We start from the raw sequence: 57254 nt of genomic DNA, 5'->3' as shown, positions 1-57254 counted from the left end.
CGGCCAGGATCACGACGAAGTTGGGCCGTGTGTCGGGCTGCTGGGTGTTGGCGTGGACGCCGGTCGCGGTCAGTGCGGTCAGCCCCGCGGCGAGCAGGACGGCCTTGATGAAATGTGTCATGACTGACACTTTAGCCGGAGATCTGTCAGTCCTGACATTTTTCTGGTGTCCGGATGCGGACACGTGGAACAATGCCGACCATGGTCACTGCCGGGCGGCGGGAGCTGCACAAGAGGGCGACGCGTCAGGCCCTGCAGGAGGCGGCCACGCGCATGTTCGAGGAGCGGGGGTTCGCCGAGACGACGGTCCGCGACATCGCCGAGGCGGTGGGGGTGACCGAGCGGACGTTCTTCCGGTACTTCGCCTCCAAGGAGGATCTGGTTCTGGGAGAGGTCCTCGACCTGGTCGCCGAGGTGGTGCGGCTGGTGCGGGAACGGCCCGCCGGGGAGGGCCCGTACACGGCGGTGCTGAACGCGCTGTCCGACCTCGCGGCGGCGCGCGGCTCGGGGGTGGCGGTGTTGTTCACCGGTCTGCCCGGGCAGGTGTTCTCCCATCCGGGCAGGTCCGCGCAGCCGGTGCTGCTCGATCTGGAGGAGCAGCTGGCGCGGGCCCTGCACGCCCGGCTGGGCCCGGACGCCGCGCTGCGGGCCTCGGTGCTCGCGCGGGCCAGCGTGGGCGCGCTGCGGGCGACCGTCCTGGCCTTCCGGGAACTGCCCGAGGACGAACGCACGGTGGAGTCCGCGCGTGACCTGGCCCGCCAGGCGTTCGACATCCTGCGCGACGCGTGACCCCCGGCCGGGTCGTGACCTCCCGCCGGGCCAAGACGCCCGGCCGGGTCGTGGCCCTCGGGCGGATCGTGACCCTCAGGCGGGTGTGGGCCGCAGGTGCCCGGCCGCCCACTCCCGAAGGCCGGTGAGCGGGAGGCCGAGGTCCCTGGCGAACTGCGGGCGGGCAGGCTGGCCGGCCACGTTCATCCATTCGTGCGCGCGGCCCATCTCCGGCATGCCGGCGGCGAGCGCCTGCTCCTCGGTCATGTCCGGCGCGGTCAGGGGCGTGCCCAGCGCGCGGGAGAGGATCTCGGCGATCGCCCGCATCGGCAGGTGATCGCCTGCCAGCTCCAGTTCGACCCGGTCGAACCGCTCGGGCTCGGCGATGGCCGCGGCGGCGGCTGTGCCGATGTCGTCCACGGCGATGAGGGACAGCCGGGTGTCGGGCTTGATGACGCTCACCAGGCCGCCCTCGATGCCGCGCGGGAACAGGAACTTCATGGACGGCAGGAGGTTGTCCATGAAGAAGGCCGGCTTGAGTATCGTCCAGCGGGGGAAGCCGGCCGCGCGGACCCGGTCCTGGATCGTGCTCTTGGCCGCGAGGCTGTCGTCCAGCGTGCCCCAGCGGCCCGCGATCCAGCCGGGATGCTCGGTGTGCCCTCCGGCGCCGCTGACGGAGGTGTGCACGAACTGCGGCACCCCGGCGGCCCTGGCGCCCTCGATGAGGTTGACGGCCTGGGTCACCTCCGCGCCGAAGTCGAAGCTCCCGGCGGCGAAGGGGGGCATCTGCACGGAGAAGACGGCGCGGGCGCCCTCGGCGGCGCGGGTCACCGAGTCGCGGTCGTCCAGATCTCCGGTGACGAGCTCGGCGCCGAGCGCCTCGACGGCCTTGGCCCGGCCGGTGGACGGGTCGCGTACGAGGGCGCGGACGGGAACGCCGGCCGCGCGCAGGGCGCGGGCGGTGGCCCCGCCCTGCTTGCCGGTGGCGCCGGTGACCAGGACGGGCGCGGATGCGATGGACATGGTTCTCCCCTGCGAACATAAACGGCGGGGCCCGCCGTTTCCTGTGCGGTACGATACGGCGGGGCCCGCCACTTAGCAACCCTAAACGGCGGAGCCCGCCACTTAACCTCCCGGGGAGACGACGCACATGCCCGACCGCCAGCGCGCGGACGCCCGGCGCAACTACGCGCGCATCCTCGCCGTGGCCGAACAGGAGGTCGCCGCGCACGGGGCCGGCGCCTCCCTGGAACAGATCTCCCGCGTCGCGGGGGTCGGCTCGGCGACCGTACGGCGCCACTTCCCGACCCGCCGGGCACTGCTGGAGGCCGTCTCCCACCAGCGGATCGAGGCCCTGAGCGCCCGCGCCCGCGAACTGGAGTGCCACGGCGACGGCCGCGACGCGCTGCTGGAATGGCTCGGTGACGTCGTCGCCTACTGCGTCGCGGCCCGGGGGCTGGCGCCGGCCCTGGCCTACGACGGGACCGAGACCGAGACCGGCTCCATACATGAGAACAGCTGCGCGGCGATGCTGAACGAGGCGGGCGAGCCGCTGCTGCGCCGCGCCGCCCAGGACGGCGCGGTGGCGGACGGCGTCACCGTCGCCGACCTGATCGCCCTGATCGTCGGCATCGCCCTGGCGACGGAGCACCACCCCGATCCGCTCGCCCGCGCGAACCGGCTGTTCCGGCTGGCCATCGCGGGTCTCAGCCCGCGGGGCGGCTCATGACGCCCGCCCGCTCACCCCAGCCAGCAAAACGGATCAAAGCCCCGAAACTGCCCTCGCCGCTGGTCACCGCCCAGTTCCCCGAGCACGACCTCGAAGACGACGGCCTCTACCGGGGACTGGAGTTCAAGGCCGCCGATCTCACCGGCCGCGACGCGGAGGCGGCCGACTACGAGGGCTGCCGCTTCGTCACCACCAGCTTCTCCGGCACGCATCTGCGCCGGGTCGGATTCGCCGACGTGGAACTGCGGCGCTGCGATCTGTCCAACCTGACGGCCGCGATGTCGGGAATGCACCGCGCCCACGTGTCGGCGAGCCGGTTGACCGGCATGACGTGGTCGGAATGCGCGTTCCGCGACGTGGTCTTCGACACGTGCCGCGCCGAGCTGGCGGGGTTTCGATTCTCGACCTTCAAGAACACCGTCTTCAGGGACTGCATAATGGCGGAGGTCAATTTCCAGAATGCCGACCTGCGCGGGGTGCGGTTCGAGCGTTGCGACCTGACCCGCGCCCAATTCTCGCAGGCGCGGCTGGAGGGCGCCCATTTCTCCGACTGCGTACTGCTGGGGATCGGCGGCGTCACCAGCCTCCATGGCTCGACCATCAAGAGCGCCGATGCGCAGAGCCTGCTGTCCGCCCTGGCCGGCGCGATGGGGATCACCATCGAGGAATGACCTCAGGAAACCTGGGAAATGGGCGCTGACCAGGTGTCGCACGCCGACGGCGACGAAGCGCGGAAGCCTCTGTCGAGCCAGGCGGCCATGTTGACGCCCTTGCCGTGGTCGCGGACCTTGTACTGCTCGTCGCCGCTTCTCTTGTTCAGTTCGAGCAGGTAATACCAGTCCTCCGCCGGGCGGCCGAGGAATTTCCAGACGCTGCCGATGAAAACGCCTGCCAGGCATTCGGCCTGCAATTCCATGCGGCGTGCCTGCTCGTTCAGCTCTTTCTTTCCGCGATAAGGCAGGAGGTCGTAGGCGCGTCTCATGCCGGTGAGGTTCTGCACGTGGTGCCCGTATTCGTGCGCCACGACGTTGAAAAGATACAGGTCCGAGGGGTCCTTGAGGACGTCGCCGTCCAGCAGGACGAGGAAACGGTTCTCGGCGAAGCAGTATTTCGCCTGGGCCTCGTCCCAGGCGTGCCCGCAGTAGCGGCGCGGCTTGGTGATGAAGCTGATCCTCGCCCGGGTGAACGGCAGCCCCGCGCGTTTGAAGTGGGCTCCCCAGGAGGCGTTGAGGCAGCTCAGCACGGCGCTCAGGTAACGGGGGGCGCTGTCCGGCGTGATCGTGCGCTCCCGGCACCGGACGGGCGCGAGTTTGCCGCTGCTGTACAGCTGGTTCGCGGTCAGCACGCGATCACGCACAGGATAAGCGGCGGCGTGGGCCGTGGCGTGGGCCGTGGTGCTGCCGGCTAACAGCAGGGCGCTCAGAAAGGCGGCGAGAACAGCAGGAAGACGCATGATCGGCATTTTAGGAGCCGTTCGCGCCGCCCGCGTGCGAGGGGATCGGGCCCTGGCGGAAAATCGTTTGAGCCTTCCGCACGCGGTCCCCTACATTGCCAGCGGCCCCAACGCCGTGCGAACGAAGGACATGACCCGCGTGACGCCGCCTGCTCGCCTGACCTGACACGTATTTCCGCTCACCTTGAAGCCGGCCCTGCCGCCGGCTCCGCCGGGCTGCCCGCGTGCGCCCGGTCGTTCAGCGTTCGAGGCCGCGCGTAATCGGCCTCGTGTCAGGTCTTGAGAGATCATGTCTTCACAACCTCATATCGTGCTGCCCTGGGTCGTCCGGCGGACCAGGCTGCCGCTGCTGTCGCTGCGGTGCGTGCACTGCCCGTCGGAGTCGGCCACCACCGGCCAGGGCCGGTTCCGGGTCAACGCCAACGGCAAGCTGCTGCACGTGTGGCTGCTGGTCCGCTGCGTGTCCTGCGACCGTACGAGCAAGCTCGCCGTGTACGAGCGGGTGCCGGTCAGATCCATCGATCCCGCCGAGCTCGACGGCTACCACGCCAACGACGCGGGGCTGGTGGCCGCCAGGCTGCTGGATCCGCTGTTCGCCCGGCGCAACCGCTTCACCCTGGACTGGAGGGGGGCCTGGCGGCTGGACGCCCCGCCGCCCCTGTTCGATCAGGCGTGGCCGGTCCGGGTGGAGGTCGCCTTCGAGGATCCGGTGCCGGTGCGCCCCGACCGGCTCATCGCGCAGGCGCTCGGCCTCAGCAGGAACGAGGTGCCGCGCCGGATCAAGTGCGACATTCCGCTGCGCCGTACGACGAGCGCCGCCTTCACCTTCATCGTGATGGCCGGCGACTGACCCCGACGGTTCCGGCCCCCGGGGCCGGAACCGGTTCACGGCCCGCACCGGCGGGTCCGCCAGAGGACATGACAGACCCGTCATGCTCCGTCCGGCGGGCCCGCGAAGCCGGTGAGCAGCGCCTCGAGGGCGAACTCGAAGCGGGCGGTGGGGCCGCGGCCGGCGCCGGCCCGGGCGGCCTCGGCGAGCAGCGGGTACGTCTGCGCGGGCAGGCCGGCCAGCCGGCTGGTCTGGCCGGGTTCGCCGTGCGGCCGGGGCGCGCCGCCGACGCCCGCGTCGAGGGCGGCGTGCACGAGGATCAGCCCGTTGAGTGCGTAGACCATGTCCAGGGCCCGCATCGGCGGGAACCCGGCGGCGCCCAGCGACCGCAGGAGCGTTTCCATCATGCGGTGGTTGCCCGAGGTGGTCGCCGGCCGGGACAGCAGGAGCGGGACCAGGTTCGGATGGGCGGCCAGGGTGTCCAGCTGCGCGCGGGCGTAGCCGCGCAGCCCGTCGCGCCAGTCGGCGCCGTCGAAGCTCACCGGCGCCGCGGCGGCCAGTTCCTCGACCATGCCGTCGAGCAGGGCTTCCTTGCTGGGGAAATGGTGGTACAGGGCCATCGCCTTGACGCCGAGCTCCGTGCCGAGCCCGCGCATGGACAGGGCGGCCAGGCCCTCCCGGTCGGCCAGACCGATGGCGGCCCGCAGGATGGCCCGGCCGGTCAGGCCGGCGTGCTGCCCGCGGCTGCGGCTGGCGGTCATGGTGCCATCCCTCCCGGTTGACATGTTGTACGCCGTAAAACTAGCATGCCCGCAAGTTTTACGCCGTACAACTCTAGAAGGATCCACCACCCATGACCTCCACCCGTCAGCCGCGACCGGCCATCGCGGCCCTGTACACCGGACTCGGCCTCACCCTGGTCGCGCTGCTCCTGCCGTACGTCAACGGCGCCGCGCTGTCCGGCCACATCCGGGCCGGCTACCCGTCCTACGATCAGGCGCGGATCGGCACGGCCGTCACGACGTGGCTGATCTACCTGTCCGTGCTCGGGGCGCTCGGCATCCTCGGCTGGTTGTGCGCCATCTGGGCGGCGGGCACGCGCAAACCGTGGGCGCGCCGGGCGGCCACGGCGCTGCTGCCGATCGGCGCGGGCATCGCGCTGTTCAACCTGCTCATCCGGGACACCTCCGGCGACACCGGGCTGCCGCCGCTGCTGGGCTGGACCGGCCTGCTCCCCTGCCTGGCGGGACTCGCGGCCGTCGCCCTGATGTGGACGAAGCAGCCGCGGTGACCCGGCCGGATCGTCTCCAACGCGTCACTGGCGCAGATGCGCCGTACCGTCCCGGTCGTCTCCCAGGAAGGCACGATCATCGACTCTGGGCTCGGCCCGCACCCGATGCGGGTCCCCGGCGGCGGCGTCTTCTGGGTCATGGCGGCACGGTGTGGGGCGCCGGAGCGCTGTCCCATGACCGGAGCCGACGGCAGGCGGCAGCTGTCCGTCGCGGTGAACCTGCAGCGGTGGAACACGCTCGACGCCTCGGGCCGGCCGACGCCCATCCCATCGACGACGCGCCGGCCGCCCTCTACCGGGTGGCGATGGGAGCTCCCTGATCTCCGGCGGGCAGGCCGGCGGGGTCGAGGCGCGCCAGCCGCCCGGGGCCGGACACCATGTCGATCGCCACGATCCGCCCCCTGACGACCGTGAACACGATGATCGAGTACAGCGCGCCGTCCATGCTGTTGACCAGCCCGGCCGCACCGTTGACCAGCGCGGGCCGGGTGACGCACGCGAGCGCCATGCGCTGGAAGGTGAGCGCCTGACCGGCCACCGCCTCGGCGCCGATCAGCACCCGCAGGCCGCCCGCGGCCGCCTTCCCGCTGTCGCCGCGCAGCACGACACCGGGGTCGAGAATCGCCAGCAGTGCCTCGAAGTCACCACTGCCCGCGGCGGCGACGAACGCGTCCACGGCACGCCGCTGAGCGACCGGATCCGCCTCCGGCTCCGCCAGCGCGCCCCGCACCCGCACGCGTGCACGGCTGGCCAGTTTCCTGGCCGCGACCGGTGTACGGTCGAGGATCGCGGCGATCTGCTCGAACCGCAGGTCGAAGACGTCGTGCAGGACGAGCGCCACCCGTTCGGCCGGGTTCAGCGATTCCAGCACCACCATCAGCGCCCAGCCCACCGCCTCGGCCATCAGCGCCTGCCGTTCGGGATCGGCGCCCTCCCCGCTGATCACCGGATCGGGCAGCCGCGACCCGAACGGCTCCTCACGCCGCAACCGGCGCGCACGCAACATGTCCAGGCAGATACGGCCGACCACGGTGGTCAGCCAGCCGCCCAGATTGCCGATGCCGCCGTCGCCGGCCCGCTCCAGCCTCAGCCACGCCTCCTGCACGGCGTCGTCGGACTCGGTCAGGGAGCCGAGCATCGAGTACGCCACCGCCTTCAGATGCGCGCGATGGCCTTCGAACCGCCGGGCCAGAACGTCACGCTCGTCCACGATCACTCCTCAGGTGGGTTCCTACCCCGATGACGAACACCACCGGCGAAGTGTGACCCGCCTACGCGGTCACACTCCCCGCGCCCCGTACGTCATGACTCCAGCCGCGGCGACCAACCCGGACAACGCCGCGCCACACCCACCTTCCAGAAGGGACCACCCCACCATGACCACTCCCGCGCTCCCCTTCCGCCTGCCTGACATCGGCGCCTTCATCCCCGAGCTGACGGAGATCAGCACCGCCCTGTTCAAGGCCACCGGAAACCACGCGATCCCCCGCACCACCATCAGCCTGGTACATCTGCGCGCCGGCCAGCTCATCCACAGCACCTACCAGACCATCCGGCACACCGACGCCCTGCGCAAGGCCGGCGAATCGGAGGAACGGATCACCGCCGTGGCGACCTGGCGGGACGCGCCCTCCTTCTTCACCGCCGCGGAACGCGCCGCGCTGACCCTGGTGGAGGCCGTCTTCACCCCCGCACAGGACGGCGGCGAGCGCGTCCCCGACGACCTCATCGCCGAGGTACGCGAACACTACGACGACAGGGCACTCGCCACACTCACCCTGGTGATCGCCCAGTTCGGCTTCTTCCTCCCCATCGCCCTGATCACCAAGCCCCTCGTCGGCGTGTCACCGTCCTGACGAAGGCGGCCCGGGGGCGGCACGGATGACCGGTCCGTTGCTCAGCCCCCGGGCCGGCAGGACCGGCCGGCTCATCCGCCGATCGTGGCCGTGTGGTCCAGGATGCGGGCGTTGACCAGGGCGGGGGCGTCCAGGGCGATCGCGTGCCCGGTTCCGGGGACGAGTTCCACCTCGGCGGCGGGCAGTACCCGGGCCAGGCGGCGGGCGACGGCGGCCGAGTCCTGCATGGTGCTGTGTTTGCCGAACAGGATGCGCGTCGGTGTTTTGACGGCTGACAGTTCCTCGTCGGTCAGCGGGATCATCGCGGGTTGCGCGCCCTCGTACAGGTAGGTGCCGGAGATGCCGACCTTGACCTCTTCGGCCCGGTTGAGGGAGTCGCTGTGCAGGAGCCTGGCCAGCGGGCCTCGCAGCGGGGGCGGCAGCATCATGGTGATCGCGCAGCCCAGCCCCCACGCCAGGTGGGGCAGGCCGGCGACGCGGAAGGCGGCCGGGTCGAGCAGCGTCATGCCCGCCACCCGTTCCGGTGTGCGGATCGCCTGCCACAGCGCCATGTAGCCGCCGTAGGAGAAGCCGGCCAGGTAGACGCGCGGCAGGCCGAGCCCGTCGAAGACCTCGCCCAGCCAGGCGGCCTGGTCGCCGGCATCGGTCAGGGGCGCCGTCTGGTCGCTGCGGCCCGCCGTGCCGAGGGGGTCGAGCAGGTAGATGGGGTGGCGGGCGCCGATGGGGCCGCTGGCGTGGAACCAGCCGAGACAGTTGCCGCCCATGCCGGGCAGGAACATCACCGGCAGTCCTTCGCGCGCGCCCGCGCGGTAGACGCGGGTGGTGCCGTACGCGGTGCGGACGTCCAGCGGCTCCAGGGGGACGGGCCAGTTGCCGATCTCGGCGTCGTACCCGGCGAAGTAACGCCGGGCGGCCTTCTCACTGCGGAACCGGCCGAGGGCGGGACGAGCTTTCATGATACGAACGTATCACGGCGTTGATACGCCCGTATCATCAAAGGGTGCCGACAAAAGTGGACCACGAAGAACGCCGCCACCAGATCGCCGAGGCCGTCGTACGCATCGCCGCCACCCGCGGCCTGCCCGCCGCCAGCATGCGCGAGGTCGCCGCCGAGGCAGGCGTATCACTGCGGCTGGTGCAGTACTACTTCCACACCAAGCAGGAACTCCTCGCCGCCGTCCTCACCCACCTGGGCGCCCAGCTCAGCGCCCGCGTACGGCGGGCGATCCAGGCACTCGGCGAACCCGCCACACCCCGCGCCCGCCTGTACGCCACACTCACTACCCTCCTGCCCGCCGACGAGGAGAGCCGCCGCATCGTCCTGGCCTACACCGCCCACTTCACCCTGACCCTCACCGACCCCGACCAGGCGGCCAAGGGCGTATCCCACGCCAACGGCCTGCGCGACCTGGTGACCGGGCAGTTCGCCCAGGCCCGGGTGAGCGGCGACCCGGCCACCCGGGCGGCCGTGACGCTCGCACTGCTGTCGGGGCTGCAGATGAGCGTGCTCGCCGGCCAGCACACCGGCGAACAGGCCGAGGCCCTGCTGACGGCGCATCTGGATGAGCTGTTCCGCCAGCGGTAGCGGCGCGCACTCGTGCCCGGCACCTCACCCAGCCCAGCCCAGGAAAGTTTTCCTCCACGGCCGCCGACGGTCCCCTAAGATCGTTTGAACCGGACAAGAAGGAGGCCAGGGGATGACGGGACCGGAGCAGGCACCGGCGGGGATCGATCCGAGCGTGCCGAGCGTGGCCCGGATGTATGACTACCTGCTCGGCGGCAAGGACAACTTCGCATCCGACCGCGAGGCCGCCGCCCAGATCATCAAGCTCTCACCCAACGCCAGGGAGGTCGCGCAGACCAACCGGGCCTTCCTGGGCCGCGCCGTGCACGCGGTCGCCGGAACCGGGATCGACCAGTTCCTCGACATCGGCACCGGCCTGCCGACCCAGGAGAACGTGCACCAGGTGGCGGCCCGGGTCTCCCCCGGCTCCCGGGTCGTCTACGTCGACTACGACCCGATCGTGCTGGTACACGCCCGCGCCCTGCTCGCCGAGACCGCCGACACCGTGGTCGTGGCCGGCGACATGCGCGAACCCAAGGCGATCCTCGACCACCCCGACGTCACCGGCCACCTCGACTTCGGGCGGCCACTGGCCGTGATCCTGGTCGCCGTGCTGCACTTCATCCCGGACGACGACCAGGCCCAGACCATCGTACGTACCATCCGCGAGTCCCTGCCCTCGGGCAGCCACCTGATCATTTCCCACGTGACGGCCGGCGAACTCGGCGACGACGTGGTGGGCGAGGGCCGCGACGTCTACCGCAAGACCAGCTCGGGCAACGTGACCCCGCGCACCCGCGAGCAGATCGCCCGCTTCTTCGACGGCCTGGAGATGATGGAGCCGGGCCTGGTGTCGGTCACCGACTGGCGTCCCGACACCGCGCCGCTCGACCCGGCCCTGGCCGGACCCGGCGGAGCCGACATCCTCTGCGGCGTCGGCCGCGTGCTCTGACCGGCGATTTCCCACGGCTTGCCCTTTCCCACAGCTTGCCCGCCGCTTCGCCGTAGAAGGGCGCACGAGGGCGGGGTGGCGAGCGGCCCTCAGCCGCGCTGAGGGCCGCCCGCCACCGGGTGGATCAGACGCCGAACGCCGCCGGGTAGCGGATGACACCACTCGGGACCGGCCGCCCAGGGTCGAGGGCGAGCGCCATCATGTACCTGTCCTCGACGTCGAAGGGCGGGCGGATGCCGTACCCGGAGGCCGGGGTGAAGCCGAAACGCGGGTAGTACTCGGCGTGGCCGAGCACCACCACCAGGTTCTCGCCCTGCTCACGCGCGGCGCGCAAGGCGGCACGGATGGCGGCGGAACCCGCGCCCGCCCGCTGCTGAGCGGGCCTGACGGCGCACGGGCCCAGGGCGAGCGCCGGCGCGCCGCCGACCTGGCACCGGGTGAGCAGCGCGTACCCGGACAGATCACCGCCGGGAGCCTCGGCCAGCCACGACAGGCCGGGCAGCCAGGCCCGCGGGTCGGCCCGCAGCGCCTCGACGAGATCGGCCTCGTGCGAGCTGGGGAACGCGGCGAGGTTGATGTCACGGATGGCGGCCACGTCGCCGGAGCGCTCCGGCCGGGTCGTCCAGGAAAGGCTCATGGTCGTCTCCTCCCGCGGATGCAGGACGTAGCCGGTGTACTGGTAGTCCTCGCCGTGCTCGCGGCGCATGCCGATCTCGCGCAGGGTGACCGCGACCGCCTCACGCATCCCGGGCACGGCCAGGTCGGCCGCGTGAGCGCGCTCCGCGAGCGGCGTGTAGTACTCCTCGTACCAGTCCCGGTCGGGCAGCGAATGCACCGCGGCCACCGCATACCCCGCATCGCGCGCCGCGGCCAGGTTGCCCTCCTGCGTGCGCAGCGGATACGCCTCCTCCCAGAACGCGCGCGCCTCGGGCGACGGCGAACCGGTGCTCCACTCGCATTCGGTGACGACCAGCCGCCCACCCGGGGCGAGCAGCCGCCGCCAGGAACGCAGCGCGGTGTCGAAACCGATGACGTACACAGAACCTTCCGCCCAGATCAGGTCGAAGCTCCCGTCAGGGAAGGGCAGGTCCGCCATCGACGCCCGTACGGTACGGACGGCCAGGCCGCGCCCGGCGGCGGCCCGCGCCAGATCGTCGAGGTAGGGCTGATGCAGATCGACCGCGGTGACATCGGCGCCGGCCTCGGCCAGCACCAGCGACGAGCGGCCGGGACCGCAGCCGAGGTCCAGCACACGCGGGCGCGAGACCGGCGGCGCGGCCAGGGACAGCAGGTGGCGGGTGGTCGCGTCGGACCCGGGACCTTGACGGGCCAGGTTGTCGTGCAGGGCGAAGAACGCCGCCATAGCGGAGTCATGGGAGGTGTCGGGCATGGTGATGCGATCTCCTGAGGCAAGATGATGAGAGGTCGGCGGGACGCGGCCGGTCATGGCTGCCGGTCCCGGAACCTGTAGGTGGCACGCAGGTGACGGGTAATGGACTTCTGCCGATCGACGCGCTCGTCACGCAGCCGGGCGTCGGCACGTGAGGCCGCCCAGGCGTTCTCCCGCTGCAACTTGCGGTAACTACGCAGACGGCGTTCGGGCAGCTCACCCGCCCCGATGGCGGCCCGGACCGCGCAACCGGGCTCGCTGTCGTGCGCGCAGTCGCCGAAACGGCAGTGCGCGGCGAGGCCCTCGATCTCGGCGAAGACCTGCTCCAGACCGTCGGCGGCGTCGTGCAGGCTGATCCCGCGCAACCCGGGCGTGTCGATGAGAACCCCGCCGCCGGGCAGGGGCAACAACTCGCGGCGGACGGTGGTGTGGCGGCCCTTGCCGTCCTGCGCCCGTACCTCGCCGGCGGCCAGCACTTCCTGCCCGAGCAGCGTGTTGGCCAGGCTGGACTTGCCCGCCCCCGACGGGCCGAGCAGCACCGTGGTACCGCGCAACAACGCGGCCAGCGCGTCGATGCCCTGGCCCGTGGTGACACTGGTGGCCAGGACGTCCACACCGGGCGCCAGCACACCGGCCTCGGCGCGGACGGCCCCGGGGTCGGCGGCCAGGTCCGCCTTGGTCAGGACGACCACCGGCCGCGCCCCGCTCTCCCAGGCCAGGGCGGCCAGCCGCTCCAGCTTGGCCGCGTCCAGGGGCGTGGCCAGGGACAGGGCGATCACGACCGTGTCGACATTGGCGGCGAGCACCTGCCCGTGGGAGGACCTGGACGCCGACGAGCGCACGATCGCGCTGTGCCGCGGCAGCAACTCCACCAGATGCGGCCCCGAATCGGTGCCCGGGCGCAGCGCGGCCCAGTCCCCTGTGCAGGGGGTCAGGAGCGGGTACGGCGCGACGAACGTGGCCCGCACCGGGCCCGACGAGGTGATCGCCGTGCACAGGCCGCGATCGACACGGGCGATCCGCGCCGGCACAAGGCCCGCCCCGGCATGGCCGGTGAAGATTCGCTCTAGTGCGTCGGTCCACCCGTACCGGGACAGGCCGGATGGATCGGTGTGAGGATATGACAACGTGAGACCCTTGCGGTGAAGGGGCCCCGACGAGACACGGGCATCACTCCGCCTGACTCAAGGCCGGAGGAAGAAATAGGTCAGACCGGGGCCCGGGACGTGAGGTTGGTCCGGGCGCTGCGCACGGCAGCGGTCTTCACCGCGGTCATCAAACCTCACCTCCCATCCACACAGATCCGAAACCCGACGAACGGCAGCCTAGCACCCCGAGGCGGCACGAGGCCCCCTGTGGCACCCGCGAGCCGGCACCCGCGGGCGCGCACGCGCTAGAACTCGATGAACCCGTACAACGCCAGATGATTCGACTTCGTGCCACCCACCGTGTGGTCAATGCTCGAGGGCCGCACCGCGCCCTTCACAAACAGATAGTCGATCTTCCGCGACCCGGACGTGGCCTTCGCCCCATAACCCGTCATCCCCGACCCACCGAGCACCGTCGGCGCGATGTTCACCCGGTTCGCGTCGATCCCGACCACCCGGATCGCCGAGCCGTCCATCAGGCTCGTGGCATCAGCGCCAAGGTGAATGCCGGAATTCGCGACGCCCGTGGTGCCCGCACCCGCGCACGCGTTGGCGCCGTTCTGCTCGGGCAGATGCATCGTCGCCGCGAAAACCTTCGTCCCCGTCTCCCTGATCGTGAACCTGGCCGCGATCGCACTCGTCCGCTTCCACTTGTGCCGAAGGGTGACACCATCGTCGTTGCTCGGCGGCTTGTACAGCGTGCAACCCGCCCCGCCCGCATACGCCGTCCCCGGCTTCAACCAGCCCGCGCTCCAGTACTTCGACACATCCGCCGCCGCCAGACTCAGCGTGCGCGTGTTGTAGATGATCCCGTTCGTCTGCTTCTTCTTCAGATCACCGAGCGACTGCTGACTGCACTTGTGCGTGCTCCCCCACGGCTCGGGATCGTCCCAGGCCACGATCACCCCGTACGTACCCGCCGGAAAACCGAACTTCGCCGCGAGCTGATCGGCATACGCCCTGGCCTGCCCCGTGCCACGCACCTGCTGCACGATCAGCAGATCCGGCGCCCGCACCCCGGAAGTCCCGGTCCTGCCCTCATCGTCGACCAGCATCGACGTGAGATGCTCCGGCCCCGAAACCCGGGTGCAGGAACCATCGGCGTTGTTCCGGACCAGATTCTCGATGTTGTTGTTGTACACCCGTAACACCCGCTCCGCCGCCCCGACCTCGGCGGCTGTGGCGATGCCGGGGATGGCGACGAGTACGGTGGCGGCCGCCGCGAGCGCCATCGCGCCGCGCGATCGATACGTTAACGACATCGCCGCAGCGTACCGAAACCACCGGCACCCACCGCCAGCCCCTTGTTAACGTGCTGATCGTGCAGTTCCTCCAGGCATTGTCCGCCGCCCTGCCCGCCGACCGAATCACCCTCGACCCCGACATCATCGCGGCCCACTCCCGCGACCAGGCCGCCTGGGCCCCGCAAGGCAGAGCCCTCGCACTGGTCAGACCCCGAAACGCCGAACAGGTCCGCCAGACCGTGACCCTCTGCGCCGAACACCGCGTGCCCGTCGTACCGCGCGGCGCGGGAACAGGCCTGTCCGGCGGCGCGAACGCCGTGGACGGCTGCGTGCTCCTCGCCCTCGACGGCATGGACCACATCCTGGAGATCGACACCCACGAACAACTCGCCGTCGTCCAACCCGGCGTGATCAACGACCGGCTGCGCGCCGCCGCGGCAGAACACGGCCTGTGGTACCCGCCCGACCCGGCCAGCTCCCCCTGGTCCACCATCGGCGGCAACGCCGCCACCAACGCCGGCGGCGTCTGCTGCGTGAAATACGGCGTGACCCGCGACTACGTACTCGGCCTGCAGATCGTCACCGCGGCAGGCGACCTGGTGAGAGTCGGCCGCAGAACCAGGAAAGGCGTGGCGGGCTACGACCTCGCCGGACTCTTCGTCGGCTCAGAAGGCACCCTCGGCGTCATCACCGAAATCACCGTACGACTCCTCCGGCTGCCCGACAGCCCGCCCAAGACAATCGTCGGCGCCTTCAGCTCACTGGTGCAGGCAGGCCAGGCCGTCGCCGCCGTCGCCGCCTCCGGCATCACCCCCAGCGCCCTCGAACTCATCGACCGCTACTGCCTGCGAGCCGTGGACGACTGGAAGAACATGGGCCTGGCCGACCTCGGCGACGTACTCCTGCTCGGCCGCCTCGACACCGGCGACGAACAACAGGCCCAAACCCTGCAAACCTGCTTCGAACAGGCCGGCGCCGTCTTCAGCACCCGCTCGACCGACGCCCACGAAGCCGAAGCGCTGTTCTCCGCCCGGCGGCTCGCCTACCCCGCACTCGAACGCCTCGGCCCCGTACTGACCGAGGACGTGTGCGTACCACGCGGCCAAGTACCCGAAATGCTCGCACGCATCGAACGCCACGCCCGCACACACGACGTACACATCGCCAACATCGCACACGCCGGCGACGGCAACCTGCACCCGCTCATCGTCGTCCCCACCGGAGACGACCAAGCCCGCACCCGCGCACAACTCGCCTTCGAAGCGATCCTCGACGACGCGATCGCACTCGGCGGCACGGTCACCGGCGAACACGGCGTCGGCCTGCTCAAGAAACGCGGCCTGCACGCCGAACTGGGCGACAACGTGCTGGCACTGCACCGCGCGATCAAAACGGCGCTCGACCCCGCCGGCATACTCAACCCCGGAAAGATCATCTGACGAGCGGGAGCCGTACCCACCTCAGCTCACACCACCAGAGCAACCCCCAGCACCACCAGCAACACACCCGGCAAGGCGACGCCCGCCCAGCTCCACCACACCGCCCCGCCCCGGCTCAGCGGCAGACCCGGCCACCGGACCACCGTCAAAGCCGCGGCGGCGGCCAGCACCCCCGCCCCCACGATCCACACCAACGGCGGCACCACATCCCACGGACCGCCATTACGCGCCACCACCACCAGCAACAACGCCGTCAACCACCGGCCGACCGCGGACAACCGATCGGGCACCCGCCCGCGCGCCGCCGACACGGCCAGCCCGAGACCGCCGAAGGCGAAAACGACCATCACCACCATGGTCACCAGCGACAAGCCCCGCTCGCCGCCCTCCTCCTCAACGCCCAGCAGGCGCAGACCCAGAGAATCCACCGACTTGCTCGTGTTACCCAGGACAACCACACCACGCTGCGCGACAGGGTCAAAACCGACGAACGACGTGAACCCGCCAGTGGCGCCGTTATGCCACGTGAGAGCCCTGTCGCCGTACCGGGTGGTGAACCAGCCATAACCGATACGCCGCCGCTCGGTCTCATCCCAGCGCGCAGCGGCCGCATCAGCGCCAGGAGCACTGCCATCCATGACGGCCGCGACCAGCCGCGCGAGGTCACCGGCGGTGGACCAGAACGCACCACCCGCCCCGGCATTCCCGTGATCACGCCAGGGATCCATGACCAGGCCATTGCGCGCCCGGCCGACCGCATGACGGGCCGGAAGATCGTCCTGCGGGTCGATGACGACCGTGGACGCCATACCGAGCGGATCCAGCAGACCGGTACGAAGAAGATCGGCATAACGCATGCCAGAACGCTCGGCCAACGCCAGCCCCAGCAGAGCCATGCCCAAATTGGAGTACGCGACCTCACCCCGCCCCTCAGACCCGACGGCCGCCGCGTCCGCCAGCACCTCATCACGCCCGGCCACACCATACGGATTGCGACCGGTATAGGACATCAGCATCACGCCCGCAAGGAGCTGCGGCGTCATACGCTGACGCGGCAAACCCGAACGATGCGACGCCAGCTCCGCCAGCGTCGCCGGAGTCGACAACCCCGCATCCGGAAGCAGATCACGCACCGGCGTATCCGGAGACAACCCCTTCCCCGCCAGATCCGCCAGCAACATCCCGGTCATGACCTTGGCGACCGAACCGATCTCATAGGCGGTGTCCTGGTCGGCCGGACGGGAACCGTCCCCGGTGCCCAACCCGGCAAAACGCGTCCGCCCACCCTCGATCAACGCCACCGACAGACCCTCATAACCGTCCGCCCCCGCATGCTGACGCACCAGACGGCCCAGCGCGGCATCACCGGTCGCCGCCGAGCCCACCTCCGGCGGCCACGGAGCCAGCAGCAGCGCCGGTACGCCCACCGCCACCGCCACCACAACGGCGGCGACCCTCACCAGTACGCCGCCCCCGCGTGCCAACCTCACGAACCATCCCCAGAAGCCGGGCGAGTGACAACAGGCATGCTCATGACAAAGGTCTCCATCCGAGAACGAGGAGCGACACGGACACCGGCCGGCGCATGGACGCCGCCTGCCTCCAGACAACCGCCGCCACCCAGCCCACGACCACCCAGCGAGCCACCGTCCTCGCCGCTGAGGTTGACCGCAGGAAAAATGCGGACAACCTCATACCCACCGCCCAGCCGACCCGCCACCCTGTCACCGGCGCGCGGCCAAGGAACAACCCCATGCGACCTGAAGCCAACGTGAAGTCAAGCCCCCTACACACCAACCCAACGACGATAAGCATCCAGACCGACATTGCTGCCACAAACAATCGTCACCACGCGACGCCCCGCGAACCGATCACGATCCTCCAGCACCGCAGCCACACCCAACGCCGCCGAAGGCTCCACAACCAGCCCCGCATGCTCCAGCAACAACCGCATACCCGCGACAATCGACCCCTCCCCCACCAAGACGGCATCATCAACCACCTCAAGGAGATCATCCAAAACCACAGGAATGGGAAACCGCCCGGCAACACCATCCGCGATCGTCACAGCGGAATCCGTGGTGACCACCCGCCGCTCACGCCACGAACGCGTCATCGCCGGCGCACCAGCCGGCTGCACACAGACCACCTCAACCCCCGGCAGCAGAGACTTCACCACAAACCCCACACCGGACGCCATCGCACCCCCACCCAACGCGATCAGAACAACATCGAACGACGACCCCCCACCCGCCAACTCCAGACCAATGGTCGCCGCACCCTCACACGTCTCAAGATCCAAAGAATCCTCGACCAACCGCACACCACGCCGCTCCGCAAGCTCCACCGCCCGCTCGCGGGCCATCTCGAAATCACCCTCCACCACCTCCAACTCCGCACCCAGCGCACGAATCCGATCAAGCTTCACCGCAGGCGCCCCACGCGAAGCCACCACCGTCACATCCAGACCACGGCGAAGACCCGACCAACCGAGCGCCTGACCCAGATTCCCGGCACTGGCACACACCGCCGCCGACCGCACCCGCCCCTGATCAGTCAGCAGGCTCGCCACAACCTCCGTACCCCGGCCCTTGAAACTGCGGACCGGGTTCGCCGTCTCCAGCTTGACGCTCACCGTGCAGCCAAGACTGCGGCCCAGCGCGTCGCACTCGTACAGCGGCGTGTCGAGGAACACCGGATCGATCAGCTGGCGAGCGGCGCGAATCCGGTCAAGATGAAGGCGTGTCTTGAGCATGGCCCGAGAATTTATCACTCACGGCGCCCGTCCCTGGGGTTTCTGTTGGGGCGTGTGGGCGTAGCCCACGCCATTGCTGTCTGAGGAATTTGATTTGCAAAAGCGACCCGCCTTTACATTGTAGATTTCTAACACGCTACCGGCGAGGACCTGCAGTTCCGGCCTTGACCGGTCTGCGTACCTGGCCCATCAGGCGGCCGGCCACGGAGGGCGACAGGACCGGCTCGCCGGCGGCCGCGCCGCGGACGATGGGGTGGTCCTCGACGATGAGGAGGCGGATCACCGGGGGTTTCCTTGGAGCGCGGGGACGGTGGCGCTGACGGCGGTGCCCTCGCCGGGCCTGCCGGAAGAGGGCCCGCTCAAACGATGGGCACCGAGCCGCGCGGCGATCAGGCGGGCAGGTCTGCCACCCGGGCGACGACCAGGCCGAACAGGTCGCCGATCGTGGTCAGGGCGCCGGCGTGCAGAGCCTGCGCCGCGATCGGTGTGCCGTCCGGCCCCGCCAGCGACCGGGTCGTGCACGCCTCCGCCACCACCGTGGGCCGGTAGCCGAGATTGAACGCGCCCTGCGCCGTGAACTGCACGCACATATGGGTCATGAACCCGGCCAGTACGAGGTCCGGCCCGGCCTCCGACCGGCGCAGCACCTCCAGCAGGTCGGTCTCGTGGAAGGAGTCCGGGAAACCCTTCACCACGACCGCCTCGCCCTCCCGGGGCGCCACCCGCGCCTCGATCCGCCCGATCTCGGCACGGATGTCGTACGGGCTGCCCTCTCCCCCGTCGTTGATCACGTGCACCACCCGGGCGCCGGCGGCCCGCGCGCGCTCCAGGAGCAGGGCGGCGGCGTCCAGGGCACGGTCGGCGTCCGGCAGCGCCATGACGCCGGTGCAGTACGTGTTCTGGAAGTCGATCATGACCAGGGTGGCGGCCGACAACCGCGGCAGGGTGCCGTCCAGGCCGATCACGTCACGCAGGGTCGTCGAAACGGTCATCGCATTCTCCTTGTTGCCGGGGGGAACCGGCCTGACCAGGCCGGGAGGGAAGAAACGTACTCAGGCGGCGATACGGAACCGCCGCCGATAGGCGGCCGGGGTGGTGCCGAGCCGCCGCCGGAACGCCCGGTGCAGGGTCTCCACCGAGCCCAGCCCCGACGTGGCGGCGACCCGCTCCAGCGACTCATCAGTGCCCTCAAGCAACCGCCGGGCCGACTCCACCCGCGCCGCCTCGACATAGGCGGCCACCGTCGAGCCGGTCTCCTGCCGGAAGACCCGCGAGAAGTGCCGTTCGCTGAGCCGCATCCGCTCGGCGAGCGCCGCCGCCGAGAGGTCGGCGGCGAGGTTCATGGTGATCCACGCCCGCAACTCGTCGATGTCGCGCCGCTCGGCCGGAGCCTGCCACAGCGGAACGCTGAACTGGCTCTGCCCGCCCTGCCGCTTCAGGTACATCACCAGCTGCCGGGCGACCGACAGGGCCAGCCGTTCACCATGGTCCTCCGCGACCAGCGCGAGCGCGAGATCCATGCAGGCGCTGATGCCCGCGCCCGTCCACACCTTCCCCGACCGTACGTAGATCGGATCCGGATCCACGATGACGTCGGGATGATCGGCGGCCAACCGGTCGGCGGTGGCCCAATGCGTCGTCGCGGTCCGCCCGGCCAGCAACCCGGCGGCGGCCAGCAGGTGCGCGCCGACGCACACCGAGGCGACCCGGCCGGCGTGGCGCACCGTCTCCTCGATCCAGCCGACCAGCACCGGATCGATCACCGGCACACCGTCGCCGTCCACCGCGCCGGGCACCACGAGCGTGTCGACCTGGTCGCCGACCTCATCGAAGGTCAGATCGGTGACCACCCGGACTCCCGCGCTGGTGCGCACCTGGCCGCCCGCCGGACCGGCCAGCAGCACCTGGTACGGCGCCTGGCCGGACATCTCCCGGTTCGCGACCGCGAACACCTCCGCCGGCCCGGTGACATCGAGCAGGTCGACGTCGGGGAACACGGCGATGACGACACGGTGTGGAGCGAGCATGCACCCATTGTCGCCGACCCTCCACCATGACCGCCATGACGGGGTTCTGTCACATCCGGACATCCGATAGGTGATGGGTATAGCTCTTGTCGCGGTGCTGTCGCACCAGTTCCGACCGCCTTTACATTGTAGATTCACAGCTGCAAGTGATCGTCAAGCGCGCGTCCCTACGGTTGGGCGATGACCGGACGTTGGCAGATGATCGCGGCCCTGACCCTGTGTGTGGCGATCTTCGCAGTGAACTGGGGCGCGCTGGACGCGGCGCAATCGATGATTTCCGGGGAGCTCCCGCTGACCACGGTCACCCTGATGATGGTGATCTGGGCCTATCCCCTGGCGCTCCTGGCAGTCCTGATTCCCGTCAGGGGCCGCCTGAGCGTGCTCCTGTACGGCCTGACCGCCTTCGGCCTGACGTCGGCGGTAGGCGCCGTCGCCGTGGGCGGCGGCATGCTGATCGCCTGCCGGCTCGGGCAGGGACTGGCGGCCGCGATCGTGCTGCGGGCCGGCTTCGAACTCACCAGGACGCACTTCCGCGGCACCACGTGGTGGCCGGCGCTGGTGGCCCCGGCGGTGGTGGCCCTGCTGGGACAACTCGCGGGACCCGTGATCGGCGGAGCCGTCACCTGGTATTTCGGTTTCCGGTTCGTGCTCCTGCTGGGGATGCCGCTGGCCTTCATCGCCGTGCTGGCGGTGGCACTCTGCACGCCGCGCACCCATCCCGCGCCGAACCACCCCTAGCCACCCGACCGACTGCCGGTCCAGCGCGCACCGCGCCTCGTTCTCCTGCACGACCAGTGGCGTTCACAAACGCCCCATAAGGTGCCAATTCATGGCATTCAATGACACGTCTCCCAGCCGTCTGTCACGGCGATCCCTGCTCACCGGCGCCCTGTCCGGAGCCGGGCTCGCCGTCCTGGGCGGAACCTTGGGCGGCGCTCCCGCCGTCGCGGCGAGCAGGCCGGGCGGGAGGCGTCCGCGCGTGCTGATCGCCACGAACGAGCCGTGGGGCACCTATCACGCGGCACCGCTGCTCCCGGAGGCGCGCCGCCAGGGCTGGGAGGTCGTGCAACTGGTGCCCGACCGGTCCCAGATCAAGCCGGACGACCCGGTCACCGTCGCGACGCCCGACGAGATCCCCCGGGCCGACCTGCTCGTGGTGACCGGCGCCGGCGACTGGCCCGCCGACTGCGCCGCGCGGCTGCGCCGGCTGCCGCTGGTCGCCAGCTCGCTGGCCTACCAGCTGCCGCAGGAGGCGCCGCGGGCCAAGGAGTTCCGCAAGCGGCTGCGGGCGATCACCGCGTCGTCGCCAGCCGAGGCCAAGGTGTTCGATGACTATCTGGGCACCCGCCGCGCGATCTCGGTCGTGGGCACCCCGCAGACCGACGACCTGCCCAGGCACCGGCCGGAGGCGGACACCGTACTGGTGCTCACCAGCGTCACCAAGTCCGACCAGACCGGCGGCTCGGCCCCCGGCACCGAGTTGCTGCTGACCGCGGCCGAGCGGCTCGCGGCGGCCGGCAAGCACATCCTGGTCGGCCTGCACCCGCGCGAGAACCGCGCCCTGTGGGAGAAGTACGAGATCAGCACCGTCCCGTCGGTGCAGGCGTCGGCGCGGGCCGAGGCCGCCATCGGCATCCCCGGGACCGTCTTCCCCGTGGTGGCGGCGGTGGGCGTGCCGCTGGTGGGCTGCACCGACCCGGCCCTGCAGATCCCCGGCTACCTGCGGGACGTCTGCGCGCACACGATCACCACCGCCGACGAGGCCGTGAACGCGGTGGACACGGCCGAGCCGGTCTCACGCAAGGTCCTCTACGAAGCGGTCGGCCCCGTGGGCGGGTCGGCCAGGCGGCTGTTCAAGGTGTGGCGTAAGGCCGCGATCAGGGCACACGCGGCCTGACACGGGGGCGGCGCAGGCTGCGGGCGTGAACCGTCCGCAGCCTGCCCCAAACAAGCCGCCGCTAGGCCACCCGCAGGTCGTCCATGGCGTCGCGGTCCCAGGTGATGCCGAGGCCGGGAACGTCGGGGGCGACGGCGTGGCCGTCCTCGATGGGCAGCTCGCCCAGGGTGATGGCGCGCAGTTGCGGAATGTGCTCCACGTACGTGCCCGCCGGCACCGCCGCCACCAGGCTGACGTGCAGCTCCATCAGGAAGTGCGGGCACAGCGCCACGTTGAACGCCTCCGCCAGGTGCGCCACCTTCAGCCACGGCGTGATGCCGCCCACCCTGGCCACGTCCGCCTGCACCACCGAGGCCGCCCCGCGCGCCAGGTAGTCGCGGAACTGCCCCACCGAGTACAACGACTCCCCCACCGCCACCGGGATCGACGTGGACCTGGCCAGCTCCCGGTGCCCCTGCACGTCGTCGGCCGGCAGCGGCTCCTCGAAGAAGCTCACCCCGTACGGCTCCAGCGCGTGCGCCCGCCGCCTGGCCTCCGCGTACGTCATGGACTGGTTGGCGTCCACCATGATGTCCATCCCGGGACCGACGGCGGCGCGGACGGCGGCGACGCGCTCGGCGTCCTCGTCCACCCGGGGACGGCCGATCTTGAGCTTGACCCCGCACAGGCCCGCGTCCCTGGCCGCCACCGCGCCGCGTACCAGATCCTCTGTGGGCAGGTGCAGCCAGCCGCCCTCGGTGTCGTACACCGGCACGGCGCGGCGGAAGCCGCCGGCCAGGCGCCACAGCGGCTCGCCGGCGCGCAGGCAGCGCAGGTCCCACAGGGCGGTGTCCACGGCGGCCAGGGCCAGGGAGGTGATCGCGCCGACCGTGGTGGCCCGGGTGACGGCGAACAACTCCCGCCAGGCGGCCTCCACCTCGCGGGCGTCGCGGCCGTCGAGCAGGGGCAGCAGGTGGTCGCGGAGCATGGACAACACGGCCCGGCCGCCGGTGCCGATCGTGTAGGAGTAGCCGGTGCCGGACAGGCCGTCGTCCGTGCGCAGCTCCACGAACACGGTCTCCTGCTTGACGAACGCCTGCACGGCGTCGGTCCGCTCGGTCTCGACGGGGATGTCCACCAGGTACGCGGCGGCGCTGACGATCTTCGTCACTTGGTCGGTCCAATCCGGAGGAAACGGTCTCGGGCGGCGGTGAGGTGCTCGCGCATCGCCTGCTCGGCGTCCTGCGCGCGGCCCGCCGTGAGGGCCCCGGCGATGCGGTGGTGCTCGGCCAGGGTGGGCTCGCCGCTGCGCCTGCCCTCGTACTCGATGCGGAACAGGTGCAGGTGGCAGTGCGTGCGCTGCAGCGATTCGCGCAGCGCGGGGCTGCCGGACAACTCGGCGACCAGGTCGTGGAAGCGGGCGTCGTGGGCGGCGATGGCGTGGTAGTCCTCGTACCGGGTGCCCTGCGGGGCCTGGGGCAGGCTGTCCAGCTCGGCGCGCAGGCGGGCGGCGTCCGCCGGGGTGATCCGCTCGGCCGCCCGGCCCGCGGCCCAGGGCTCCAGCAGCAGTCTGAGCTGGTAGAGGTCGGCGACCTGGGCGGGAGTGAGCACGGGGGTCACCGAGTAGCCGCGCAGCGCCTCCTTGGTGAGCAGGCCCTCCGACTCCAGTGCGGCGAGCACCTCGCGCACCGGCGTCTGGGAGACGTCGAGGAGCCTGGCGACGGCGTAGATGTTCACGCGCGCGCCGGGTGCCAGGTCGCCGTCCATGATGAGGGTTTTGACGCGTTCGTAGACGTTCTCGGTGAGGACGCTGCGGCGGGCGCGCCCCTTCAGCGGGCCGTCCTCCACTTTTTCACTACCTTCCTGACTGCTCTTGACGTACGTGGTGAAGCGTAGGCAACATGTCCGAATTATCCAATAGGAAATAGTACTGAGGATCGTGATGGGCACAACCCGCAGGAGAGCCGTCCACGGCCGGCTGCGCTGGTACATGATCAGTTACGTCTTCGCCGGGCTCGTCATCAACTACCTGGACCGGGCCAGCCTGGGCGTCGCCCTGCCCTTCATGGGCGAGACCTTCCAGCTCAGCAAGACCGAAGAGGGCATGATCCTGGCGGCGTTCTTCTGGTCGTACGACTTCTTCCAGCTCGCCGCCGGCTGGTTCGTCGACCGGTACGGGCCGCGCAGGACCTTCACCTTCGCCGCCGTGTGGTGGTCGCTGTTCACCTCGCTGACGGCGCTGGCCAGCAGCTTCGCCTCGCTCTTCGGCGTACGGCTGCTGCTCGGCATCGGCGAGAGCCCGGCCGCCACCACCAGCGCCAAGGTCGTGGGCCGCTGGTTCCCCCGGCACGAGCGGGCCCTGGCCACCGGGATCTGGGACTCCGGCTCGCGGGTGGGCGGGGTCATCGCGCTGCCCGTCGTCACGGGCCTGATCGCGTGGCTGGGCTGGCGGGGGACGTTCGCGGTGATCGGGGTCGTCGGGCTGCTGTGGGCGTACGGGTGGTGGCGCGCCTACCGGGACCCGCAGGAGCACCCGAAGATCACCGAGGAGGAGCTGACGTACCTGCGCGAGGGCGGCGCCCGGTTCGAGGGCGACGACCACGGGGAGGCGGACAACCTGCGCTGGCGGGACCTGTTCCGCTACCGCACGATCTGGGCGATGATGCTGGGCTTCTTCTGCCTCAACATGGTCGTCTACTTCTTCCTCACCTTCTTCCCCACCTACCTGGTGGAGGAGCGGGAGTTCAGCCTGCTGAAGCTGGGGCTGTTCGGCGCGCTGCCGGGCCTGGTCGCGATCGGCGGCGAATGGCTGGGCGGCTGGCTGGCCGACCGGCGCATCAAGGCGGGCGACTCGGTGACGAAGGTCAGGAAGATGTTCATCTCGGGCGGGTTCCTGGTCTCGACCGTGATCGGGATCGCGGTGTGGGTGCCGGAGGCGTGGATGGCGCTGGCGCTGCTGTCGGTCGCCTACGCGGGCTCGACGTTCGCCGCCGCCAACATCTGGTCGCTGCCCGCCGACGTCGCCCCGGCCGACCGGCACGTCGCCTCGATCGGCGGGATCCAGAACTTCGCCTCGAACTTCGCCGGCATCATCAGCCCCATCATGATCGGTGTGCTGGTGGACGCGACGTCGTCGTTCACCGTGCCGCTGATGGTGATCTCGGCGGTGGCGCTGCTGGGCGCGTTCACGTACGCGGTGATCCTGAAGCGGGTGGAGCCGCTCGGGCTGCCGGCGGCGAAGAGGATGTGAGGTTCCGGGCGTGCCGGTCTGGCACGCCCGGGCTCTCAGCAGTCGGGAATGACCGTGCCGTTGTTGTCGCGGGCCTCGTCATTGCCCCAGCGGGCGAGGTAGTACGCCGAGACGTAGGACCGTCCACTGGCGCCGGAGTTCACCGAGTCCAGGTCGGTCAGCAACCACCAGTGGTTGTAGTTGCCGGCCGCGTCCCTGATCTGCCTGCCCCACTTCTTGCAGAAGACGTAGTTCGTCGCCTTCCAGAGCGTGCCCTGGGCCGTCGCACCGGCCAGCGGCCCCGAGTAGCCGGTGCCGTTGGCGAAGGTGTCCACCCAGTACTTGCCGTTGCTCCTGCCCGTACAGTCGGGAATGACCCGGCCGTGGTTGTCGCGGGCCTCGTCGTTGCCCCACCGGCTCAGGTAGTACGCGGACACGTAGGCCCGCCCGCTCCCCCCGGCCCGCGTGGCGTCCAGGTCGGTCAGTAACCACCAGCGGTTGTAGTTGCCCGCCGAGTCCCTGACCTCATCACCCCATTTCTTGCAGAAGACGTAGTTCGTCGCCTTGAACAGCCGCCCCTGAGAGGGGCACTTGCCGACGCAGTACGTCCACGGATACCCCTGCGCGACGGCGAAGGTGTCCACCCAGTACCTGCCGACGGGAACGGGCGTCGGGATCGGCGGCGTCGGCGTCGGCGTGGTGGGGGTCGTCCCCGTGACCGCGTTGTGCACGTTGATCCGCGGTGTGGTGGCCCCCGTGTAGCTGATCGTCTTGCCGTAGGACTTCAGCCTCGCCTCCAGTTCGCCGATGCTCACGGCCGGCAACGCCTGCCGCAGCACCGCCAGCGCCCCCGCCACGTGCGGCGCCGCCATCGAGGTCCCGCTCATCGAGGCCCACTGCCCGCCGGGCACCGAGGAGATGATGCCGCTGCCCGGCGCGAGCAGGTCCAGCATCAGGCCGCGGTTGCTGAAGTCGGACAGCCCGTCCGCGTCGTTGACGCTCCCAACGGTGATCGCCTTGGGCACGCAGCCCGGCGCCGTGACGGCGTCGCCGAACCCGTCGTTGCCCGCCGCGATCACCGTGGCCACCCCGCGCTCCCACAGCCGGTCGATGACCGCCCTGCGGGAGTCGTTCTCACATGCGGCGGAGTGCCGCCCGACGCCCAGGCTGAGGTTGGCCGCCACGATCGGCACGCCCGCCTCGCGCAGCGCCTGCACCTTCTCCAGCGCGGCCACCTGGTCGCTGGTCCAGCTCAGCACGCAGGGCGCGCCGTCGGGACCGCAGAAGTCCTCCGAGTCGAACCGGCTGAAGACCTGCATCGCCACGATGCCCGCCTCCGGCGCCACACCCGGCCCGTCGGAGCCGCTCACGCCGGCGCCGCCGGCCACGATCCCGGCCACGTGGGTGCCGTGCGCGCAGCCGAGCGAGGCGCACGGCCCCTGTTCGGAGTCCGCCGTCCCCGGCCCCTCGGCCGTCTCCGCGCCGTCCGGGCAGAGGCTGGTGGAGCCGAAATCGGGATCGACGGTGGAGAAGCACGCCTCCGCGATCACGCGACCGCCCAGGAACGGATGGCGCACCGCGACCCCGGTGTCCAGTACGGCGACCGCGCTCCCCCGGCCGGTGAAGCCCGCCGTACGGGTCTTGTCGGCGCCGATGAGCGGCACACTCGCACCGAGGGCCGGCGGCGCGGGCCGGTCCTCGACCACGCTCACGACCTCGGACTGCTCGCTCAGCCGGGCGATCCCCGACCGGTCCACCCGCAGCACCACCATCGGCAGCCGGGTGAAGGGCCGCAACACCGGATCGGTCCCGGTCACGGCGATCAGGTCGGCTCTGGTCCTGGTGGTCACGATCACCCGGGCGGTTCCGCCGTCGGCCAACTGCTTGGCCAGCCCCGCCTCGATCTTCGGGTCGTCCTCCGCCATGGCGCGCGTCACGGGGACCGCGATCATGGCGGCCAGGGCGGCCAGGGCCGCCAGCACCGCAGGCCATCGCTTCACGTTTACCTCGCGCCGTTGCGCGGGTCGCCGAAGCGCACGCCCTGCCGGTAGACCCAGGCCCAGAGCTGGCAGTAGTACCGGCTCCATCCGCTCCTGTACGCGGAACAGGTGTAGGTCCTCAGCGTCGTGTGGAAGACGTTGTCCACGTCGACCTTGCGCGACCTGTCGAGGTAGTAGCGGTAGCCCCGGTAGGTGTTGCCGATCAGGCCGTACCCGTAGTCGTGCATGTCACAGGCCGCGCGGAAGTCGAACCCGCCGGGCCGGCTGCCGGTGGGGGAAGTGCAGTGGTCGTAGATGATGCCGACCACCCACCGGCGCGAGGGCAGCTGCCGCCAGTAGGGCTTGCGCCAGCCGTAGTGCCTGGCCCACGACGCGCAACCCGCGCGGGTGTACCAGAGCCAGCTTGCGGCGAACCAGCACTGCCGGGGGTAGGCCTGGGTGAGGTCGATGCCCTCGGGCGGGAACTCGGCGGTCGGCGGGCCCGAGGCGGAGGGATCGGTGAGGCTCGGCGCCCCGGCGGGCGGCTGCGTGCTGCTGGCCGGGTCGGGGGCGTCGGGAAGGCCCTCGGGAGTGGTGGCGGTGGCGCGGGGGGCCGCCGTGTCGGCGGCGTAGCTCAGCTCCCAGCCGCCCTTCTGCTCCGAGGACAGGGTGGACACGCGCCCGGTGGCGTCGTAGGTGTAGCCGACCCGCTGGCCCTCGTCGGGGTCGGACACGTTGCGGAGGTAACCGGAGGTGTCGAAAGCGTATTTGGTGACGACGTCCGGCGCGTCCGAGCCGGACGTCAGCGAGACCTGCTTGATGCGGCCCGCGTAGTCGCCGAACGATCCGGCGGTGGCGGTCGTCGTCGTGGCGTAGCTGAAGGTCAGCACGGTCTGCGGGCTCTCGCCGGCGGCCGGTTCCGTCACCGTCGCGACGCGGCCCTGCGTGTCGTAGGAGACCGACGAGGTGCCGTACGCGGTGTTGCCCACGGACGTCACGCGCCAGGACGCCGGGTCGGCGGTGTTCACCCTGGCCCAGGCGAAGGTGAGCGCGTAGTCGGCCGTGCTGGTGGCGGTGCCGTCGGCCGGCGGGCCGAGCTCCAGCGCGGGCGTCTCGGCGACCGTGGTGTTCATCGCACCGGCCGCCGCGTCCCAGCGGGTCGTCTCGCTGAGCTTGGAGCCGTCGGCCGCCTCGAACTTGCGCACGCCGCCACCGGCCGGGAAGGAGACGGCGCTCTTGAGGTCGTAGCGGACGGAGGCCGCCAGGCCGTGGTCGACGACCGTGATGGTGTCGCCCTGGACGTTCAGCGACCGGCTGGTGGTCCCGCCGAGGAACTCGGCCTGCCAGCCGGGACCGTACACGGCCAGGTCGCTGCGGGCGGAGCTCTCCGGACGGGCCAGGCCGCCGTCCACGGCGGCCACCCGGTGCCGGCGGCCGATGGCTCCGGCCGCCACGTCGGTCTCGCTGAATTCGAAGGACCTGTTGTCGGGGAAATACTGGCCTGGGCCGATCTGCTGAACGCCGCTCTCCGGCTCGGGAACGTCGGCGGCGGCGGGCGAGGCGGCGAAGATCGGGAGGATCGTGGCCGCCGTGGCTAAGCCAATGGATAATGTGCGCAGGCGTGAATTCGACATGATCGTGTCTGCTCCTCCGGGACCATTCCTGATGGGCGGCCCCAGTCAAACAGCGGCCGGCTTCACTTCTGCGTCACAGAATTACGGCCACGCCCGGAATTCCTCGCCGCGCGGGTCGTTCACCAGGCTCCATTTCCCGTCGATGCGCATCGTGGCCCGGCGGCCGGTGTCGTAGCGGTCCCAGCCGGGGTCACCGGTCGTGGCGAAGGCCACCCAGGCGGCGTGCGTCCGCGCGGCCAGGTCCGCCGGCGGCTCGTCGGGCCCGAGCAGGGCACGGGGGCCGCGCAACCGTGGCAGACCGGTGACGTCGAAGACGAACGGCAGCTCCACGGCGTGGGTGGCGCCCAGCTCGCCGTCCAGGGCGTTCGAGCGCCAGGCGAAGGAGTAGCGGAAGGTCACCCCCGCGTGCGCGTCGGCGAGGCGGCGGCTGCCCACCCCGAACAGGGCGTCGCCCATGATGGCCGAGCGCAGCTCCCCCGCTGACGCCCGCGGGCGGGACCTGCGGTAGGTCTCGGCGAGGCGGGCCGGCTCCGGATGCGAGCGGGCCGCCGCGGCCTCCACGTCCGCCGCCGTCGAGCCGCTCAGGTTCCCGAACGGCGCGAGGTACAGGTTGCCCTCCTCCGTGTTGGTGCCCACCAGCAGGTCCACGCCGCCGCCCCGGCCGGCCGCGACCGCCTCGGCGGGCTGCCGGTCCAGCACGAGGCTGAACGGGCTCAGCCCGATGAGCGGGTCGAAGTGCGTCGCGGTCCGCAGGTCGATGCCCGGCAACTCGGACATGACCTCCACCAGACGCCGGTCGGGGATGTCCTCGAACGCGCCGGCGTGCGGCTCGACCCCCAGGGCGCGGGCCGCCGCATGGGTCACGCGGGCGGCCTGCTCCGGGGTGAAGGCGCCCAGGCCGCTGCCGCTCTGCGTGATCGCGCGCCGGAACAGCCCCTCGGCCTCGGGCGCGGCCAGCACGCCTGCCACGATCGTGGCGCCCGCCGACTGGCCGGACAACGTGACGCGGTCCGGGTCGCCGCCGAACGCGGCGATGTTCCGCCGCACCCAGCGCAGGGCCGCGATCACGTCGAGCAGGCCCCGGTTGGCGGGCGCCCCCGGCAGGTCGAGGAAGCCCGCGACGCCCAGCCGGTAGTTGAGCGTCACCAGGACGACCCCGTCGCGGGCGAAGGCGCCGCCGTCATAGATCTCCGACCTGGTGGATCCCGCCACGAACCCGCCGCCGTGCACGAACACCAGCACGGGCAGGGGCGGCCCGGACGTGGCCGGCGTCCACACGTTGACGGTCAGGAAGTCCTCGCCGGGGACCCAGCCGGGGCCGAAGTACGGGGTCATGTCCACGTTGCCGAGCGTGCGTTCGGCCTGCGGCGCGGTGGGACCCGGCCCGGTGGCGTCCCGTACGCCGTCCCAGGGATCGTGCGGCCGCGGAGCGGCGAACCGGGCGGCGCCGGTGGGCGGGGCGGCGTACGGGATGTTCATGAAGACCGTCGTGCCGTCACGCCGGAGACCGCGCACGGCGCCCTGCGCGGTGACGACGGTGGTGTTCACCGGGCGTCCCGGGAGTTCGTCGCGAACGGCGCCCAGCCCTTGACGGCGAACCCGCTCCCGTCGCGGGCCACCTCGGCGGCGCCCTGCCCGGGCAGGTGGGCGGGGATGACCAGCGCGCCCTGGTCCGCGGCCCAGCCGAGCACCCTGCGGCGGGCGGCGCGCGATTCCGCGGGGTCCTCGCAGAAGCAGCTGTTGGTGTCCGGGTCCACGAACTGCACGGGGCTGTGCAGCAGGTCGCCGACGAACACCGCGCGGTCCGTACCCGACTCCAGGGTGACCACCGAGGACCCCGGCGTGTGCCCGGGGGTGAGGTCCAGGCGCAGGTTGGCGTCGATCGTGTACGAGTCCTCCCACAGCCTGGTCAGGCCCGCCTCGTGGACGGGGGCGACGCTGTCCTCGAACACGTTCTGGTTTCCCCGGCCGAACATCGGCTTGTGCTCGTTGGCCGGGTTCCAGAAGTCGAAGTCGGCTTTGGGGATGAGGTAGGTGGCGTTGGGGAAGGTCGGCACCCAGGTGCGGCCGTCCAGGTAGGTGTTCCAGCCGACGTGGTCAACGTGCAAGTGGGTGTTCACCACGAGGTCCACGTCCTGCGGCCGTACGCCGGCACGGGCCAGGTTGTCCAGGAATCCGGTGTTCAGGCGGCTCCAGAACGGCGAGTAGGGCCGCTCCTTGTGGTTGCCGACGCCGGTGTCGATGAGGATGTTGCGGCCCTCGCTGCGCAGCAGCCAGGTCTGGATCGCGCCGTTGACGATCCGTGTCCCAGGGTCCACGAAATGCGGCTCCAGCCAGGAGGCGTGCTCCTGCCACGTGCCTGGCGAGCCTTCGGGGAAGAACGCCTCGGGCGTCATTCCGACGGGTCCGCTGTATTCCCAGATTCTGGTAATCGTGACGTCACCCAAAGTGATCATATCGGTCTGCATGAGAATGGTCCTTCTGTTCAGGGACGAATTCGATGAGACCCATCGTGCGCCGACACCCCGGCCCGGCGGTATGCGTCAGGTGACTGCATCTGACGCGCTACCGTTTCGGCAAGGAGCCACGTTTTTCTGGAGGGTTTGTGGACGAGCGGGGGGCGGGCTCTCGCGTGTCCGCGGAACACGACGCGATCATCGGGCGGGACGCCGAGATCGAGCGGCTGGCCGCGCTGGTGGGGGCCGATGGCGGCCGGGCCCTGCTGCTGTCCGGCCCCGCCGGGATCGGGAAGAGCACCCTGCTGGAGTACGCGGCCCGCCGCGCCGAGGACGCGGGGCGCCGGGTGTTGCGGGCGGGTGGCCGGGAATCCGAGAGGGATCTGGCCTTCGCGGGGCTGCACCAGCTTCTGCGGCCCGTGCTGGGCGAGGCGGCGGGCCTGCCGGACCGGCAGCGCCGGGCGCTGCTGGGGGCCTTCGGGTTCGTGGCCGACTCCCCCGATCCGCTGCTGACGGGGGTCGCGGTGCTGACCCTGTTGTCGCAGGTGGCCGAGCGGGCACCGCTGATGATCGTGCTCGACGACGTCCAGTGGATCGACTCCGCCTCCGCCGACGTCCTCGCCTTCGCCGCGCGGCGGCTGGACGACGATCCCGTCGTCTTTCTCGGCGCCGTGCGTGATCACGAGGAACAGGGGTCGCCTCCGCTCGGGCCGCCTCCACTTGACCTGCCGGTCCTCAGCGTGCCTCCGCTTGACCTGCCGGTCCTCGGCGTGCCTCCGCTCGACCGCGCGGCGGCCCGGCGGCTGGTCGGCCTGCGCGTGCCCGGCCTGACGGGCGGGGCCAGGGAACGCGTGCTCGACCAGGCCGCGGGCAACCCGCTGGCCCTGCTCGAACTGGCCGGACACGCCTCCCCCACCCTCACCGCCGATGGCCATGGGCCGCTGCCGGTCGGTGAGCGGCTGGCGGCCGGCTATGCCGCCCGGCTGGCGGAGCTGCCCGAACCCGCCAGGGACGCCCTGCTGCTCCTGGCCGCCGCCGATGTGGAGGATCCGCCGGAAGCCGTGCTGCGGCTCCTGCCCGACGCGGGCGAGAAAGCCTGGATCGCCGTCGAGGAGTCGGGGCTGATCCGCCGGGCGGGCAGGCACATACGGTTCCGCCACCCGCTGATCCGCTCCGCGATCTACCACGCCGCGCCGTTCGACGCCCGCACGCGGGCACACCGCACGCTGGCCGACGCCCTGCACGACGAACCGGACCGCCGCGCCTGGCATCTGGCCGCCGCCACCGTCCGGCCCGACGCGGAGGTGTCGGCCGCCCTGGAGCGGACGGCCGGCCGGGCGCGCGGGCGAGGCGGCTACGCGGCGGCGGCCAAGGCGCTGGCCAGGGCGGCGGAGCTGCGTCCCGGGCGCGAAGAGGGTGCCCGGCTGCTGGCGGACGCGGCGGGGCTGGCCATGTTCACCGGGGACCTGCCGTGGGTGGTGGAGCTGGCCGATCGGGTGCGCGCCCGTACCGAGGACCCCGCCGTACGCGCCGTCGCCGCGCTGCACGTCGCGCGGCTGTCGGCGCTGACCGGGCAGCACACCGCCGTCTTCGCCGGCCTGGCCGCGATCGCCGGCGACCTGGCGGCCACCCACCCGGCCATCGCGCTGGACGCGCTCGCGGCCGCGGCCGTACTGCGCTTCTACTCGAGTGAGGAGTCCCAGCGGCGGGAGATCGACCGGCTACTGCCACTCCTGCCCGCCGGCCCGGTGCGGGAGTGGGCGCGGATCGTGTCGGACCCGTTCGGCAGCGAAGCCAACCCGGCACCCCGGCTGCAGGACCTCATCACGGCCGCCCGCGAACCAGCGTCCCAGCCGCCGAATGTCACCACCACCGCCCGCGAACCGGCCCTCCAGTTGCCGGACCTCATCGCCGCCGCCCGGGGTCGTCCGGAGTTGTCGGCCGCGCTGGCCGTCGCGGCGTGGGTGCTGGATGAGACTCCGCTGGCCGTGCGGACGTTCGACGAGGCCGTGCAGTCGTGGCGGACCAGGGGGCCGCTGCCCGACGGGCTCGGCGGCGTCGTCGCGCTGGCCTACTTCGAGTACGGCCGCTGGGACCGGGCCCGCGCGGTCAGCGCCGAGCTCGCCGCGTTGCCGGCCGCGACCGGGCTCGATCACGCCGTCGCCTGCGCGCACGCCGTCGAGGCCATGGTCGCGGCCGCCCAGGGCGACGCGGCGGGCGCCCGCGCGCTCGCCGACGAGGCGCTGCGCCTGGTGGACCCGCTGGAGAGCCGGTCGGTGGCCGTGTACGCACGCCGCGCCCTGACCGCCGCCGCCGTGGCGGAAGGCGACCACGAGGCCGCCTACGGGCACGCGAGGGCGATCTTCGGCCCGGACGGCGACCCCGTCCATTACCACGCCTCCTACCCGGCCCTGCCGGAGCTGGCCGAGTCCGCCGCGCGCAGCGGCCACCGCGCCGAGGCGATCGAGATCGTCGAGCGTTCCGCCCGCGCCCTGGCCGGCGGCGGCTCCCCCCGCCTGCGCGCGCTGATCCACCGCGCCCGCGCGCTGCTGGCCGAACCCGAGCACGCCGAGCCCTGCTTCCTGGCCGCCCTGGAAGACCCCGCGCTGGAGAGCTGGCCGTTCGAACGCGCCCAGGCGCGGCTGGAGTACGCGCAATGGTTGCGCCGCCGTCGCCGGATCGCCGAGGCGCGGCCGTTCCTCACCACCGCGTACGACACCTTCCGCCGGCTGGACGCGCGGCCGTGGACGGAACGCGCGCAGGCCGAGCTGCGGGCGGCCGGCCTGGACGTCGAGCCGGCCGACCCCGGGGCCTTCGCCGGGCTCTCCCCGCAACAGCAGCAGATCGTCCGGCTCGCCGCCCGGGGGCTGACCAACCGCGAGATCGGCGAACGGCTCTTCCTGTCCCCGCGCACCGTCGGCTCCCACCTCTACCGCACCTTCCCCAAGCTGGGCGTCACCGCCCGCTCCCAGCTGCGCGACGTCCTGGAGACGGCAGCCGGCCGGCACGGGTGAGCCGGCCGCTCCCACAAGCCGCCTCCTCAGCGGCCGTCCCGTCCCGTCCCGGAGGCGGAACCGGGTGGAACGCCACAACAGAAAGGTGGAAGACAGAGAAAGGGGCCATCGTGGCCAAAGCGGATCTCACCAACATCCCCCGCGCGCTGGACGCCCTGATCAGGGGCTCCCGCGAACCCCTGCGCCGGCGCATCGCGGAGGTGGTCAGACGGCACTATCTGCTGGAGCTCACCGGCCGCCTGTCCGAGCTGTTCGCGCCCGACATGATGGTCGAGGAGCCGGTCTACTTCCTCAACCTGGACGGCGCCAGCGTGACCCTGACCGGCGGCAAGGAGGTGCGCGCCTTCTACGAGACGCAGGTCGGTCACATGTTCTCGGTGCACGATCCGGTGCTCACGGTCAGCGACGCCGGATTCTGGGCCGACTCCACGTTCCACTTCTACCTGACCGGCCGCGAGCTGGCCGCGCAGGGTTTCCCGATCGAGCCGTCAGACAACTGGTACACCAAGCGCAACCGGATCCTCATGTACTGGCCGCACGACCGGCGCGGGCGCGTCGTCGGCGAGCACGTCCACGATCACGTAGCCGTACGGGAGATCGTCCCGATCGCCACCGAGGACGTGATCACCCTGGACGACGCCCTGCGCACGCTCACCCCGCTGATCCGCCCGCTGCCGCCGTTCGCGGAGGAGTAGGCAGCGCTCAGCGCCATCCGGGCGCGAGCGGCGCCCATTCGTCGAGCCGGGCGAGCAGGTCCGACTCAGTTCCGGGCGGCAGCAGGAGCAGGCACCGGTCCAGGCCGGCGTCGGCGACCGCGTCGAGGAAGCGGCGTTCCGGCGGGGCGTTGAACACCGTGACCGGGATCGGGCCCCGGCCCGCGTCGGCGGCGCGCCCGCGTAGTGCCGCGGCGCGCCGGCTCAGCTCGCCGGCGTCCGAGGGCTCACCGCACTGCGGGAACCAGCCGTCGCCGAACGCGAGGACCCGATCCTCGGCGCCCGGCCCGTTGCCGCCGACCAGCACCGGCGGGCCCGGCGGCCGGTACGGCTTGGGCCAGGACCAGATCGGCTCGAAGCCGACGTACTCGCCGTGGAACTCGGCCTCGTCGTCGGTCCAGATCCGGCGCATCGCCCGCACCCGCTCCGCGAGCAGCGCCATCCTGGTACGGGGATCGGTGCCGTGGTTGGCCAGCTCCATGCGGTTCCAGCCGGCGCCGACGCCGAAGAGGAACCGGCCGCCGGACAGCCGGTCGAGGCAGGCGACCTGCTTGGCGGTGACGATCGGGTCCCGCTGCGTCACCAGGCACACCCCCGTGCCGAGGTTGAGCGTGCGGGTGACCGCGGCTATCGCGGACAGCGCGACGAACGGGTCGTAGGTTTCGGCGTAGGACCGCGGGGAGCTCCCGTCCGGCCGCCGGCTGCGTACGGGGATGTGGGTGTGTTCGGGAAAGAACAGCGACTCGAAGCCGCGTTCCTCGATGGCGCTGCCGAGCGCGGGCGGCTCCAGGCCGTACGCGCCGGCGAAGGTGGTGATGCCGATGTCCACACCGCCCAACCTAACGGCTCTCCATGTGACGTTTGCGCGGGTGAACCCATGACGCAGTGTCACTGGTGGCCGCGGCGGGACGGAAGCAGACTTGCGGCACACCCTTGGCGCCTGACGAAGCTCGGGATGAGGGACCGGGTGGTGAGGCCAGGAAGGGGGCGCATGACGTCCAGGCAGACCCAGGAGACGCAGGGCCGGCTGCGCCAGCTCAACATCGACATCGTCTCCAGCACGATCTCCGCCGTCGGGGCGCTGCTGCTGGCGATGGACGCCGACGCCTGGTGGGACTCGCTGCTCATGGGCCTGGGCCTGGGGGTGACCCTGGTGGTCGTCAAGCAGTGGACCGTGGGCCGTTTCTCCCGTGTCGCGCTGCCCGGCCTGATCGTCACCGCGGCCGTATGGCTGGCCGGAGTGCTGGCCGCGGACGCCTCGGCGCCGGCCTACGGCTTCGCCATCGTGGCCACCATCACCGTCATCGAGCTGCCGCGCCACCGGCGGGCGGCGCTCGTGGCGATCGCCGCCGTCGCCGTCGCCGTGATCGCGGCGAAACTGGTGGTGGCGCGCGAGAGCGCGTTCGACGTGCTGCTCAAGTACGTCTTCGTCTCCGTGTGCGTCGCCGTGGGGGGAGTCGTCCTCACGCTCCTCGTCACCGCGGTCCAGGACCTCATCGGGGAGTTGGAGAAGGTGCGGGAACGCGAGGCGGAGATGGCCGTCATGCGCGAGCGCGTACGTTTCGCCGGCGACCTGCACGACATCCAGGGCCACACGCTGCACGTGGTGAAGCTGAAGGTGGCGCTGGCCAGGAAGCTGCTGCAGCGCGACGTCGGGCAGGTGGAGCAGGAATTGGAGGAGGTACGCGCCCTGGTCGGCGACACCATCACCCAGACCAGGGAGCTGGCCTACGCGCAACGACGGCTCAACCTGTCCACGGAGCTGGAGAACGCCAGGAACCTCTTCGAGGCCGCCGGCATCCGCGTCCGCGTCGATCGCGCCGCCGGGGTGGATCCGAGCGCGAGCGAACTGCTCGCCCAGGTGCTCAGGGAGGTCACGACCAACATCCTGCGCCACACCGAGGCCGGGCAGGTGTGGATCACGCTTTCCGAGACGGGCATCTCCGTGACCAACGACGGCGTGCGGGAGACGCGGGCTCCCCGGCTCAGCGGGCTCGCCGCACTCCGGAACCGCCTGGAAGCCCAGGGCGGCGAGCTGACGGTGGAGCAGCAGGACGGACTGTTCAGAACGGCCGCGGCGTTCCGCCGATGAGCCTTGTGGCGGAGGGCTTCCTCGCCCGCCGCCTCGGGCGGGCGGCAGCATGGACAACGTGCTCCGCGAAAAAAACCGCGAACAAGAACGCCCGCATCGGGTAATCAGCGCCGACCCTCTTTCGAGAAAGGCGCCGGATGCATGACCCTTCTACCCCCCGCTCCACCCGGGTGGCCGCGGAGCCGGACGACGCGTCGGTCATCGCGAACTCGTGCCGCGACCCCGAGTGCTTCTCGGTGATCTTCGACCGGTACTTCACCGCGATCCACCGCTACGCCGCCGCCCGGCTCGGGCCCGCCGCCGCCGACGACGTGGCGGCGGAGACGTTCCTGGCCGGGTTCGACCAGCGCGAGCGCTACGACGTGAGCCGCCCGGAGGCCAAAGCCTGGTTGTACGGCATCGCCACCAACCTCATCGGCCGCCACCGCCGCGACGAGCTCCGCCTCTACCGGGCGCTCGGCCGCTCGGCGGGCCGCGACGACGTCGAGGGCCACGCCGACCGCGTCGCCGACCGGGTGGCCGCCGAGCAGCTCAGCCCGCGGCTGGCGCGCGGCCTGAAGAGCCTGTCCCGGGGCGACCGTGACGCGCTGATGCTCGTCGCCTGCGCCGACCTCAGCTACGCGGAGGCGGCCTTCGCCCTGGGCGTGCCGATCGGCACCGTCAGCTCCCGGCTGAACCGGGCCAGAGCCAAGCTGCGCAGGACGCTGGGTCACGCGGCGAAGGAGGTCTGAGTCATGGAGGAACTGCAGGAGCTGCGCCGCTACCACGACGCGGTGCCGGAGCCCGCTCCGGAGAGCATCGACGCGGCCCGTTCGCGCCTGGGCGCGCACATGCGCGGGAGCCGGCGGCCCAGGATTCGCCGGATCCGGCCGATGTGGGCGCTGACCGTGGCCGGGGCGTCCGCCGCCGCCGTACTGGTGGCCGTGACGGTCGTTCCCGGCGCAGGAAGCGGCCCGCGCACTCCCGAGCCACGGCCGCCCGCGACCACTGAGCTGCGGCTGCGCCCGGTGGCGAATGCCCAGGACGTGGCCGACAACGCGGCATTGCTGGCCGCCGACGACCCCGGATGGTCGGCCGGTCCCAAGCAGTGGGGCTACGTGAAGAGCATGAGCGCGCGGACGCGGGTGGACGGCGGGGAATGGTTGCGCGGCAGGCCGGCGGTGACCACCACCCACGAGCTGTGGCGACGACTCGACGACAAGGCGTTCGCCAGTATCGAGAAGGGCAAGCTCAAGATCTACAAGGGTTCGGAGTTCGAGGTCGCCTACTCCTACCTGCTCGCCCTGCCGACCGACGCCGATGAGTTGCTGGCCCGCGTCTACGAGACCGCCGACGCGGAGAACGCCAGGCATCGCGCCTCTTCGCTGCGCAACGCCCAGCAGCTGGCGGAATCCAGGGGCAAGACCCCCGAGGAGGCCAAGCGCCTGGCCGAGCAGGCGTTTCCGCCCCTCACCTCCGTGGAGCGCGACAGATGGGCGTTCCGGACGATCGCGATGGGCATGCGGGACGCCGCGCTCCCGCCCAGGCTCCGTGCCGCCATGTACGGCGCGATGGCCAGGATTCCGGGCGTCCGGTACGAGGCCGGTTCCGCCGATCTGCTCAAGCGCCGGGGCATCACCCTCTACCACGTCCTGAACGGCTACCTGCGCGACGAGATCTTCATCGATCCGAAGACCTACGAGTACCTGGGTTACCGCACGGTCGTCGTCAAGGATCACAAGGACGGACCTTTCGCGACCATGCGGAAGGGTGAGATCCGCAACTGGGACGCCCTGATCAAGGCCGCCGTGGTCGATGAGGCCGGGCGGCGATCTGGCTGAACACGTTCTACCTAGCGCGATGGAACGGGATGGAACGCCCTGATCAGAGAACACATCGAGAAAGGACGAACATGTTCCTGAAAAGAGCTGTCATCGGGCTGTCCATCGCGCTCGCGGCACTGGGCGGCGTCGCTCTCCCGAGCGCGGCGTCCGCCTCGCTCCTGGCGAGCGAGACGTTCGTCGGGTCCGGGGCCGGCGAGTTCCCGCCCCACGCGCTGAGGATGGCCAGGGCCGACGCCTTCGGCCAGGCCCGTGCCGCGGGCTACCTCTCGTGCCACGTCGTGGACACGGACGTGCACTTCGACAGCGGGGTCGGGCTCTATGAGGCGACGTACACGATCACGTGCCCGTAGACGATCAGTGCCAACCAGCGCCCTCAGGCGGGCGCATGAAGAGGCCGGGCCTCTTCATGCGCCCCTGGGGGCGTCACTCCGTGATGGTCGGCGGCGCGTACAGGAACGGGCGCACCTCCAGCCACTCGTGGATCGGCTTGCCGCCCGCGCCCGGCGCCGCGGACAACTCGCCGGCCAGTTCGAGCGCCCGCTCGTAGGTCCCGACGTCGATCACCATCCACCCGGCGATCAGATCCTTGCCCGCCAGGAACGACCCGTCCGTGACCGGCGGACGCCCCTCGCCGTCGTAACGGACGAACGTGCCCTCCGGGGCCAGCGCCTGACCGTCCACGTACTCGCCGGTGCCCTCAAGCCGATCGGCGAAGTCCCGCATGTACTGCACGTGCGCCGAGACCTCCTCGGGCGTCCACTGCTCCATCGGCACGTCGTTGACCGCCGCCGGCGCGCCCCGATAGTGCTTGAGCAACAGGTACTTGGCCATCACGTTCTCCTTGGTGCGATACGGCCCATCGTGGCCGTGTTCACTGCGGGGACGCGGCCGCGCGCGGGTTCTCGACATCCCGCCGGGATATTTCTGGCGGGATTTCCGAGCGGCGCTCGCCCGGTCGTCGCCGCTTCCTTCACTTGATCCAGCCGCACCCCGGCTCCTGCTCATCGCGGCCTGGATCATCGTCGGCACCCTGGTCGCCCGCAAGTACTTCCGCTGGGAGCCCCGCCACAGCTGATGTCGTGAACCCTCCGCCCAGCCCGGGAGGCCGGGCGGAGGGGCCGGGCGGAGGGGCCGGCGGCTACTTCGGCGGCCGGACGACCGCGAGGTCGGCGCCCAGGGCCAACTCCTCGACGAGGACCGGCGAGCCGGTCTCCAGGGACCGGTTGGCCGCGATGCCGACCGCGACCGCGCGCAGCCCGTCCAGGTGGCCGGCGGCGCGGCCGAGGGGGTCGTCGCCGATCCGCAGGTCACGGCGGAAGACCTCCTTGAGCAGGATGGCGTCGCCGCCGCCGTGCCCGCCGATGCCGTCGGGGATGGGCACCTCCTCGGCCCTGCGCCAGTGCCGCTGGACGATGAGCTGGTCGCGGGCGGGCCGGAGCAGGTCCCGGGTGGCGCCCTCGGGAGTGGCCGAGGGGTCTACCGCGACGTCGCCGTCCTGGCCGAGCTCGATGGAGCCGCGCTCGACGACCTGGAGTTCGGCGCGGCCGGCGGTGCCGTTGACCGTGACGCGGTAGCCCTCCCACGGGCTGTGCGCGTTGAGCGAGTACGTCAGAGTGGCGCCCCGGCGATAGTCGACGAGCACGGCCAGGTTGTCCTCGATGGTGACTCCGGGCGCGAACGGGTCCTGGTCGCGCCGGTAGCCGTCGTGGTGTTCCGCCTGTAGATAGAGGGCCTCCAAACGGGGATCGGCACGCAGGTCCAGGGCGTACGGGTCGCCCTGGACGCCCGTGCCGCGCTCGGGCCGCTCCCCCATGCCCCGGGCGGCGGCGTTCTCGTCGCCATAGAAGCGCAGCGCGCCGGAGGCGTAGACCTTGACGGGGTCGTCGGCGAGCCACCAGTTGACCAGGTCGAAGTGGTGGCTGGACTTGTGCACCAGCAGGCCGCCGGAGTTGGTCTTGTCGCGGTGCCAGCGCCGGAAGTAGTCCGCGCCGTGCACGGTGTCCAGCGCCCACTCGAAGTGCACGCCGGTCACCTCGCCGATCGCGCCGGAGGCGATGACCTGGCGCAGGGTGGAGTTGCGCGGCGCGTAACGGTAGTTGAACGTCATGACGACGTCGCCGCCGGTGTCGGCGACCGCCCCGGTGATGCGCCGGCAGCCGTCCACGTCGATCGTGAGCGGCTTCTCCACCACCACGCCCGCGCCCGCGCGCAGCGCGCGATCGACCAGGTCGGCGTGGGTACGGTCCACGCTGGTGACGATCACCGTGTCCACGCGGTGCTCGGCGACCATCTTCTCCAGGTCGTCCGGGACATGGCGCGGCAACCCGGCGGGGCCCCCGAGGCCCAGCGCGTCACCGACCTGGGCGTCGTAGTAGTCGATGCGGCCCGGGTTCGGGTCCAGCCACGCGACGATCTCGCCCACATCGGCGTGCTCGCCCGTCAAAGCCGCCACGTACATGCCCGCCCGGTGCCCGGTGCCGGCCACGGCGTAGCGGCGGCGACGGCGCGACGGCGGCGGAGCCTGGAACTGGGGCACCACGCCCGCTCCCGCCTTGGTGCTGGTGCTGGACGCGGGGGCGGGCGCGGTGGGGTTCTGGTCAACGGGGCTGTGGTCGTTCACAGAAGATCCTTGTCTCAAGGTGAAACGCCGTCCGTGATGCCGGGCGCCGTCGTCGGTCACTGCCCGGACGGCCGGTCGGTGAGATCGGGGCGGTGCCGCGGCCACAGAGTGAACGGTCACTTCGGTAAGTTAGTGAACGGTCACTTGGCAGTCAAGCGTCGGACCATCACGCACCGAGGAGCATCAGGTGAGCAGTGCAGGGTCGAAGAAGCGCCCGACCATCCGGGAGGTCGCCCAGCTCGCCGGGGTCTCCCACCAGACCGTGTCGCGCTATCTGAAGCTCGACCACGGCATGAAGGAGCCGACCAGGGAGCGCATCAGGGCGGCGATCGAGCAGCTCGACTACCGCCCCAACCTCGTCGCCCGCGCCATGCGCAACCGCCGCACCGGCCGGCTGGCGATCCTGCTGCCCGCCGGGAACGCCATCAGCTCCCTGGAACTGCTCACCGGCGCCACCACGGCCGCGTACGAGGCGGGCTACATCGTCGAGGTCGTCACCCTGGGCGCGCCCGCCGGGGGCTGGCCGGAGCGCGTGCTCGAACTCGCCGACTCCGGCCTGTTCGAAGGCATCCTGTCGCTGACCCCCATAGCGCTGCCCGACCGGCGCCCCGGCGGTGTGCCGATCGTCGTCTCCCCCGGCTACGACGATCACATGCGCGGCATCGGCGAACTCGCCGACGCCTCCCGCATGGCCGAGATCATCGAACGCCTGGCCGCGTACGGGCACCGGCGCTTCCTGCACGTGGCGGGCGGCTACGAGCACACCTCCGCGCGCCGGCGCCGGCAGGTCTACCTCGACACCCTGGACCGGCTGGGGCTGGAGTCACACGGCGTCGCCGACAGCGGCTGGTCGCCCGAGGCCGCGCGGGACGCGGTGCTCGCCCTTCCCGAGGACAGCGGCGTCACCGCGATCATCGGCGCCAACGACCTCCTGGCCGCCGGCGCCATCCGGGGCGCCTGGGAACGCGGCCTGCGGGTGCCGGCCGACCTGAGCGTCACGGGCTGGGACAACAACGCGCTGGCCGCGATCTACCCGCCGTCGCTCACCACCGTCGCCGTCGAGCACGAGAAGCTGGGACGCCGTGTACTGCGACACCTGCTGGCCGCGCTTCGTGACGAGCCCGAGCCCGCGGACGACGGGCCGATCACGCACGTCATCTGGCGTGAGTCGACCGGGCCGGCCCCCGAGTGATGGTCGTCAGGTGGTCGTCGTGATCACGGTGACGCTGACCGCGGCGCTCGACGCGGCGATCCCGGCGGCGGTCCGCACCACCGCGGCGTTCACGGCCTCGGCTCCCCAGTTGCCCTGCTCCAGCCTCTTCGCCCGTTCCCGGACCAGGCCCGACCACGGCAGCGGGGGCCGCAGGGCCGGGAGGGTGCCGCTGGAGGAGAGCAGCGCGATCACCGCCGCCGTACGAGGGTCGGGGGTCTCACCGTCCTCCAGCACGGCACGGATTTTCCGCCGCAGTTCCGCCTCGTGCCGCGGGTCGTCGGACGGCAGCCTGGTCGTGCGGAACAGGCCCAGCACCCGCCTGCTCTCGCGGCGGATGAGGCCACGCTCGACCAGCCGGTCGATCATCAGCTTCCACAGGCCGGCGCCGATGTCCAGCAGAAGCGGCTGCACCCGCTGGGTCCGCTCGGCGACCTTGTCGTAGGCGGACTGGAGCAGCGGGTCGGGCAGGGGGCCGTCGCCGGCCGGGCGCACCTTGGGGCCGTTCAGCCACGGGCCGCCGCCGTCGGTCTCGACCCTGCCGAGCAGCGCGAGTTCGACCAGCACGGCCCCGCCGAGCGCGTAGTGCAGGGTGCCGGCCCCGGAGGGGGTCCCCGTCTCGTCGTCGAGCATCAGCAGCATCAGATCCTCGACGATCAGCATGTCGCTCCGCACGTCCTTGCCCTGCCTTCTCTCGGTGCGGTCCTGTGCGGTCATCGGCGCGGCTCCCAGCGGAAGATCCGGGAGGCCAGCGTGACGGCGACGACGACCCAGGCCAGGGTGGGCGCCAGCAGGATCAGGGAGTTGGCGACGGACACGCCGCCGTTCCAGGCGTTGACCACCAGTTCGGTGGCCGCGCCGCCGGGCAGCAGCCGCTTGAGCAGCGTGAGGTCCTCGGTCCCGGTGATGCCCACCCAGCTCGCCACGGCGATGACGCCGAGGCTGACGGGCAGCGTGGTCACCTGGGCGTGCTCGGGGGAGTTCGTCAGCCCGGCGGTGGCCAGGGCCAGGCCCAGCATCATGACCAGCGTCGCGATGACGGCCACCACCAGGAGGAGCACGTTGTCCGGTCCGCCCGCGACCACGCCCAGCACGCTCATGATCACGGTCACCTGGACGAGCGAGATGACGGTGGCCGGGAGCAGCAGCCCGGACAGGATGTCGCCGTCGCCCACCGCGGTGGACCGCAGGCGTTTGAGGAACAGGTTCTGCCTGCGCGCGGCCAGCGTGGTCACCGTGCTGGTGTAGAGCCCGAACGCCCCGACGGTGAACATCACCACGGCCGCGATGTATCCGAGACTGCCGAGGGCCGAGAAGACCTCGTGCTGGTTGATGAAGAACGCGCTGACCGCCACGGGCATGATGAGGCTGGTGACCAGGACCAGCCGGTTTCTGAAGATCTGGACCAGCTCGCTGAGAGCGATCGAGAGCATGGCGAAGGTCCTTTTCTCGTTCTCTGGTAGGGGTTCTAGTCGTTGCCGAGGGCGCGGAAGACGTCGTCGAGGCGGGTCGGCCCGGCCTGGAGCTCCTGCAGCTCCACCGCGTGGTCCTGCGCCCAGCGGAGCAGGATGTACAGGTCCTTCTGCAGGCCGAAGGTCTCGATGAGGTGCTTGCCGTCGGCCGCCCTGGTGGCCTGCAGCGGGAGCTCGGGCGCGCCGTCCGGCAGGACGAAGCGGATCGCGGCGGGCAGGGTCCGCGTCAGTTCCGAGACGGTCCCCTCGCGGTGGAAGGTGCCCTGGTGCATCAGCCCGATGCGGTCGGCGCGCTGCTGCGCCTCTTCGAGGTAGTGCGTGGTGAGCACGACGGTCGAGCCGTCCTCGCGCAGCCGGTCCACGGCGTCCCACAGGTCGTCCCTGGACTGGATGTCCAGGCCGGTGGTGGGCTCGTCCAGGAAGATCAGCTCGGGTGTGCCGTAGACGGCGGTGGCGAAGTCCAGGCGCCGCTTCTCGCCGCCGGAGAGCTGGGCCACCCTGGTGCCGGCCTTGCGGGTGAGGTCCACGACACCGAGCACGCGTTCGACGCTGTCGGTACGCCGGGTGAGCCGCCCGATCAGCCTGACGGACTCCCGTACCGTCAGGTCGGGCGAGAATCCGCTCTCCTGCAGCATGATGCCCATCCTGGGCCGCACGGCGTGACGGTCGCGCGGGCTCTGCCCGAAGACCCGCACGGTGCCCGAGGTGGCCGCGCGGTGGCCTTCGACGGTCTCCAGCGTGGACGTCTTCCCCGCCCCGTTGGTGCCGAGCAGGGCGTAGAACTCTCCGTGCCGCACCTGGAAGGACAGGTCCTTCACGGCGTGGAAGTCGCCGTAGGTGACGTTCAGGCGGTCGACGTCGATGACGGGTGTTGAGGACATGCCTCGATTCCACCGGCCGGCGCGCCGGGCTGCCAGTGGGACCGCGTCATGATCCCACCGTGACGTACCGTCAGGCGAAGTGGTGACGCCATGTCACTGGCGTGGCACCTGGGCCTCCAGATTTCGACGCCCTACGACTATGACAAACGGGGTCGTAAGCATGATCGTGGATCATGCACGCATGATCGACCGAGAGGGATCAGCAATGGGGTACACGCGCCACCGCCGGTTATTCGCGGCGGCGGTCACGGCCAGTCTTACGCTCACCACGATCACGGCGACCGGCGCGGCACCGGCTCCGCGGACCATCTTCGTCTCTCCTTCGGGTGCCGCGGACGCCGCGGGCACCGAGAGGGATCCCGTCTCGATCGAAGGCGCCCGCGACCTCGTACGCGAACGCAACGACTCCCTCAGCGACGACCTCATCGTCACGCTGGCCGACGGCTGGTACCGCCTGCGGGAGCCGCTCCGGCTCACCCGCGAGGACTCCGGCGGCAACGGCCACTCCGTGATCTGGCGCGCGGCCAGGGGCGCCAGGCCCGTCATCGCCGGTTCCAGCCCGGTCACCGGCTGGCAGGCCGCTCCGGGCGGCTCAGGAATTTACCAGGCCGCCGTGCAGAAGGGGTCGGCCACCAGGGCACTCGTGGTCAATGGGAAGCTCGCCCCGCGAGCCGCCACCCGGTTCACCAGGCCCGCGAACGACGGCTTCCTCACCGACGGGCTCCGCTTCACACCCGCCATGAACTTCCTGAAGTCGCTCACGCCCGAGCAACTCGCCGGCGTCGAGATCCGCAGTTCGGCCTCCTTCACCGACCGCTACAACCGCGTGGAGAAAATCAGCGACGACGGGACCACGCTCCGGATGAGCCAGCCGGGATGGCGCAGCAACACTTATGGCTGGGACCACATGGCCTCCCCATTCGAGGACCACGGTTTCTTCGCCGAGAACGCCCTCGCCTTTCTCGACGAACCGGGCGAGTGGTTTCTCGACGGACAGGCCGGCCGCCTTTATTACAAGCCGCCCGCCGGCGTCCGGATCACCGACCTGAACGTCGAACTCCCCCGGCTCGAAACGCTCCTCAGCGTCAGCGGTACCCGGACCGGCGAGACGACCGCCCAGGCGCATCACATCGCCTTCGAGGGAATTCATTTCACCGGCACCACCTGGAACGAACCGACCACCTCCGGCGCGTACGCCGACCAGCAGACCGGCACCTTCATCTCCGTCGATCCCGCCTGGTATCCACCCCAGGGATATCCGGCCAATTTCGAGGCCACCCGCCCGAAGTGGAACCAGGTCCCCTCGGCCGTCCAGGTCTCCGCCGCCACCGACATCCGTTTCACCGGCGCTTCCTTCCACGGGCTCGGCGCGGGCGGACTGGGGGTCGGGAACGACGCCAACGCGCACCTTTCCGGCGTGGGCCTGTCGGCGCAACGGGTGACGATCGAGAACTCGACGTTCACCGAGATCGGCGCCAACGGGCTCACCGTCGGCGGCGTCCAGCAGGAGGCCCACCACCCCGGAACCTCGTCCGACGGAACCAGGGATCCCGCCGTCGGCGAGGAGGAGGTGGCACGCCGGACGATCTCCGGCATCACCGTACGGCGCAACGTCATCCACCGCACGGCACGCCTCTACAACGCCAGTGACGGCATGCTGATGACGTATTTCCAGAACTCCCTCATCGAGCACAACGAGATCACCGACCAGCCCTACTCCGGCATGGGACTCGGTTACGGCTGGGGATCGAACGACGCCGGCGGCAGCACCGAATATCTCGCCCGGGGGCTCTACGACTACCAGCCGATATTCCCCACGCCCACGACTTTGAAGAACAACCGGATCGTCGGCAACTACGTCGCGCAGGTCGTGTCCGGCCGGATCGACGGCGGCGGCTTCTACAATCTCTCCGCCCATCCGGGAGGGGTCTACCAGCGCAACTTCTTCACCTCGCCCGACGGGAAAGGCTTCCACATGGACGAGGGAAGCCGGCACCTCACCTTCGTCGGCAACGTCATGATGATGGGCGGCCAGGGGACCGAACTCTGGCTGGACGCCAATCTCAACGGACCGACCACCGGCGACTTCACGGGCCACGGCAACTACACGAACAAGGTCGCGCCCCGCTCGCGGAACACCTCACGCGGCATCGACATCGGCTCGACCCTGGTCAAGTCGCCATTCACGTGCGACTGGCCGAAGGAGGCGCAGGCCATCGCGTACGAGTCCGGAATTCCGCCGCGCCTGCGTGCCGGGAACGACCCGAACCGGCCGGCCCCGGGCACCGGCGCGTGCCTGCGGACCTCGTTCGACAAGACCGGCCCCACCACCGGCGTGCTCACCGCGACGTTCTCCGGCGACTCCGCGGGCAGGCACAGCCTGTCGGCCGCCGCGCCCGAGAACATCACCCTCAAGCCCAGGAAGCCGGGCGTCTGGGACGTCACCGCCGCCAAGGCCGGCGTCGTGGCCGACATCGACGTCACGGCCACCTGGCAGGGCGTGTCGAAGGCACGGCGCACCACCCTGGACTTCGCAGGACCGGTTTCCCCGCCGCTGCGCAGCACGGGAAACACCGGCTACCAGGCCACGGAGGTCGAGGGCCGGTACGGAATCCGTCAGGCGGGCAAGGACCTCTGGACCCGGGCCGACGACTACGCCTCGATCTTCCGGCCCGACGTCCTGAAGTCCGGAGACACCCTGCGGGCGAGCGTCACCTCGGTCGAGGTCACCGACGACTGGTCCAAGACCGGCATCGTCGTCCGTAACGACCTGTCCAGGCCAGGCAGTCCCGGCGGCTACGCGGCGCTGCTCGTGACGGGTTCCAACGGCGTCGTGCTGAGCGTCGACAGCGACGCGGACGGCCATCTCGACACGAACGTCGCCCAGGTCACCGACGTCGCCGTGCCGGCGGACCTGGAGATCGTCCGCGACGGGAACACCCTTCGCGCCAGGGTCTTCGAGTACGACCACGAAGAGTGGATCGACGTCGGCACCGCCCGGCTGACCGGCGCGGACGAGGCCATGGACGCGGGCCTGATCCACCACTCCCACGACGAGGACACGTTCGGATGGGCGCGTTTCGAACGTTTCGGCGTGTTCTCCCCGGCGCCGGCCACCAGAACGGCCGGCCAGGAAGGGCACGGCAACGCCGTGCGGCTGAACGGCCCGGAAGACCCCAACGAACACATCGACCTGCCCGACAATGTGCTCGGCGGGCTGACCGACTTCACCATCGCCGCCTGGGTGAACCGGGCCACCACAACGGACCAGGAATGGTCGAGGATCTTCGACTTCGGCACCGGCGAATCGGCGTACATGTTCCTCGCCCCCGATGTGGGCGGCGATCCCGGCCTGCGCTTCGCCATCACCACCAAGGGCGGCGCCGGCGAACAGCAGATCACCTCCCCCACGCCGCTCCCGACCGGCTGGCACCACGTCGCGGTCACCCTCTCGGGCACCACCGGCACCCTCTACGTGGACGGCGAACCCGTCGCCACGAATGACGGCCTGACCCTCGACCCGAGCGCCCTGGGCGCGACGACCGACAACTGGATCGGCAGGTCCCAGTACGGCGACCCGCTGCTCAAGGCCACCGTGGACGACTTCCGGATCTACGGACGCGCGTTGACGCAGGCCGAGATCCGGTCGCTCCCCGGCACGCCGGGAGGCGGCGACGTGGCCTGGTACCGCTTCGACGAGGACGGCGGTACCCAGGCGAAGGACTCCTCGGGCAAGGGCAGGGACGCGACGGTGGTCACGTCGCTCGTGCCCGTGCCGGACTGACGAGACAAGAGGGCGGCAGGGGCGCCCCTGTGGCCCCTGCGGCCCTCTTGGAGTCAGAACGACGGCCCGGAGCGCACTTCACAGGCCCGCGATCGCGGAGGCGGCGCGGGGCCCGGTGGTCAGTTGCGGCAGCCGCTGCTGCAGGGAGACGGCCCTGGTCAGCAGGGCCCTGGCCGACGGGACGCCATGGTAGGGCCGCACGCCGGACTGCAGGTGGGCGAGCGCGGTGCGGGCGCGGCCCGAGTTGATGGCCGGATAGTCGTCCAGGAACCGGTGCCAGGTGGCGATGGCCTCCTTCAGGTAGCCGTGGCGCAGTTGGAGGCCGGCGATGTGGGACAGGGTGATGGCGCGGGAGTGGCGTTCGGTGGCGGGGCTGTGCCGTACCGAGATCTCCAGTTGTGTGATGGCCTTCGGGGTGTCGCCGAGCAGCGCCAGCATCACGCCGCGCCGGTAGGCCAGGGCGGCCGCGGCCGTGCGGGAGGGGTCGCCGGCCCGCTTGAGCCCGGCCTGCGCCGCCGCCATGTCGGCCAGCGCGCCCTGGCGGTCCCCCGCCGCCGCGTGCGCGACCGCGCGCTGGCCGAGCAGCCGGGCGCACTCCTCCGGCGGCAGTTCGCCGGCGGCGGTGGCCACGGAGGCGCGGGCCAGGGCGAGCGCTCGGTCGTGGTGGCCGAGCGCCACCGCCTGCACGCTCATCGAGGTCAGCACACGGGCCCGGACGCCGCTCTCGCCCGCCCGGGCGGCGAGCCGCAGGGCGATGAGGTAGTACTGCTGGGCGAAGCCGTGCAGTTCGTCGTCGCGGCACATCACCCCGCACAGGTACGCCAGCCGGGCGGCCACGCTCATCAGCTCCGCGCGGATCTCCCGTGTGGCCGCCGCCAGCGACGGGGCGATGGCGTTGGCCAGGTAGAGGCCGAGCGCGGTCCTGACGTGGCCGGCGCCGCCCGCCGCGTCCGCGCCGGTGAACAGCCGCAACATCTCCTCGGCCGACTCGACGTCCTTGCGCCCGACCCGTACGGACCCGGCCGGCGCCGACATGTTCGGGGACGGCTCCGGCGCCGGAACGCGCGGCTCCTCATCTCCCGGAAACCCGGACAGCCGGTAGACGCGGTACGGCGAGGTCGCGAGATTGGCCGGGCTGCCCGCCACCGCGAGGGCGATCAGCCGGTCGGACGTGCCGTCGCCGTCCTCCTGGGCGCTCTCGCCGAAGCCCGCCTCGGCGGTCGTGACCTGGCGGCCCAGCCGCCGGGAGAGCGCCTCGGCCACGATGTGCGGCACGGGCCGCCGGGGTACCATGCCGGCCAGCCACTGCCCGGCCGATGACCGGGTGTAGGCGAGGGGAAAATTGGCCTCCCTGCCGACGGCGTTCACGGCCTCCGCGAGGCCCTGGCCGTTCCAGGCCGCTTGTCTGATCAGTGCGTGCAGGGCTTCGTTCTGAACGCGCGAGTCCACGGACTCCTCCGGGCGATTGGGTCGAGGTGCGGGCGGCCCTCAGTAGGGCAGCGGCCGGCCGGCGGGGGTGCGCAGGTCGAGCGGCAGACGGCGGCTCTGCTTGCGTGGCCGGCGGATCTGCGTCGTACGCATCGGTCTTTCCCTTCCTGCGGGCGATCTCTCTGCCAGCAGACTAGGAACGTGACCGGGCGGCGCACTTCGGTCAATCGACTGCTTCGCCGTCACCGATGAAGGTGTGCAACTGGGCCCGGGTGGAGACGCCCAGCTTAGGAAAGATCCGGTACAGGTGGCTGCTGACCGTCCGGTGCGACAGGAACAGCCGCTCGCCGATCTCCTTGTTCGTCAGGCCCTGACCTGCGAGCCGGACGATCTGCAGCTCCTGCGCCGTGAGCAGGTCGAGGCGCGACTGCGCGGGCCCGTCGGAGCGCACCCCCGCCGCGCGCAGCTCGATCCTGGCGCGCTCGGTCCACGGCTGCGCGCCGAGGCGTTCGAAGATGTCGAGCGCGGCGGCCAGTTCCTCCCGCGCGTGCTGGATCTGGTAGTGGCGGCGCAGCCGCTGGCCGTACTCCAGGTGGGCGCGGGCCCGCTCGAACGGCCACTGGCCGGGCGGGCAGCCGGCGAGGGCGGCCTCGAAGTGGCGGGAGGCGTCCTCGTCGGAGTGCGCCAGCAGGCCGCGGGCCGTGCCGATCAGCAGGTCCAGCCGCTCGCTGCGGCGCCCGGCCAGGTCGGCGTCCGCCGCGTCGATCACGCGCGCGGCGTCCTCCACGTGCCCCGTGAGGGCCGCCGCGCCCGCCAGGTCGGCCAGCGCGTGGTAGGAGTGGTGGTCGTGCACGGGCTCGCCACCGCTGGTGAACAGGTGCCTGAAGTGGTTGTACGCGGCCTCGTGGCTGCCCTCGGCGGTGGCGGCGAGGCCGAGCGCGCGCTCGCAGCGCACGGTGACCAGGCGGTTCTGGGCGTCGGTGCCGGCCAGGGTCTGGTGGGCCAGCGCGCGGGCCTCCTCGGCGTGGCCGCGCAGTGCGGCGAGGATGGCCCGCAGGGACTGCGCCTGGGCGGCGGACACGCCCGGTTTGATCTCGGCGCAGATCCGTACGGCGCGCTCGGCCACCGATTCGGCCTTCTTCCACCGGCCCGTCTCCAGGCAGGCGAACCCGTACATGGTCAGGAACGCGCTGTTGCCGCCCGCGGGCGCGATCTCCTGCTCGGGGTCGAGCAGCGGCGCGAGCAGGTCCACGGCGGCCTCGGGGAAGTCGCCGAAGGCGGCCATCATGCCCAGCAGCAGCCGGTCCACGAAGTCCCGGCCTGGACTGGCCAGCTCGCGTTCGAGTGCGGCGCGGACACCGTCGCGGGCGGCCAGCAGGTCGGTGCAGGCCGTCACCCAGGACATGGCCGGGCCGTCGTCGGGGCCGGCCTTGGCGGTGAGCAGGCCGAGCACGCGTTTGATCTGTTCGCGGTGGGCGCGGCGGCCCGAGTAGAACACCACCCTGGCCGCCATGCCCAGCGTGGTCAGCGCGGCGGACGGGGCGTGCCCGGCGGCGTCCTCGGCCGCGGGGATCAGCAGGGCCATGGCCGCGTCCTGCCGCCCGCCGGTGGAGATGACCCAGCCGACCAGCGACGGCAGCAGCGCCAGCACCCCCGGGTCGTCGGTCAGCGCCTTCACGGTGGCGATCAGCTCCTCGACCTTGCCGGCCTGCTCCAGGTACAGGGCCACGCGGGCGGCCTTGACCAGCCGGCGCGCGCGGGCACGCGGGTCGAGGGTGAGGTGGGCGGCCCGCTCCATGGCGGTGCGTGCCTCGGCCGGCGCGCCCCGCTCCTCCGCCCGGTGCGCGGCGGCCTCCAGCAGGGCGGCGACCTCCTCGTCCGGGCCGTCCGCGGCGGCGGCGAGATGCCGGGCTCGCCGGTCGGGGTCGTTCTTCAGTATGCGGGCCAGTCTCAGGTGTGCACGGCGGCGTTCCTCGCACGAGATCGTCCGGTAGACGGCCGAGCGGATCAGCGGGTAGCGGAAGACCTGGCCTGTCGCGCCGTCGCCGGGAAGCGCGACCAGCCCGGCATCCACCGCAATGGACGTCGCGGCCCCCATCCCATCCGGCAGACCCTCCTCCTCCTGCAAGCCGCCCGCCTTGAGCGCGGCCAGGATCGCGGGCCATTCGCCGTCGCCCGCCGCGGACATGGTGACCACCAGGTCGCGCGCCGCCGGGGGCAGTTGCTCAAGCTGGGCGCCGTAGAACTTCTCCAGGTGCTCGGTGAGCGGGAGGGTCTCCCCCGGCCCGTGCACCGCCACCCCCGCCCAGGACCCGGTGGCCTTGGCCAGCTCGATGATCGCCAGCGGGTTCCCGCCCGCCTCCCGCAGCAGCAGCCGGGCCAGCGGCTCGGGCGGCGGCCCCGGCTGCAGGCTGAGCAGCAGGTCGGCCGCCTCGGCGGGCAACGGCCGCAGGAGCAGCTCGGCGGCCCCCACCGCCAGCGGCGCCGGCGCGGGCCCGCGCGCCCCGGCCAGCACGGTAACCGGCCGCCCGCCCCGGGCGGCCGCCCGGTTCGAGCTGCGGGCGACGGAGCCGACCACCTCCAGCGAGGCGCGGTCGCACCACTGGGCGTCGTCCACCACGAGCAGCACCCCGCCGTCGAGACCGGACAACAACGCCAGCGTCGCGGGCGCCACCTCCGCCCACTCCACCGGTCTCCCCCCGCTGTCCATGGCGAACGCGGCCCGCAGCGCCGCACGTTCACGAGCCGGAAGGGCGTCCAGCCCGCCGAGCACCGGCCGCAGCAACTGGTGCAGCGCCGCGAAGGGCAGCGTGGTCGCCCCCTGGTAGCCGTGCGCCCTGAGCACCATGCCACCATCGGAGCCATCGGAGCCATCGGGGCCACCGTCGGGGCCGCTCTCAGGCTGCGAGCGGCGTACCGCGTCCTCGATGAGGACGGTCTTGCCCAGCCCCGCGTCGCCCCGCACGATCAGCACCGAGGACCGGCCGGAATGGCGTAGAAAGTCCTCGATCAACGCGGACTCGCGTTCTCGGCCAACGATCACGTTCCACCGCCGTAGTCGTGCCGGGAAGTTCTCCGGGCTCCGCTCATACGGTATGACCGTCAGGGGCGAATCCGAAGGAGCCTCGATGCTGATCGACAGTGGCCTGGTGGGCAGGGACGATGAGCTGGAGACGCTGGGCGAGCTGGTCGGCGGCCTGCCCGGCCGGGGCGGCGCGCTGCTGATACTCGGCGACGCGGGCGCGGGCAAGTCGTCGCTGCTGGACGCGGCGGTGGAGCTGGCGGGCGCGGCGGGACACCGCGTCCTGCACGCGGCCGGTACGGAGTCGGAGGCCGATCTGCCGTTCGGCGGGCTGCACCAGCTCCTGTGGCCGGTGATCAGGATGGCCAGGCCGCTGCCAGAACCGCAACACCAGGCCCTGCTGTCGGCCATGGGCCTGCGTGACGGGCCGCCGCCGGGCGCGTTCGCGGTGGCCCTGGGGGTGCTGAACCTGCTGGCGGGGCTGGCCGAGGACCGCCCGCTCGTCGTGGCGCTGGACGACCTGCACTGTCTGGACCAGGAGAGCCAGGAGGCGCTGGCGTTCGTCGCGCACCGCGTGGACCACGACCCCGTACTGATCATCGCGACGGTACGCACCGGGCACGCGAGCCCGTTCGCGGCCACCGGCCTGCCGGAGATCGTCCTGCGCGGCCTGGACGCGGCGGCGGCCGGGGAACTGCTGCTCGCCTACGCCGACGACCTGGGCGCGGCCGGGCAGGCCCGCATCGTCCGGGAGTCACAGGGCAACCCGCTCACCCTGCTGGAGCTGGCCGACGCCTGGCGGGCGCGCGGCGGCCCCGGGGTCGGCGGCGTCACGCCGCGCCCGCCGATGACGGCGCGGCTGGAGCGCGCCTTCGCCGACCGGATCGCCGTCCTGCCGCCCGCCACCAGGGACGCCGTGCTCGTCGCGGCCATCGACTACGGCGACGAGTTGCCGGAGATCCTGGCCGCCGCGTCCGCGCTGGCCGGCAGGCCGATGACCGCGGCGGTGCTCGACCCGGCTGCCCGGACCAGGCTGCTACGGCTGGACGGCAGCCGACTGCGTTTCCAGCATCCGCTCGTCCGCTCCGCCGTCCTGGGGCTGGAGCCGCTGGCCCGCCGCCTCGCCGCGAACGCCGCTCTGGCGCAGGCGCTGACGGGCGATCCACGCAGGCGGGCCTGGCACCGCGCGCAGGCGATACTCGGCCCTGACGACCAGGTGGCCGACGAGCTGGAGGCTGGGCACGTGGTCTCGCTGCGGCAGGGTGCCGTGGTGGCGGCCGTCTGGGCGCTGGAGCGTGCGGCTCAGCTCACGACCGACCCCGCCCGCCGGGGGCGGCGGCTGCTGATCGCGGCCGGGCACGCCTTCACGCTGGGGCGTGCCGAGCTGGTGGAACGGCTGATCACCGAGGCGGCCCGATACGAGCTGGCCGAACAGGACCGGGTACGGATGGAGTGGCTGAAGGAGATCTTCAACGACGGCACGCCCGGCGACACGGAACGCGTGGTCGAACTGGCCACCGGCGCCGCCCGCTCAGCCGGCCCCGGCAACCCCGGGTCCGGTCGCTCCGGGTCCGGTCGCTCCGGGTCCGGTCGCTCCGGGTCCGGTCGCTCCGGGTCCGGCAACTCCGGCTCCGGCTCCGGCTCCGGCGGCTCCGGATCGGGTGGCTCGGGGTCCGGCGGCTCCGGATCGGGTGGCTCGGGGTCCGGCGATTCCGGGTCGGGCGACCCTGGGGCCGGTGACCCGGATCTCGCGCTCGGCCTGCTGCATGGGGCCGCTCTGCGCTGCTGGTGGGCCGAGGCGGGGCAGCGGGGTCGCGAGGCGGTAATAGGCGTCGCCGAGTCCGGGTCGCTGCCCGGCGACGACCCCCGCCGCATCGCCGCGATGGCGCTCGCCGAGCCGGTCCGGCTCGGTGCCGTCGTCCACGACCTGCTTTCGGCGGCGCTGCCCGCCAGCGCGCTGAACGCGGTCGCCCTGCACCTGCTCGGTCAGGCCGCGCACGCCATCGGCGACCTGCCACGTGCCGCCGACATCCTCAGCCGCTCCGAGCTGCGGTTACGCGAGGAGGGGCGGCTCGGTCTGCTGACGCACGTGCTGGTCATGCAGGCCGGCGGCCACCTCTGCACGGGCGACTGGGAGCGGGCGGGTACGACAGCCGAGGAGGGTCGCCGCCTGGCGGCGGACACCGGGCAGCCGCTCTGGGCGACGGCCGCGACGGCCCGTACCGCGCTGCTGCGGGCGTTGCGCGGCGACAGCGAACCGGCCATGGAGCTGGCGGGCGTGGCCGAGGCCGCCGCCCGGCGGGAGGGGCTCAACCAGCTCCTGTGCTGCGCGCTGCTGGCCAAGGGGGTGGCGCTGCTGGTGGCGGGGGCGCATGAGGAGGCGTACCGGGAGTTGCGCAGGCCGTACGATCCCGCCGACCCCGGCCACCATCCGCGCGAGTCCTTCGGCGGCGTGCTGTTCCTGGCCGAGGCCGCCCTGCGCAGCGGCCGGGAACAGCACATCACCGAGGCCAGGAAGGTGCTCGCCGGCCTGGAGCGGACCGCGCTCGTCACTCCCGCGCCGCTGCTGCACACCCAGCTCCTGTACGCCCGCGCCGTCCTGGCCCCCGACGACAAGGCGGAGACCCTGTACGCCTCTGCGCTGCGCCAGGACCTGAGCCGCTGGCCGTTCGTCCGCGCCAAGCTGGAGCTGGCCTACGGCGGCTGGCTGCGCGGCCGGCGGCGCAGCGCCGAGGCACGCATGCCGCTGCGCTCGGCCCGCACCGCCTTCGACCTCATCGGCGCGCGCACATGGGCCGACCAGGCCCGCGCCGACCTGCGCTCGGCCGGCGAACGAGCCGCTGAGCCGTCGCCGGCCGCCCTCTCGCCACAGGAACTGCAGATCGCCCGGCTCGCCGCCGACGGCCTGTCGAACAGGGAGATCGGCGAGCGCCTGCACCTGTCCCCCCGGACGATCGGCAGTCACCTGTACCGGATCTTCCCCAAGCTCGGCATCACCACCCGGACACAACTCGCCTCCTGCCTGGAGCGGCCGGACGACGATCCGCGCGCGCGATGAACGTACGGTCTGTCAGTCATTTGACGCTATGGCGGTTCGGCCGGTGTGCATAGGATCGCGGCAGACCTCGTATGGTTGGGGGCCGCATGCGCAACCCGCAGCTGCTCGGACGCGACGGCGAGCTGGCGATCCTGGATGACCTGGTCGGACGGTTGCCCGGAGCCGGTGGTGCGATCATCCTGCGGGGCGAGCCGGGCATCGGCAGGACGGCGCTGCTCCGTGCGGCCGTCGTGCGGGGCGGCGCGGCGGGAGCGGAGGTCCTGCAGGTCACCGGGGTGCACGGCGCACCACCGTACGCGGGGCTCCGCGAGCTGCTGGAGCCCGTGCTCGGCGCGGGCGGCCGGCTGCCGGAGTCGCAGCGGGCGTTGCTGCAGGCCGCGTTGCACGGAGCGGCCGAAGGTGCGGCCGGGGCGGCTGAAGGAGCGGGTGAAGGGGCGCCGCGACCGCTGGCGGTGGCCAAGGCGGCGCTGCACCTGCTGACGGCCTGCGCCTGGGAACGGCCGCTGCTGGTGGCGGTG

The 57254-nt window shown here is 71.6% G+C and carries 50 protein-coding genes and 1 pseudogene (2 of these 51 only partly in view); 22 read left to right on the top strand and 29 right to left on the bottom strand.

The genetic code is table 11. The features are described from left to right. On the bottom strand, positions 1-121 hold part of the coding region annotated (locus AB0I81_RS25110; RefSeq protein ID WP_360660701.1) for a sulfatase (this coding region is incomplete at its 3' end). Its footprint begins 1429 nt before the window's first position; 121 of 1550 annotated nt are visible. Positions 122-201: 80 nt separating this feature from the next. Here AB0I81_RS25110 and AB0I81_RS25105 point away from each other — a divergent pair. Next, positions 202-789 (top strand): TetR family transcriptional regulator, encoded by a 588-nt coding sequence (locus AB0I81_RS25105; RefSeq protein ID WP_360660698.1) that lies wholly within the window; start codon positions 202-204, stop codon positions 787-789. A 75-nt stretch (positions 790-864) separates the two neighbouring features. Here the strand turns inward: AB0I81_RS25105 and AB0I81_RS25100 are convergent, their stop codons facing one another. Beyond that, a complete protein-coding gene (locus AB0I81_RS25100) occupies positions 865-1791 on the bottom strand; it encodes an NmrA family NAD(P)-binding protein (RefSeq protein WP_360660695.1) in 927 nt (308 codons plus the stop codon). Between the two features lie 127 nt (positions 1792-1918). Here AB0I81_RS25100 and AB0I81_RS25095 point away from each other — a divergent pair, with 127 nt between their 5' ends. Together AB0I81_RS25095 and AB0I81_RS25090 are read left to right on the top strand one after the other, a co-directional pair. After that, entirely contained in the window at positions 1919-2497 is a 579-nt protein-coding gene (locus AB0I81_RS25095; RefSeq protein ID WP_360660693.1) for a TetR/AcrR family transcriptional regulator, read from the top strand. Further along, positions 2494-3168, top strand: coding sequence for a pentapeptide repeat-containing protein (locus tag AB0I81_RS25090; RefSeq protein WP_360660691.1), 675 nt, complete (start codon positions 2494-2496; stop codon positions 3166-3168). Before AB0I81_RS25095 ends, AB0I81_RS25090 begins: the two co-directional genes overlap by 4 nt. Before the next feature lie 2 nt (positions 3169-3170). Here the strand turns inward: AB0I81_RS25090 and AB0I81_RS25085 are convergent, their stop codons facing one another. Further along, positions 3171-3950, bottom strand: coding sequence for a neutral zinc metallopeptidase (locus AB0I81_RS25085; RefSeq protein ID WP_360660688.1), 780 nt, complete (start codon positions 3948-3950; stop codon positions 3171-3173). 310 nt (positions 3951-4260) lie between these two features. On the opposite strand from AB0I81_RS25085, the gene AB0I81_RS25080 reads away from it, so the two are divergent. Next, the gene (locus tag AB0I81_RS25080) at positions 4261-4800 is read left to right on the top strand and encodes a DUF1062 domain-containing protein (RefSeq protein WP_360660686.1); all 540 of its coding nucleotides are present in this window, start codon (positions 4261-4263) and stop codon (positions 4798-4800) included. A gap of 80 nt (positions 4801-4880) precedes the next feature. Here AB0I81_RS25080 and AB0I81_RS25075 read toward each other — a convergent pair whose 3' ends face one another. Then, positions 4881-5540 carry a TetR/AcrR family transcriptional regulator gene (locus AB0I81_RS25075; RefSeq protein WP_360660683.1) on the bottom strand — a complete coding sequence of 220 codons (660 nt, stop codon included), beginning with the start codon at positions 5538-5540 and terminating at the stop codon, positions 4881-4883. 92 nt (positions 5541-5632) lie between these two features. Here AB0I81_RS25075 and AB0I81_RS25070 point away from each other — a divergent pair, with 92 nt between their 5' ends. Then, entirely contained in the window at positions 5633-6070 is a 438-nt protein-coding gene (locus AB0I81_RS25070) for a hypothetical protein (protein ID WP_360660680.1), read from the top strand. Between the two features lie 292 nt (positions 6071-6362). Here the strand turns inward: AB0I81_RS25070 and AB0I81_RS25065 are convergent, their stop codons facing one another. Further along, positions 6363-7280: a sigma-70 family RNA polymerase sigma factor gene (locus AB0I81_RS25065; RefSeq protein ID WP_360660678.1), complete on the bottom strand. Its 918-nt coding sequence runs from the start codon at positions 7278-7280 to the stop codon at positions 6363-6365. A 166-nt stretch (positions 7281-7446) separates the two neighbouring features. Between AB0I81_RS25065 and AB0I81_RS25060 the strand changes: the two genes are divergently transcribed. Further along, positions 7447-7926, top strand: coding sequence for a carboxymuconolactone decarboxylase family protein (locus AB0I81_RS25060; protein WP_360660675.1), 480 nt, complete (start codon positions 7447-7449; stop codon positions 7924-7926). A gap of 71 nt (positions 7927-7997) precedes the next feature. Here the strand turns inward: AB0I81_RS25060 and AB0I81_RS25055 are convergent, their stop codons facing one another. Further along, the gene (locus tag AB0I81_RS25055; RefSeq protein ID WP_360660673.1) at positions 7998-8882 is read right to left on the bottom strand and encodes an alpha/beta hydrolase; all 885 of its coding nucleotides are present in this window, start codon (positions 8880-8882) and stop codon (positions 7998-8000) included. A gap of 44 nt (positions 8883-8926) precedes the next feature. Between AB0I81_RS25055 and AB0I81_RS25050 the strand changes: the two genes are divergently transcribed. Both AB0I81_RS25050 and AB0I81_RS25045 read left to right on the top strand, forming a co-directional pair. After that, entirely contained in the window at positions 8927-9511 is a 585-nt protein-coding gene (locus AB0I81_RS25050) for a TetR/AcrR family transcriptional regulator (RefSeq protein WP_360660670.1), read from the top strand. Between the two features lie 112 nt (positions 9512-9623). Further along, the gene (locus tag AB0I81_RS25045; RefSeq protein WP_360660667.1) at positions 9624-10442 is read left to right on the top strand and encodes an SAM-dependent methyltransferase; all 819 of its coding nucleotides are present in this window, start codon (positions 9624-9626) and stop codon (positions 10440-10442) included. A gap of 124 nt (positions 10443-10566) precedes the next feature. On the opposite strand, the gene AB0I81_RS25040 is transcribed toward AB0I81_RS25045, so the two are convergent. The 4 genes and pseudogenes from AB0I81_RS25040 to AB0I81_RS25025 form a co-directional block, all read right to left on the bottom strand. After that, on the bottom strand, positions 10567-11079 hold the full coding sequence (locus AB0I81_RS25040; RefSeq protein ID WP_360660730.1) for an N-acetyltransferase: 513 nt from the start codon (positions 11077-11079) through the stop codon (positions 10567-10569). 186 nt (positions 11080-11265) lie between these two features. Further along, positions 11266-11805, bottom strand: a pseudogene (locus tag AB0I81_RS25035) (class I SAM-dependent methyltransferase); the annotation flags it as partial. 80 nt (positions 11806-11885) lie between these two features. Then, on the bottom strand, positions 11886-12959 hold the full coding sequence (rsgA, locus tag AB0I81_RS25030) for a ribosome small subunit-dependent GTPase A (protein ID WP_360660664.1): 1074 nt from the start codon (positions 12957-12959) through the stop codon (positions 11886-11888). Between the two features lie 266 nt (positions 12960-13225). After that, on the bottom strand, positions 13226-14242 hold the full coding sequence (locus AB0I81_RS25025; RefSeq protein ID WP_360660661.1) for a hypothetical protein: 1017 nt from the start codon (positions 14240-14242) through the stop codon (positions 13226-13228). 56 nt (positions 14243-14298) lie between these two features. Here AB0I81_RS25025 and AB0I81_RS25020 point away from each other — a divergent pair, with 56 nt between their 5' ends. Then, positions 14299-15663, top strand: a complete 1365-nt coding sequence (locus AB0I81_RS25020; RefSeq protein WP_360660728.1) for an FAD-linked oxidase C-terminal domain-containing protein — start codon at positions 14299-14301, stop codon at positions 15661-15663. 26 nt (positions 15664-15689) lie between these two features. Here AB0I81_RS25020 and AB0I81_RS25015 read toward each other — a convergent pair whose 3' ends face one another. The 5 genes from AB0I81_RS25015 to AB0I81_RS24995 all read right to left on the bottom strand — a co-directional run bounded on the left by AB0I81_RS25015 (position 15690) and on the right by AB0I81_RS24995 (position 20445). Continuing rightward, positions 15690-17153: a serine hydrolase domain-containing protein gene (locus tag AB0I81_RS25015; RefSeq protein ID WP_360660658.1), complete on the bottom strand. Its 1464-nt coding sequence runs from the start codon at positions 17151-17153 to the stop codon at positions 15690-15692. A gap of 296 nt (positions 17154-17449) precedes the next feature. Further along, positions 17450-18418: a pyridoxal-phosphate dependent enzyme gene (locus AB0I81_RS25010; RefSeq protein ID WP_360660655.1), complete on the bottom strand. Its 969-nt coding sequence runs from the start codon at positions 18416-18418 to the stop codon at positions 17450-17452. A 136-nt stretch (positions 18419-18554) separates the two neighbouring features. Continuing rightward, the gene (locus tag AB0I81_RS25005; protein ID WP_360660653.1) at positions 18555-18701 is read right to left on the bottom strand and encodes a hypothetical protein; all 147 of its coding nucleotides are present in this window, start codon (positions 18699-18701) and stop codon (positions 18555-18557) included. A gap of 106 nt (positions 18702-18807) precedes the next feature. Then, a complete protein-coding gene (locus AB0I81_RS25000) occupies positions 18808-19410 on the bottom strand; it encodes an isochorismatase family protein (RefSeq protein WP_360660651.1) in 603 nt (200 codons plus the stop codon). A 60-nt stretch (positions 19411-19470) separates the two neighbouring features. Continuing rightward, positions 19471-20445, bottom strand: a complete 975-nt coding sequence (locus AB0I81_RS24995; RefSeq protein ID WP_360660648.1) for a DJ-1/PfpI family protein — start codon at positions 20443-20445, stop codon at positions 19471-19473. Between the two features lie 180 nt (positions 20446-20625). Between AB0I81_RS24995 and AB0I81_RS24990 the strand changes: the two genes are divergently transcribed. Both AB0I81_RS24990 and AB0I81_RS24985 read left to right on the top strand, forming a co-directional pair. Further along, on the top strand, positions 20626-21183 hold the full coding sequence (locus tag AB0I81_RS24990) for a hypothetical protein (RefSeq protein WP_360660645.1): 558 nt from the start codon (positions 20626-20628) through the stop codon (positions 21181-21183). Between the two features lie 91 nt (positions 21184-21274). After that, a complete protein-coding gene (locus AB0I81_RS24985; protein ID WP_360660643.1) occupies positions 21275-22342 on the top strand; it encodes a hypothetical protein in 1068 nt (355 codons plus the stop codon). Between the two features lie 61 nt (positions 22343-22403). On the opposite strand, the gene AB0I81_RS24980 is transcribed toward AB0I81_RS24985, so the two are convergent. Next, the gene (locus tag AB0I81_RS24980) at positions 22404-23492 is read right to left on the bottom strand and encodes a mandelate racemase/muconate lactonizing enzyme family protein (RefSeq protein ID WP_360660641.1); all 1089 of its coding nucleotides are present in this window, start codon (positions 23490-23492) and stop codon (positions 22404-22406) included. Then, positions 23489-24169, bottom strand: a complete 681-nt coding sequence (locus tag AB0I81_RS24975; protein ID WP_360660638.1) for a GntR family transcriptional regulator — start codon at positions 24167-24169, stop codon at positions 23489-23491. The genes AB0I81_RS24980 and AB0I81_RS24975 overlap by 4 nt, the downstream gene beginning before the upstream one ends. A 94-nt stretch (positions 24170-24263) precedes the next feature. Here AB0I81_RS24975 and AB0I81_RS24970 point away from each other — a divergent pair, with 94 nt between their 5' ends. Further along, the gene (locus tag AB0I81_RS24970) at positions 24264-25571 is read left to right on the top strand and encodes an MFS transporter (RefSeq protein WP_360660636.1); all 1308 of its coding nucleotides are present in this window, start codon (positions 24264-24266) and stop codon (positions 25569-25571) included. A 35-nt stretch (positions 25572-25606) separates the two neighbouring features. Here the strand turns inward: AB0I81_RS24970 and AB0I81_RS24965 are convergent, their stop codons facing one another. The 4 genes from AB0I81_RS24965 to AB0I81_RS24950 form a co-directional block, all read right to left on the bottom strand. Beyond that, positions 25607-27550, bottom strand: coding sequence for a S8 family serine peptidase (locus tag AB0I81_RS24965; RefSeq protein ID WP_360660633.1), 1944 nt, complete (start codon positions 27548-27550; stop codon positions 25607-25609). A gap of 2 nt (positions 27551-27552) precedes the next feature. Further along, on the bottom strand, positions 27553-29163 hold the full coding sequence (locus AB0I81_RS24960; protein ID WP_360660630.1) for a phospholipase A2: 1611 nt from the start codon (positions 29161-29163) through the stop codon (positions 27553-27555). An 81-nt stretch (positions 29164-29244) separates the two neighbouring features. After that, entirely contained in the window at positions 29245-30711 is a 1467-nt protein-coding gene (locus AB0I81_RS24955) for a carboxylesterase family protein (RefSeq protein ID WP_360660627.1), read from the bottom strand. Then, a complete protein-coding gene (locus tag AB0I81_RS24950; protein WP_360660624.1) occupies positions 30708-31631 on the bottom strand; it encodes an MBL fold metallo-hydrolase in 924 nt (307 codons plus the stop codon). Before AB0I81_RS24950 ends, AB0I81_RS24955 begins: the two co-directional genes overlap by 4 nt. Before the next feature lie 164 nt (positions 31632-31795). On the opposite strand from AB0I81_RS24950, the gene AB0I81_RS24945 reads away from it, so the two are divergent. Together AB0I81_RS24945 and AB0I81_RS24940 are read left to right on the top strand one after the other, a co-directional pair. Beyond that, positions 31796-34633 (top strand): AAA family ATPase, encoded by a 2838-nt coding sequence (locus tag AB0I81_RS24945; protein WP_360660621.1) that lies wholly within the window; start codon positions 31796-31798, stop codon positions 34631-34633. 110 nt (positions 34634-34743) lie between these two features. Beyond that, on the top strand, positions 34744-35328 hold the full coding sequence (locus tag AB0I81_RS24940) for a hypothetical protein (protein ID WP_360660619.1): 585 nt from the start codon (positions 34744-34746) through the stop codon (positions 35326-35328). A 7-nt stretch (positions 35329-35335) separates the two neighbouring features. On the opposite strand, the gene AB0I81_RS24935 is transcribed toward AB0I81_RS24940, so the two are convergent. Beyond that, positions 35336-36175, bottom strand: a complete 840-nt coding sequence (locus tag AB0I81_RS24935) for an LLM class F420-dependent oxidoreductase (RefSeq protein ID WP_360660617.1) — start codon at positions 36173-36175, stop codon at positions 35336-35338. A 162-nt stretch (positions 36176-36337) separates the two neighbouring features. On the opposite strand from AB0I81_RS24935, the gene AB0I81_RS24930 reads away from it, so the two are divergent. From AB0I81_RS24930 to AB0I81_RS24915, 4 genes are all read left to right on the top strand, one after another. After that, positions 36338-37438: a histidine kinase gene (locus tag AB0I81_RS24930; RefSeq protein WP_360660614.1), complete on the top strand. Its 1101-nt coding sequence runs from the start codon at positions 36338-36340 to the stop codon at positions 37436-37438. Between the two features lie 137 nt (positions 37439-37575). Continuing rightward, positions 37576-38169 (top strand): RNA polymerase sigma factor, encoded by a 594-nt coding sequence (locus AB0I81_RS24925; protein ID WP_360660611.1) that lies wholly within the window; start codon positions 37576-37578, stop codon positions 38167-38169. A 3-nt stretch (positions 38170-38172) separates the two neighbouring features. Beyond that, on the top strand, positions 38173-39258 hold the full coding sequence (locus AB0I81_RS24920; protein ID WP_360660608.1) for a hypothetical protein: 1086 nt from the start codon (positions 38173-38175) through the stop codon (positions 39256-39258). 71 nt (positions 39259-39329) lie between these two features. Further along, positions 39330-39611: a hypothetical protein gene (locus AB0I81_RS24915; RefSeq protein ID WP_360660607.1), complete on the top strand. Its 282-nt coding sequence runs from the start codon at positions 39330-39332 to the stop codon at positions 39609-39611. A gap of 73 nt (positions 39612-39684) precedes the next feature. On the opposite strand, the gene AB0I81_RS24910 is transcribed toward AB0I81_RS24915, so the two are convergent. Continuing rightward, the gene (locus AB0I81_RS24910) at positions 39685-40092 is read right to left on the bottom strand and encodes a hypothetical protein (RefSeq protein WP_360660605.1); all 408 of its coding nucleotides are present in this window, start codon (positions 40090-40092) and stop codon (positions 39685-39687) included. Between the two features lie 307 nt (positions 40093-40399). Further along, positions 40400-41881 (bottom strand): Gfo/Idh/MocA family oxidoreductase, encoded by a 1482-nt coding sequence (locus AB0I81_RS24905; RefSeq protein ID WP_360660602.1) that lies wholly within the window; start codon positions 41879-41881, stop codon positions 40400-40402. Between the two features lie 187 nt (positions 41882-42068). On the opposite strand from AB0I81_RS24905, the gene AB0I81_RS24900 reads away from it, so the two are divergent. Further along, the gene (locus AB0I81_RS24900; RefSeq protein WP_360660600.1) at positions 42069-43073 is read left to right on the top strand and encodes a LacI family DNA-binding transcriptional regulator; all 1005 of its coding nucleotides are present in this window, start codon (positions 42069-42071) and stop codon (positions 43071-43073) included. A 6-nt stretch (positions 43074-43079) separates the two neighbouring features. Here the strand turns inward: AB0I81_RS24900 and AB0I81_RS24895 are convergent, their stop codons facing one another. The 3 genes from AB0I81_RS24895 to AB0I81_RS24885 are packed head-to-tail and all read right to left on the bottom strand — an operon-like array spanning position 43080 to position 45444. Then, positions 43080-43808: a GPP34 family phosphoprotein gene (locus AB0I81_RS24895; RefSeq protein ID WP_360660597.1), complete on the bottom strand. Its 729-nt coding sequence runs from the start codon at positions 43806-43808 to the stop codon at positions 43080-43082. Further along, the gene (locus AB0I81_RS24890; protein WP_360660594.1) at positions 43805-44524 is read right to left on the bottom strand and encodes an ABC transporter permease; all 720 of its coding nucleotides are present in this window, start codon (positions 44522-44524) and stop codon (positions 43805-43807) included. Before AB0I81_RS24890 ends, AB0I81_RS24895 begins: the two co-directional genes overlap by 4 nt. 35 nt (positions 44525-44559) lie before the next feature. After that, positions 44560-45444 carry an ABC transporter ATP-binding protein gene (locus AB0I81_RS24885; RefSeq protein ID WP_360660591.1) on the bottom strand — a complete coding sequence of 295 codons (885 nt, stop codon included), beginning with the start codon at positions 45442-45444 and terminating at the stop codon, positions 44560-44562. Positions 45445-45649: 205 nt separating this feature from the next. Here AB0I81_RS24885 and AB0I81_RS24880 point away from each other — a divergent pair, with 205 nt between their 5' ends. Beyond that, the gene (locus AB0I81_RS24880; RefSeq protein ID WP_360660589.1) at positions 45650-49228 is read left to right on the top strand and encodes a LamG-like jellyroll fold domain-containing protein; all 3579 of its coding nucleotides are present in this window, start codon (positions 45650-45652) and stop codon (positions 49226-49228) included. Positions 49229-49306: 78 nt separating this feature from the next. Here the strand turns inward: AB0I81_RS24880 and AB0I81_RS24875 are convergent, their stop codons facing one another. Further along, entirely contained in the window at positions 49307-50677 is a 1371-nt protein-coding gene (locus tag AB0I81_RS24875; protein ID WP_360660586.1) for a hypothetical protein, read from the bottom strand. A 202-nt stretch (positions 50678-50879) separates the two neighbouring features. Then, positions 50880-53699 carry an AAA family ATPase gene (locus AB0I81_RS24870; protein ID WP_360660584.1) on the bottom strand — a complete coding sequence of 940 codons (2820 nt, stop codon included), beginning with the start codon at positions 53697-53699 and terminating at the stop codon, positions 50880-50882. A gap of 85 nt (positions 53700-53784) precedes the next feature. Between AB0I81_RS24870 and AB0I81_RS24865 the strand changes: the two genes are divergently transcribed. Together AB0I81_RS24865 and AB0I81_RS24860 are read left to right on the top strand one after the other, a co-directional pair. Continuing rightward, positions 53785-56736 carry a LuxR family transcriptional regulator gene (locus tag AB0I81_RS24865; protein ID WP_360660581.1) on the top strand — a complete coding sequence of 984 codons (2952 nt, stop codon included), beginning with the start codon at positions 53785-53787 and terminating at the stop codon, positions 56734-56736. An 86-nt stretch (positions 56737-56822) separates the two neighbouring features. Then, positions 56823-57254: the beginning of an AAA family ATPase gene (locus tag AB0I81_RS24860; RefSeq protein WP_360660578.1), read on the top strand. It continues 2403 nt past the right edge of the window; 432 of the gene's 2835 nt are visible here — the first part of the coding sequence; the start codon lies at positions 56823-56825; its stop codon lies off the right edge, out of view.

Source organism: Nonomuraea sp. NPDC050404, from assembly GCF_040655495.1.
Lineage (GTDB): Bacteria > Actinomycetota > Actinomycetes > Streptosporangiales > Streptosporangiaceae > Nonomuraea.
This window is presented reverse-complemented; position numbering and strand designations above follow the sequence as displayed.

Bases quoted from the DNA above. Each gene is read 5' to 3' on its own strand.
- AB0I81_RS25105 (WP_360660698.1), top strand. From the start codon at position 202: ATGGTCACTGCCGGGCGGCGGGAGCTGCACAAGAGGGCGACGCGTCAG.
- AB0I81_RS25100 (WP_360660695.1), bottom strand. From the start codon at position 1,791: ATGTCCATCGCATCCGCGCCCGTCCTGGTCACCGGCGCCACCGGCAAG.
- AB0I81_RS25095 (WP_360660693.1), top strand. From the start codon at position 1,919: ATGCCCGACCGCCAGCGCGCGGACGCCCGGCGCAACTACGCGCGCATC.
- AB0I81_RS25090 (WP_360660691.1), top strand. From the start codon at position 2,494: ATGACGCCCGCCCGCTCACCCCAGCCAGCAAAACGGATCAAAGCCCCG.
- AB0I81_RS25085 (WP_360660688.1), bottom strand. From the start codon at position 3,950: ATGCGTCTTCCTGCTGTTCTCGCCGCCTTTCTGAGCGCCCTGCTGTTA.
- AB0I81_RS25075 (WP_360660683.1), bottom strand. From the start codon at position 5,540: ATGACCGCCAGCCGCAGCCGCGGGCAGCACGCCGGCCTGACCGGCCGG.
- AB0I81_RS25070 (WP_360660680.1), top strand. From the start codon at position 5,633: ATGACCTCCACCCGTCAGCCGCGACCGGCCATCGCGGCCCTGTACACC.
- AB0I81_RS25060 (WP_360660675.1), top strand. From the start codon at position 7,447: ATGACCACTCCCGCGCTCCCCTTCCGCCTGCCTGACATCGGCGCCTTC.
- AB0I81_RS25055 (WP_360660673.1), bottom strand. From the start codon at position 8,882: ATGAAAGCTCGTCCCGCCCTCGGCCGGTTCCGCAGTGAGAAGGCCGCC.
- AB0I81_RS25045 (WP_360660667.1), top strand. From the start codon at position 9,624: ATGACGGGACCGGAGCAGGCACCGGCGGGGATCGATCCGAGCGTGCCG.
- AB0I81_RS25040 (WP_360660730.1), bottom strand. From the start codon at position 11,079: ATGAGCCTTTCCTGGACGACCCGGCCGGAGCGCTCCGGCGACGTGGCC.
- AB0I81_RS25025 (WP_360660661.1), bottom strand. From the start codon at position 14,242: ATGTCGTTAACGTATCGATCGCGCGGCGCGATGGCGCTCGCGGCGGCC.
- AB0I81_RS25010 (WP_360660655.1), bottom strand. From the start codon at position 18,418: ATGCTCAAGACACGCCTTCATCTTGACCGGATTCGCGCCGCTCGCCAG.
- AB0I81_RS25000 (WP_360660651.1), bottom strand. From the start codon at position 19,410: ATGACCGTTTCGACGACCCTGCGTGACGTGATCGGCCTGGACGGCACC.
- AB0I81_RS24995 (WP_360660648.1), bottom strand. From the start codon at position 20,445: ATGCTCGCTCCACACCGTGTCGTCATCGCCGTGTTCCCCGACGTCGAC.
- AB0I81_RS24990 (WP_360660645.1), top strand. From the start codon at position 20,626: ATGACCGGACGTTGGCAGATGATCGCGGCCCTGACCCTGTGTGTGGCG.
- AB0I81_RS24985 (WP_360660643.1), top strand. From the start codon at position 21,275: ATGGCATTCAATGACACGTCTCCCAGCCGTCTGTCACGGCGATCCCTG.
- AB0I81_RS24970 (WP_360660636.1), top strand. From the start codon at position 24,264: ATGGGCACAACCCGCAGGAGAGCCGTCCACGGCCGGCTGCGCTGGTAC.
- AB0I81_RS24960 (WP_360660630.1), bottom strand. From the start codon at position 29,163: ATGTCGAATTCACGCCTGCGCACATTATCCATTGGCTTAGCCACGGCG.
- AB0I81_RS24950 (WP_360660624.1), bottom strand. From the start codon at position 31,631: ATGCAGACCGATATGATCACTTTGGGTGACGTCACGATTACCAGAATC.
- AB0I81_RS24930 (WP_360660614.1), top strand. From the start codon at position 36,338: ATGACGTCCAGGCAGACCCAGGAGACGCAGGGCCGGCTGCGCCAGCTC.
- AB0I81_RS24925 (WP_360660611.1), top strand. From the start codon at position 37,576: ATGCATGACCCTTCTACCCCCCGCTCCACCCGGGTGGCCGCGGAGCCG.
- AB0I81_RS24920 (WP_360660608.1), top strand. From the start codon at position 38,173: ATGGAGGAACTGCAGGAGCTGCGCCGCTACCACGACGCGGTGCCGGAG.
- AB0I81_RS24915 (WP_360660607.1), top strand. From the start codon at position 39,330: ATGTTCCTGAAAAGAGCTGTCATCGGGCTGTCCATCGCGCTCGCGGCA.
- AB0I81_RS24910 (WP_360660605.1), bottom strand. From the start codon at position 40,092: ATGGCCAAGTACCTGTTGCTCAAGCACTATCGGGGCGCGCCGGCGGCG.
- AB0I81_RS24895 (WP_360660597.1), bottom strand. From the start codon at position 43,808: ATGACCGCACAGGACCGCACCGAGAGAAGGCAGGGCAAGGACGTGCGG.
- AB0I81_RS24890 (WP_360660594.1), bottom strand. From the start codon at position 44,524: ATGCTCTCGATCGCTCTCAGCGAGCTGGTCCAGATCTTCAGAAACCGG.
- AB0I81_RS24885 (WP_360660591.1), bottom strand. From the start codon at position 45,444: ATGTCCTCAACACCCGTCATCGACGTCGACCGCCTGAACGTCACCTAC.
- AB0I81_RS24880 (WP_360660589.1), top strand. From the start codon at position 45,650: ATGGGGTACACGCGCCACCGCCGGTTATTCGCGGCGGCGGTCACGGCC.
- AB0I81_RS24865 (WP_360660581.1), top strand. From the start codon at position 53,785: ATGCTGATCGACAGTGGCCTGGTGGGCAGGGACGATGAGCTGGAGACG.